The sequence below is a fragment of the Pigmentiphaga humi genome (assembly GCF_900606115.1).
GTDB lineage: Bacteria > Pseudomonadota > Gammaproteobacteria > Burkholderiales > Burkholderiaceae_B > Pigmentiphaga > Pigmentiphaga humi.
Map to the genome: position 1 here is coordinate 1 of NZ_UWPJ01000031.1, position 54,818 is coordinate 54,818.

At 66.0% G+C, this 54,818-nt stretch carries 50 protein-coding genes, 1 tRNA gene and 1 pseudogene (1 of these 52 running past the window's edge); 19 read left to right on the plus strand and 33 right to left on the minus strand.

Annotated features, from left to right (window positions below):
• Positions 1–313: 313 nt before the first annotated feature.
• Entirely contained in the window at positions 314–1,174 is an 861-nt protein-coding gene (locus PIGHUM_RS19690) for a fumarylacetoacetate hydrolase family protein (RefSeq protein ID WP_124081430.1), read from the plus strand.
• Positions 1,175–1,301: 127 nt separating this feature from the next.
• Here PIGHUM_RS19690 and nhaA read toward each other — a convergent pair whose 3' ends face one another.
• The 6 genes from nhaA to PIGHUM_RS19720 all read right to left on the minus strand — a co-directional run bounded on the left by nhaA (position 1,302) and on the right by PIGHUM_RS19720 (position 8,778).
• Positions 1,302–2,651 carry a Na+/H+ antiporter NhaA gene (gene nhaA / locus PIGHUM_RS19695; protein ID WP_124081431.1) on the minus strand — a complete coding sequence of 450 codons (1,350 nt, stop codon included), beginning with the start codon at positions 2,649–2,651 and terminating at the stop codon, positions 1,302–1,304.
• Positions 2,652–2,768: 117 nt separating this feature from the next.
• Positions 2,769–2,969 (minus strand): formate dehydrogenase subunit delta, encoded by a 201-nt coding sequence (locus PIGHUM_RS19700; protein WP_124081481.1) that lies wholly within the window; start codon positions 2,967–2,969, stop codon positions 2,769–2,771.
• A gap of 37 nt (positions 2,970–3,006) precedes the next feature.
• A complete protein-coding gene (gene fdhD / locus PIGHUM_RS19705; RefSeq protein WP_124081432.1) occupies positions 3,007–3,831 on the minus strand; it encodes a formate dehydrogenase accessory sulfurtransferase FdhD in 825 nt (274 codons plus the stop codon).
• A 7-nt stretch (positions 3,832–3,838) separates the two neighbouring features.
• Positions 3,839–6,700 carry a formate dehydrogenase subunit alpha gene (fdhF, locus tag PIGHUM_RS19710; RefSeq protein ID WP_124081433.1) on the minus strand — a complete coding sequence of 954 codons (2,862 nt, stop codon included), beginning with the start codon at positions 6,698–6,700 and terminating at the stop codon, positions 3,839–3,841.
• Positions 6,701–6,718: 18 nt separating this feature from the next.
• A complete protein-coding gene (locus tag PIGHUM_RS19715) occupies positions 6,719–8,293 on the minus strand; it encodes a formate dehydrogenase beta subunit (protein WP_124081434.1) in 1,575 nt (524 codons plus the stop codon).
• Positions 8,290–8,778, minus strand: coding sequence for a formate dehydrogenase subunit gamma (locus PIGHUM_RS19720; protein WP_124081435.1), 489 nt, complete (start codon positions 8,776–8,778; stop codon positions 8,290–8,292). The genes PIGHUM_RS19715 and PIGHUM_RS19720 overlap by 4 nt, the downstream gene beginning before the upstream one ends.
• Before the next feature lie 177 nt (positions 8,779–8,955).
• Between PIGHUM_RS19720 and PIGHUM_RS19725 the strand changes: the two genes are divergently transcribed.
• Positions 8,956–10,044 carry a substrate-binding domain-containing protein gene (locus tag PIGHUM_RS19725; RefSeq protein ID WP_124081436.1) on the plus strand — a complete coding sequence of 363 codons (1,089 nt, stop codon included), beginning with the start codon at positions 8,956–8,958 and terminating at the stop codon, positions 10,042–10,044.
• A gap of 45 nt (positions 10,045–10,089) precedes the next feature.
• Here PIGHUM_RS19725 and PIGHUM_RS19730 read toward each other — a convergent pair whose 3' ends face one another.
• On the minus strand, positions 10,090–11,049 hold the full coding sequence (locus PIGHUM_RS19730) for a Bug family tripartite tricarboxylate transporter substrate binding protein (protein ID WP_124081437.1): 960 nt from the start codon (positions 11,047–11,049) through the stop codon (positions 10,090–10,092).
• Between the two features lie 51 nt (positions 11,050–11,100).
• Positions 11,101–12,285 (minus strand): M24 family metallopeptidase, encoded by a 1,185-nt coding sequence (locus PIGHUM_RS19735; RefSeq protein ID WP_160142363.1) that lies wholly within the window; start codon positions 12,283–12,285, stop codon positions 11,101–11,103.
• A 152-nt stretch (positions 12,286–12,437) separates the two neighbouring features.
• Between PIGHUM_RS19735 and PIGHUM_RS19740 the strand changes: the two genes are divergently transcribed.
• Both PIGHUM_RS19740 and PIGHUM_RS19745 read left to right on the plus strand, forming a co-directional pair.
• Positions 12,438–13,364 carry a LysR family transcriptional regulator gene (locus PIGHUM_RS19740; protein WP_160142364.1) on the plus strand — a complete coding sequence of 309 codons (927 nt, stop codon included), beginning with the start codon at positions 12,438–12,440 and terminating at the stop codon, positions 13,362–13,364.
• An 81-nt stretch (positions 13,365–13,445) separates the two neighbouring features.
• A complete protein-coding gene (locus tag PIGHUM_RS19745) occupies positions 13,446–14,429 on the plus strand; it encodes a D-2-hydroxyacid dehydrogenase (protein ID WP_124081440.1) in 984 nt (327 codons plus the stop codon).
• A 30-nt stretch (positions 14,430–14,459) separates the two neighbouring features.
• Here PIGHUM_RS19745 and PIGHUM_RS19750 read toward each other — a convergent pair whose 3' ends face one another.
• Positions 14,460–16,082, minus strand: a complete 1,623-nt coding sequence (locus PIGHUM_RS19750) for an FMN-binding glutamate synthase family protein (RefSeq protein ID WP_124081441.1) — start codon at positions 16,080–16,082, stop codon at positions 14,460–14,462.
• Between the two features lie 65 nt (positions 16,083–16,147).
• Positions 16,148–16,762: a glutathione S-transferase C-terminal domain-containing protein gene (locus PIGHUM_RS19755; RefSeq protein ID WP_124081442.1), complete on the minus strand. Its 615-nt coding sequence runs from the start codon at positions 16,760–16,762 to the stop codon at positions 16,148–16,150.
• A gap of 126 nt (positions 16,763–16,888) precedes the next feature.
• On the opposite strand from PIGHUM_RS19755, the gene purB reads away from it, so the two are divergent.
• The 3 genes from purB to PIGHUM_RS19770 all read left to right on the plus strand — a co-directional run bounded on the left by purB (position 16,889) and on the right by PIGHUM_RS19770 (position 20,490).
• Entirely contained in the window at positions 16,889–18,265 is a 1,377-nt protein-coding gene (gene purB / locus PIGHUM_RS19760) for an adenylosuccinate lyase (RefSeq protein WP_124081443.1), read from the plus strand.
• Between the two features lie 112 nt (positions 18,266–18,377).
• Positions 18,378–18,836, plus strand: coding sequence for a c-type cytochrome (locus PIGHUM_RS19765; protein WP_124081444.1), 459 nt, complete (start codon positions 18,378–18,380; stop codon positions 18,834–18,836).
• Between the two features lie 124 nt (positions 18,837–18,960).
• Positions 18,961–20,490, plus strand: coding sequence for a DUF3300 domain-containing protein (locus PIGHUM_RS19770; RefSeq protein ID WP_124081445.1), 1,530 nt, complete (start codon positions 18,961–18,963; stop codon positions 20,488–20,490).
• Positions 20,491–20,523: 33 nt separating this feature from the next.
• Here PIGHUM_RS19770 and PIGHUM_RS19775 read toward each other — a convergent pair whose 3' ends face one another.
• The 4 genes from PIGHUM_RS19775 to PIGHUM_RS19790 all read right to left on the minus strand — a co-directional run bounded on the left by PIGHUM_RS19775 (position 20,524) and on the right by PIGHUM_RS19790 (position 24,259).
• Positions 20,524–21,204, minus strand: a complete 681-nt coding sequence (locus PIGHUM_RS19775; protein ID WP_124081446.1) for a cytochrome b/b6 domain-containing protein — start codon at positions 21,202–21,204, stop codon at positions 20,524–20,526.
• Between the two features lie 175 nt (positions 21,205–21,379).
• Entirely contained in the window at positions 21,380–22,351 is a 972-nt protein-coding gene (locus PIGHUM_RS19780; RefSeq protein WP_124081447.1) for a tripartite tricarboxylate transporter substrate binding protein, read from the minus strand.
• A gap of 32 nt (positions 22,352–22,383) precedes the next feature.
• Positions 22,384–23,748, minus strand: a complete 1,365-nt coding sequence (locus PIGHUM_RS19785) for an aromatic ring-hydroxylating oxygenase subunit alpha (protein ID WP_222929288.1) — start codon at positions 23,746–23,748, stop codon at positions 22,384–22,386.
• Between the two features lie 10 nt (positions 23,749–23,758).
• Entirely contained in the window at positions 23,759–24,259 is a 501-nt protein-coding gene (locus tag PIGHUM_RS19790; RefSeq protein ID WP_124081448.1) for an aromatic-ring-hydroxylating dioxygenase subunit beta, read from the minus strand.
• A 126-nt stretch (positions 24,260–24,385) separates the two neighbouring features.
• On the opposite strand from PIGHUM_RS19790, the gene PIGHUM_RS19795 reads away from it, so the two are divergent.
• A complete protein-coding gene (locus PIGHUM_RS19795; protein WP_124081449.1) occupies positions 24,386–25,303 on the plus strand; it encodes a LysR family transcriptional regulator in 918 nt (305 codons plus the stop codon).
• 57 nt (positions 25,304–25,360) lie between these two features.
• Here PIGHUM_RS19795 and PIGHUM_RS19800 read toward each other — a convergent pair whose 3' ends face one another.
• Positions 25,361–28,267 carry a hypothetical protein gene (locus tag PIGHUM_RS19800; protein ID WP_124081450.1) on the minus strand — a complete coding sequence of 969 codons (2,907 nt, stop codon included), beginning with the start codon at positions 28,265–28,267 and terminating at the stop codon, positions 25,361–25,363.
• 82 nt (positions 28,268–28,349) lie between these two features.
• Positions 28,350–30,455 carry a hypothetical protein gene (locus tag PIGHUM_RS19805; RefSeq protein ID WP_124081451.1) on the minus strand — a complete coding sequence of 702 codons (2,106 nt, stop codon included), beginning with the start codon at positions 30,453–30,455 and terminating at the stop codon, positions 28,350–28,352.
• Positions 30,456–30,940: 485 nt separating this feature from the next.
• Between PIGHUM_RS19805 and PIGHUM_RS24265 the strand changes: the two genes are divergently transcribed.
• Positions 30,941–31,723, plus strand: a complete 783-nt coding sequence (locus PIGHUM_RS24265) for a response regulator transcription factor (RefSeq protein WP_160142365.1) — start codon at positions 30,941–30,943, stop codon at positions 31,721–31,723.
• Between the two features lie 113 nt (positions 31,724–31,836).
• Here PIGHUM_RS24265 and secF read toward each other — a convergent pair whose 3' ends face one another.
• From secF to queA, 5 genes are all read right to left on the minus strand, one after another.
• Entirely contained in the window at positions 31,837–32,769 is a 933-nt protein-coding gene (secF, locus tag PIGHUM_RS19815; RefSeq protein WP_124081453.1) for a protein translocase subunit SecF, read from the minus strand.
• 5 nt (positions 32,770–32,774) lie between these two features.
• The gene (gene secD, locus PIGHUM_RS19820; protein WP_124081454.1) at positions 32,775–34,646 is read right to left on the minus strand and encodes a protein translocase subunit SecD; all 1,872 of its coding nucleotides are present in this window, start codon (positions 34,644–34,646) and stop codon (positions 32,775–32,777) included.
• Positions 34,647–34,799: 153 nt separating this feature from the next.
• Positions 34,800–35,150 carry a preprotein translocase subunit YajC gene (gene yajC / locus PIGHUM_RS19825; RefSeq protein ID WP_124081455.1) on the minus strand — a complete coding sequence of 117 codons (351 nt, stop codon included), beginning with the start codon at positions 35,148–35,150 and terminating at the stop codon, positions 34,800–34,802.
• Between the two features lie 172 nt (positions 35,151–35,322).
• The gene (gene tgt / locus PIGHUM_RS19830; protein ID WP_124081456.1) at positions 35,323–36,456 is read right to left on the minus strand and encodes a tRNA guanosine(34) transglycosylase Tgt; all 1,134 of its coding nucleotides are present in this window, start codon (positions 36,454–36,456) and stop codon (positions 35,323–35,325) included.
• A 23-nt stretch (positions 36,457–36,479) separates the two neighbouring features.
• A complete protein-coding gene (gene queA, locus PIGHUM_RS19835) occupies positions 36,480–37,520 on the minus strand; it encodes a tRNA preQ1(34) S-adenosylmethionine ribosyltransferase-isomerase QueA (RefSeq protein WP_124081457.1) in 1,041 nt (346 codons plus the stop codon).
• A 228-nt stretch (positions 37,521–37,748) separates the two neighbouring features.
• Between queA and PIGHUM_RS19840 the strand changes: the two genes are divergently transcribed.
• Complete coding sequence (locus tag PIGHUM_RS19840) at positions 37,749–38,246, plus strand: ProQ/FinO family protein (RefSeq protein ID WP_124081458.1); 498 nt, start codon at positions 37,749–37,751, stop codon at positions 38,244–38,246.
• Positions 38,247–38,313: 67 nt separating this feature from the next.
• Here PIGHUM_RS19840 and PIGHUM_RS19845 read toward each other — a convergent pair whose 3' ends face one another.
• Positions 38,314–39,303 (minus strand): MBL fold metallo-hydrolase, encoded by a 990-nt coding sequence (locus PIGHUM_RS19845; RefSeq protein WP_124081459.1) that lies wholly within the window; start codon positions 39,301–39,303, stop codon positions 38,314–38,316.
• Between the two features lie 210 nt (positions 39,304–39,513).
• On the minus strand, positions 39,514–39,795 hold the full coding sequence (locus PIGHUM_RS19850) for a peptidylprolyl isomerase (RefSeq protein WP_124081460.1): 282 nt from the start codon (positions 39,793–39,795) through the stop codon (positions 39,514–39,516).
• A gap of 93 nt (positions 39,796–39,888) precedes the next feature.
• Between PIGHUM_RS19850 and PIGHUM_RS19855 the strand changes: the two genes are divergently transcribed.
• Positions 39,889–39,973: transfer RNA gene (locus PIGHUM_RS19855), tRNA-Leu, on the plus strand.
• A 132-nt stretch (positions 39,974–40,105) separates the two neighbouring features.
• On the opposite strand, the gene PIGHUM_RS19860 is transcribed toward PIGHUM_RS19855, so the two are convergent.
• On the minus strand, positions 40,106–40,477 hold the full coding sequence (locus PIGHUM_RS19860; RefSeq protein WP_124081461.1) for a VOC family protein: 372 nt from the start codon (positions 40,475–40,477) through the stop codon (positions 40,106–40,108).
• Between the two features lie 216 nt (positions 40,478–40,693).
• Between PIGHUM_RS19860 and PIGHUM_RS19865 the strand changes: the two genes are divergently transcribed.
• Positions 40,694–41,113, plus strand: coding sequence for a DUF6157 family protein (locus tag PIGHUM_RS19865; RefSeq protein WP_124081462.1), 420 nt, complete (start codon positions 40,694–40,696; stop codon positions 41,111–41,113).
• Between the two features lie 173 nt (positions 41,114–41,286).
• On the opposite strand, the pseudogene PIGHUM_RS19870 reads toward PIGHUM_RS19865, so the two are convergent.
• The 4 genes and pseudogenes from PIGHUM_RS19870 to PIGHUM_RS19885 all read right to left on the minus strand — a co-directional run.
• Positions 41,287–41,427 (minus strand): annotated as a pseudogene (locus PIGHUM_RS19870) (hypothetical protein); the annotation flags it as partial.
• 35 nt (positions 41,428–41,462) lie between these two features.
• A complete protein-coding gene (locus PIGHUM_RS19875; RefSeq protein ID WP_124081464.1) occupies positions 41,463–41,636 on the minus strand; it encodes an integrase core domain-containing protein in 174 nt (57 codons plus the stop codon).
• Between the two features lie 164 nt (positions 41,637–41,800).
• Positions 41,801–42,217: a GNAT family N-acetyltransferase gene (locus PIGHUM_RS19880; RefSeq protein ID WP_124081465.1), complete on the minus strand. Its 417-nt coding sequence runs from the start codon at positions 42,215–42,217 to the stop codon at positions 41,801–41,803.
• 225 nt (positions 42,218–42,442) lie between these two features.
• Positions 42,443–43,120: a cysteine hydrolase family protein gene (locus PIGHUM_RS19885; RefSeq protein WP_124081466.1), complete on the minus strand. Its 678-nt coding sequence runs from the start codon at positions 43,118–43,120 to the stop codon at positions 42,443–42,445.
• A gap of 167 nt (positions 43,121–43,287) precedes the next feature.
• Between PIGHUM_RS19885 and PIGHUM_RS19890 the strand changes: the two genes are divergently transcribed.
• From PIGHUM_RS19890 to PIGHUM_RS19905, 4 genes are all read left to right on the plus strand, one after another.
• Complete coding sequence (locus PIGHUM_RS19890) at positions 43,288–44,256, plus strand: Bug family tripartite tricarboxylate transporter substrate binding protein (protein WP_124081467.1); 969 nt, start codon at positions 43,288–43,290, stop codon at positions 44,254–44,256.
• 166 nt (positions 44,257–44,422) lie between these two features.
• Positions 44,423–44,908, plus strand: coding sequence for a MarR family winged helix-turn-helix transcriptional regulator (locus PIGHUM_RS19895; RefSeq protein ID WP_124081468.1), 486 nt, complete (start codon positions 44,423–44,425; stop codon positions 44,906–44,908).
• A complete protein-coding gene (locus PIGHUM_RS19900) occupies positions 44,905–46,128 on the plus strand; it encodes a multidrug effflux MFS transporter (protein ID WP_246013359.1) in 1,224 nt (407 codons plus the stop codon). Before PIGHUM_RS19895 ends, PIGHUM_RS19900 begins: the two co-directional genes overlap by 4 nt.
• Before the next feature lie 79 nt (positions 46,129–46,207).
• Positions 46,208–47,188, plus strand: a complete 981-nt coding sequence (locus tag PIGHUM_RS19905; RefSeq protein ID WP_246013361.1) for a tripartite tricarboxylate transporter substrate-binding protein — start codon at positions 46,208–46,210, stop codon at positions 47,186–47,188.
• 58 nt (positions 47,189–47,246) lie between these two features.
• Here the strand turns inward: PIGHUM_RS19905 and PIGHUM_RS19910 are convergent, their stop codons facing one another.
• The 5 genes from PIGHUM_RS19910 to PIGHUM_RS19930 form a co-directional block, all read right to left on the minus strand.
• The gene (locus PIGHUM_RS19910) at positions 47,247–48,266 is read right to left on the minus strand and encodes a TerC family protein (protein ID WP_124081469.1); all 1,020 of its coding nucleotides are present in this window, start codon (positions 48,264–48,266) and stop codon (positions 47,247–47,249) included.
• A gap of 192 nt (positions 48,267–48,458) precedes the next feature.
• On the minus strand, positions 48,459–49,016 hold the full coding sequence (locus PIGHUM_RS19915; RefSeq protein WP_246013363.1) for a MarR family winged helix-turn-helix transcriptional regulator: 558 nt from the start codon (positions 49,014–49,016) through the stop codon (positions 48,459–48,461).
• A gap of 152 nt (positions 49,017–49,168) precedes the next feature.
• Positions 49,169–50,197 (minus strand): DODA-type extradiol aromatic ring-opening family dioxygenase, encoded by a 1,029-nt coding sequence (locus PIGHUM_RS19920; RefSeq protein ID WP_124081470.1) that lies wholly within the window; start codon positions 50,195–50,197, stop codon positions 49,169–49,171.
• Positions 50,185–51,288: an amidohydrolase family protein gene (locus PIGHUM_RS19925; RefSeq protein WP_124081471.1), complete on the minus strand. Its 1,104-nt coding sequence runs from the start codon at positions 51,286–51,288 to the stop codon at positions 50,185–50,187. The genes PIGHUM_RS19920 and PIGHUM_RS19925 overlap by 13 nt, the downstream gene beginning before the upstream one ends.
• Before the next feature lie 66 nt (positions 51,289–51,354).
• Positions 51,355–52,632 carry a Rieske 2Fe-2S domain-containing protein gene (locus PIGHUM_RS19930; protein ID WP_160142366.1) on the minus strand — a complete coding sequence of 426 codons (1,278 nt, stop codon included), beginning with the start codon at positions 52,630–52,632 and terminating at the stop codon, positions 51,355–51,357.
• A 150-nt stretch (positions 52,633–52,782) separates the two neighbouring features.
• On the opposite strand from PIGHUM_RS19930, the gene PIGHUM_RS19935 reads away from it, so the two are divergent.
• The 3 genes from PIGHUM_RS19935 to PIGHUM_RS19945 all read left to right on the plus strand — a co-directional run.
• Positions 52,783–53,166 carry a RidA family protein gene (locus tag PIGHUM_RS19935; RefSeq protein WP_160142367.1) on the plus strand — a complete coding sequence of 128 codons (384 nt, stop codon included), beginning with the start codon at positions 52,783–52,785 and terminating at the stop codon, positions 53,164–53,166.
• A 55-nt stretch (positions 53,167–53,221) separates the two neighbouring features.
• Positions 53,222–54,196, plus strand: a complete 975-nt coding sequence (locus tag PIGHUM_RS19940) for a Bug family tripartite tricarboxylate transporter substrate binding protein (RefSeq protein WP_124081474.1) — start codon at positions 53,222–53,224, stop codon at positions 54,194–54,196.
• A gap of 131 nt (positions 54,197–54,327) precedes the next feature.
• Positions 54,328–54,818: the 5' portion of a LysR family transcriptional regulator gene (locus PIGHUM_RS19945; RefSeq protein ID WP_124081475.1), read on the plus strand. It continues 457 nt past the right edge of the window; 491 of the gene's 948 nt are visible here — the first part of the coding sequence; it begins with the start codon at positions 54,328–54,330; its stop codon lies off the right edge, out of view.

Consider the following 54,818-nt stretch of genomic DNA (forward strand, 5'->3'; position numbering starts at 1 on the left):
CGGCGCCGCGCCGGCGGCGGGCCCCCGCGCCCCCCCGGGGGGGGGCGGCGCCGGTGCCGGGCGGGGGCACCGCGGGGGGCTTGGGCACGGAAACTCCGGTTGCGCCCGCCGCGGGGCGGCATGGGCGTCCTGGCGCAATTCTAGCTGAAAGTGTACAAACCCATGGATTTCAGGTGTGATGTGTACAAAAAATTGATTTTGGAAAAAATGTATATAAAATGTCGGCACCCACAGGAGTTCGACACGGAAGCCGCACGGGTGCATCGCGGCGGCTTTCTTCCTATCGTTAGCACGTACATACCGGAGTCTTGAGATGAAATTCGTGTCTTTCCGCAAAGACGGCGCCGTGCGCCTGGGCGTCCTGGCCGATGACGGCGTCATCGACCTGAACCAGGCCCAGCCCCAGGTGCCGGCCGACCTCGGCGCCGCCCTGCAAGCCGGCGTAGACCTGCAGGCCGCCGGCAAGGCCGCGATCGCCTCGAACGCTCCGCGCCTGCCGCTCGACTCGATCGCCTATGCGCCGGTCGTGCCGCGTCCCGGCAAGATCGTCTGCCTCGGCCTGAACTACTTCGACCATGCCAAGGAAGGCGGCCGCGACAAGCCCGACTACCCCTGGTTCTTCTTCCGCGGCGCGACCTCGCTGCTGGCCCATGGCGAGCCCACCATCCGCCCGCGCGTGTCCGACAAGTTCGACTACGAAGCCGAACTGGCCGTGGTGATCGGCAAGGCGGGCCGCCACGTCAAGAAAGACAAGGCGCTCGACCTGGTGTTCGGCTATGCATGCTTCAACGACATCTCGGTGCGCGACTACCAGAAGCGCACCCCGCAGTGGACCATCGGCAAGAACTTCGACGCCACCGGCGGCTTCGGCCCCGCGCTGGTCACCGCCGACGAACTGCCGGAAGCCGCCCGCGGCCTGTCGATCAAGTGCCGCCTGAACGGCCAGGTCATGCAGGATGCCAACACCAGCGACATGATCTTCGACATTCCCGAGACCATCGAACTGCTGACCGAAGTGCTGACCCTGGAGCCGGGCGACGTGATCGTCATGGGCACGCCCGCGGGCGTGGGCCAGGCGCGCAATCCGCAAGTCTGGATGAAGCCGGGCGACGTGGTCGAGATCGAGATCGAGAAGGTCGGCGTGCTGCGCAACCCGGTGCAAGCCGAGGGCTGATCGGCCGCGGGCGAGGCCGCTCCCGCTCCTCGCTTGCCTGTCTTGTCGTTCCGAGCCGCTGCGGCACGAAAGCCGCAGCGGCTTTTCATTTTCCTGGATGCCCCCGATGACCGAGGGCATGTCCGCATCAGTCCGGCTTGACCGTGCGCCGGTACACGACACCCCAGGCCAGGCCGAGCACGGCCGCCGCCAGCGAGCCCACCAGCACGCCGAGCTTGGCGGCGCCGAGGAGGTTCTCGTCGGCGAAAGCGAGCATCGCGATGAAGATGGACATGGTGAAGCCGATGCCGGCCAGCAGGCCGATCAGGCAGATGCCGCCCCAGGATACGCCTGGCGGCAGCCGGCACAGGCCCAGCCGCACCAGTATCCAGCTGACGCCGATCACGCCCAGCGGCTTGCCCGCTGCGAGCGCCAGCGCGACGCCGGCCAGCACCCATTGCGGTCCGGCGGCCGACAGATCCATGCCGTCCATGCTGACGCCGGCGTTGGCCAGGGCGAAGACCGGCATGATGCCGTAGGCGACCCAGGGATGCAGTGCCATTTGCACCCGCACCACGGGCGGCAGCACTTCGCGCTGGGCCGTCCGGAGTTGCCTGAGCGGCGCGGCGAGGCGGCTGGCGTCCCCGGCGGCTTCCTTCTGGCGGCGCAGTTTCTCTGCGGCGCGGGCGAGCAAGTCCAGGGGGTGTTCCCGGGTGCGCATCGGCACCGCCGGGGTCATCATGCCGAGCACGACGCCGGCGAGCGTCGGATGCGCCCCGGTCATGAGCAGCCCGATCCAGATGACCGCGCCGGGGAGTATGTAGGCATGGGCGGATCCGATGCCGATGCGCTGCAGGCCGAGCACGATCAGGATGCCCAGCGCGGCGATGATGAAGCCGTGGTAGTCGAGCCCGCCGGAATAGAACAGCGCGATGATGAGCACTGCGATGATGTCGTCGATGATCGCCAGCGCCAGCAGGAATACCCGTACGTTGCCGGGGATGCCGCGGCCCAGCAGGGCCAGGACGCCCACGGCGAAGGCGATGTCGGTGGCGGTCGGCACCGCCCAGCCGTGCTGGCGCGCCGGTTCGACGTTCAGGGCCAGGTACACGAGCGCGGGCACGGCCACGCCGCCCATCGCGGCCATGATGGGCAGGCTGGCCTGTCTCAGGTCGCTGAGCGCGCCTTCGTGGACTTCGCGGCGGATCTCCATCCCGACCACGAGGAAGAAGACCGTCATCAAGGCGTCGTTGATCCAGAAGTGCAGGGACTGGGCGTACACGAAGCTGCCGATGCCGATCGACACCGGCACGTGCCATAGCGCATGGTAGCTGTGCGCGAACGGCGAGTTGGCCCAGATCAGCGCCACCGCGGCGGCGAACAGCAGGACGATGCCGCTGGCGGCTTCGATGTGCAGGAAGCGCTCGACGGTGGCGAAGGCGCGTTCGGCGAGGCGTTGGGCGCGTGGAAGATCGCGCCCCGAGACGGGGTGAGGCATGGTCGCATGAGCTCCGCGTGGCGGCCCGACCGACGCATGAACCTGTCCCGCTGCGGAATGCAGCTAACACCCGTCGTGGATTTTACCGTGTGCCGGGAGAATGATCGACGGCTGCGGCTATTGGATATGCTGCCGGTGGGTCCGGATCGCGGCGCGCGCCATGTCGTTCAGTTCGTCGTCGCCGTGCGCATCGACGTGCGCAAGCAGCGTGCGCAGCATGCGCGGCTCCCAGAAGCGCTTGAGGTGGTCGGCGACGTCGGCGACGGCCTGGTCGCGGTCGGGCATGGTCCCGAAGAAGTCCCCGATCTGGTTGGCCATGCGGATCAGGCTGTCGGCGGTATTCACGATGCGTTCCTCAGGTTGCGCCGGGCAGGCGCCGCGCGTGGGTGTAGACGACGTGGCTGTGCGGGCGCACGAAGCCGGCCAGGGTGACGCCGGTTTCCTCGGCCAGCCGGATGGCGAGCGCAGTCGGCGCGGACACGGCGGCCAGCATGCCTATGCCCAGCGTGGCGGTCTTCTGCACCATTTCATAGCTGGCGCGGCTGGTGACCAGCACCGCGCCGCCGGCGAAGTCGGCGCCGGCCGAGGCCAGCGCGCCGAGCAGCTTGTCCAGAGCATTGTGGCGGCCGACGTCCTCGCGCACCAGGTCGACCGAGCCGTCCGCCTGCATCCAGGCTGCCGCGTGCGTGGCGCCGCAGCGCTGCTGCAGCTGCTGCAAGTCCTGCATGGCGTGCAGGCCGCGGTGCAGCGTGGCGGCGTCGAAGACGGCATGGCCGCGCACCGGGGGCGGGTGGCGCACCGCCTGCTGCAGGCTTTCCGTGCCGCACAGCCCGCAGCCGGTGCGGCCCGTCAGATTGCGCCGCCGGTCTTTCAGGCGCACGAAACGTTCCGAGGCGATCTCCAGCTGCACGCGTATGCCCTCGTCGGCCTGCACGATTTCGCAGTCGTACAGTTCGCCCGGCCGCGACAGGATGCCTTCGCTCAGCGAGAAGCCCAGCGCGAAGTCTTCCAGGTCGCAGGGCGAGGCCAGCATGACGGCATGCGAGATGCCGTTGTATTCCAGCGCGACGGGGACTTCTTCGGCAACTTCGTCGATGCGCGCATCTTCCGCGCCGTCCTGCCAGCGCCGCACCGGCACCGCTGCGAGCGGCGCATGGCCGGCCTTGCTCGGGCTGTCCATGGCCGGGCTACTTGGTCACCAGCGCCGGGCTGGATGCGGGCGTGGACGCCAGCCGGACCTGTTCTTCGCTGAAGCGCCGGTATTGCTGCTGCCATGCCGAGGGTTGGGCCACCGGCATGACCTGCACCGCCGTGACCTTGTATTCGGGGCAGTTGGTGGCCCAGTCGGAACTGTCGGTGGTAATCACGTTGGCACCCGATTCGGGGAAGTGGAAGGTCGTGTATACCACGCCCGGCTGCACCCGTTCGGTGATGGTGGCGCGCAGCACCGTCTGGCCGGCGCGCGATTCGATGCCGACCCAGTCGTCCTGCGCGATGCCGCGCTCTTCGGCGTCTTGCGGATGGATTTCGAGCCGGTCTTCGGCATGCCACCGGTTGTTGTGGGTGCGGCGCGTCTGCGCGCCGACGTTGTATTGCGAGAGGATGCGGCCCGTCGTCAGCAGCAGCGGATAGCGCCGCGTGACTTTCTCGGGCGAGGCGAAGAACTGCGTGATGATGAAACGTCCCTGGCCGCGCACGAAGCGGTCGATGTGCATGGTGGGCGTGCCGTGCGGCGCGTCCTCGTTGCAGGGCCACTGCAGGCTGCCCAGGCGGTCCAGCTTTTCGTAGCTGACGCCGTGGAAGGTCGGCGTCAGGCGCGCGATCTCGTCCATGATCTCGGACGGATGGCGGTAGTCCATGGGATAGCCGAGCGCCTCGGCCAGCGCCACGGTCACTTCCCAGTCCGACTTGCCGGACAGCGGCGGCATGACCTTGCGCACGCGCGAGATGCGCCGCTCGGCATTGGTGAAGGTCCCGTCCTTTTCCAGGAACGAGGAACCCGGCAGGAAGACGTGCGCGTACTTGGCGGTCTCGTTCAGGAAGATGTCCTGCACGACGATGCATTCCATGGCCGACAGCGCGGCGGTGACGTGCTGCGTGTTCGGGTCGGACTGGACGATGTCCTCGCCCTCGCAGTACAGGCCCATGAAGCTGCCGTCCAGCGCCGCATCGAACATGTTGGGCAGGCGCAGGCCGGGATGCGGGCTGAGCTCGACGTTCCATTCGGCCTCGAACTGGCTGCGCACGGTGGTGTCCGAGATGTGGCGGTAGCCGGGCAGCTCGTGCGGGAACGATCCCATGTCGCACGAGCCCTGGACGTTGTTCTGGCCGCGCAGCGGGTTCACGCCCACGCCTTCGCGGCCGACGTTGCCGGTGGCCATGGCGAGGTTGGCGATGCCCATGACCGCGGTGGAGCCCTGCGCGTGCTCGGTCACGCCCAGCCCGTAGTAGATCGCGCCGTTGCCGGCGGCGGCATACAGGCGCGCCGCGCCGCGGATCTCGGCGGCCGGCACGCCGGTAACGGCTTCGGTGGCCTCCGGCGAATTCTCGGGCCGCAGCACGAAGTTCTTCCAGTCCTCGAAGGATTGCGTCTCGCAGCGCTGGGCGATGTAGTCGGCGTCGTGCAGGCCTTCGCTCATGATCACGTGCGCCAGCGCGGTGACCACGGCGACGTTGGTGCCCGGACGCAGCTTCAGGTGGTAGGCCGCCTCGACGTGCGGCGACTTGACCATCTCGGTGGTGCGCGGGTCGATCACGATGAGTTTGGCGCCCTGGCGCAGCCTGCGCTTCATCTGCGAGGCGAACACGGGATGCGCGGCGGCGGGGTTGGCGCCGATCACCATGACCACGTCGGCCTGCATGACCGAATCGAAGGACTGCGTGCCGGCCGATTCGCCCAGGGTCTGCTTCAGGCCGTAGCCGGTGGGCGAGTGGCACACGCGCGCGCAGGTATCGACGTTGTTGTTGCCGAAGGCGGCGCGCACCAGTTTCTGGACCAGGTAGGTTTCTTCGTTGGTGCAGCGCGAAGACGTGATGCCGCCGATGGCGTCCTTGCCGTGCTTGGCCTGGATGCGGCGGAATTCGCCGGCCGCGTACGCCAGCGCCTCGTCCCACGAGACTTCGCGCCACGGGTCGGTGATGCGGCTGCGTATCATGGGCTTGGTGATGCGGTCCTGGTGGGTCGCATAGCCCCAGGCGAAGCGGCCCTTTACGCAGGAGTGTCCGTGGTTGGCGTGGCCGTCCTTGTGCGGCACCATGCGCACCACTTCATTGCCCTTCATCTCGGCCTTGAACGAGCATCCCACGCCGCAGTAGGCGCAGGTGGTGATCACGCTGTGCTCGGCCTGGCCCATCATGATCACGGTTTTCTCGGTGAGCGTGGCGGTCGGGCAGGCCTGCACGCAGGCGCCGCAGGACACGCATTCGGAATCCATGAAGTCCTGCGCCTGGCCCGCCGCCACGCGCGACTCGAAGCCGCGTCCGTCGATGGTCAGCGCGAAGGTGCCCTGGGTTTCCTCGCAGGCGCGCACGCAGCGGTTGCAGACGATGCACTTGGACGGGTCGTAGGTGAAGTACGGATTGGATTCGTCCTTCTTGGCGTCGAAGTGGTTCTTGCCTTCATAGCCGTATCGCACTTCGCGCAGGCCGACCACGCCGGCCATGTCCTGCAGCTCGCAGTTGCCGTTGGTGGGGCAGGTCAGGCAGTCGAGCGGGTGGTCGGAGATGTACAGCTCCATCGTGCCGCGCCGCAGCTCGGCCAGCCGGGGCGACTGCGTGCGCACGCGCATGCCGGGTTCGCAGGGCGTGGTGCACGAGGCCGGATAGCCGCGCCGTCCTTCGATTTCCACCATGCACAGGCGACAGGAGCCGAAGGGTTCCAGGCTGTCGGTGGCGCACAGCTTGGGCACGTTGATGCCGGCTTCGGCGGCGGCGCGCATTACCGACGTGCCGGCCGGCACCTGCACCGCGACGCCGTCGATCTCCAGCGTGACGGCCTGCGCCGAGATGCGTGCGGGGGTGCCGTAGTCGAGGTCGTTGAGCTGGTTCATGGTTGTTCCTTGTCGCGCTCAGGCGGCCTGCTGCGCATCGCGCGGCGCGCCGAAATCTTCGGGGAAATGGTCCAGCGCCGACAGCACCGGGTAGGGGGTCATGCCGCCCATCGCGCACAGCGAACCGTGCAGCATCAGATCGCACAGGTCGCGCAGCAGGTGGATCTGCTGCGGGCGGTTCTGGTTGGCGATGATGCGGTCCACGACTTCCACGCCGCGCGTCGAGCCGATCCGGCAGGGCGTGCATTTGCCGCAGGATTCCAGCGCGCAGAATTCCATGGCATAGCGCGCCTGCCTGGCCATGTCGACGGTGTCGTCGAAGGCCACGATGCCGCCGTGGCCCAGCACCGCGCCGATGGCGGCGAAGGCTTCGTAGTCGATGGGCGTGTCGAAAGCCGACTCGGGCAGGTAGGCCCCCAGCGGGCCGCCGACCTGCACCGCGCGGATGGGGCGATCCGTTTCGGCGCCGCCGCCGTAGCCGAACAGCAGTTCGCGCAGCGTGATGCCGAAGGCCTTCTCGACCAGGCCGCCGTATTTCAGGTTGCCGGCCAGCTGCAGCGGCAGCGTGCCGCGCGAACGGCCCATGCCGTAATCGCGGTAGAACGCCGCACCGCGCGCCAGCACGATGGGCACGGTGGCCAGCGAGATGACGTTGTTGATGACCGTGGGCTGGCCGAACAGGCCTTGCAGCGCCGGCAGCGGCGGCTTGGCGCGGACGATGCCGCGCTTGCCTTCCAGGCTTTCGAGCAGGGCGGTTTCCTCGCCGCAGACGTAGGCGCCCGCGCCCTTGCGCACTTCCAGGTGGAACGCGCGTCCCGAACCGAGGAGGTCGGCGCCGAGGTAGCCGCGGCTCCCGGCATGGGCGATGGCTTCGTTCAGCGCGGCGATGGCGTGCGGATACTCCGAGCGGACGTAGATGTAGCCTTGCGTGGCCCCCACCGCCAGGCCGGCGATGGTCATGCCCTCGATCAGCACGTAGGGGTCGTCTTCCATGATCATGCGGTCGGAGAAGGTGCCCGAGTCGCCTTCGTCGGCATTGCAGACCACGTACTTCTGCGCGGCCTGCGCGCCCAGCACGGTCTTCCACTTGATCCCGGTGGGAAAGGCCGCGCCGCCGCGCCCGCGCAGCCCGGAATCCAGCACTTCCTGCACGATGGCCTCGGGGCTCATGCTGAGCGCGCGATCCAGGCCCGCGTAGCCCTCGTGGGCGAGATAGTCGTCGAGCGAAACCGGATCGGTAATGCCTACGCGCGCGAAGGTCAGCCGTTCCTGGCGTTTCAGGTAGGGGATCTCTTGCGTCGGGCCCTGGCGCAGCGGATGCGCGCCGCCTTGCAGCAGGCCGGCGTCGAGCAGGCCGGCCACGTCGTCTTCGCTTACCGGGCCGTAGGCGATCCGCCCCTGGGGCGTGGCGACCTCGACCAGCGGCTCGAGCCAGAACATGCCGTGCGAGCCGTTGCGCACCACGTTGATGTCGGCGCCGCGCGCGGCGGCCTGCTCGCGCAGGGCCAGGGCGACTTCATCGGCCCCCAGCGCCAGCGCGGTGGAGTCGCGCGGCACGTAGACCGTGACCGTACAGGAAGGCGTCGCGTTCATTCCATGCTCCTTGCGGCATCCACCAGCTTGTCGAAGCGGGCGGGCGTGACGCGGGCATACTGCTTGCCGTCGATGGCGATGTTGGGGCCGACCGAGCAATGGCCCAGGCAATAGGCCGCTTCCAGCGTGACGCCGCCGTCGGCGGTGGTGTGGTGGAAATCGCAGCCCAGGGCGCGGGCGGCATGGGCCGCGAGCGCGTCGGAGCCGCGCGCCTGACAGGCCTCGGCCCGGCAGACCTGGACACGGTGCGCGCCGGCGGGTTCCTGGCGGAAGTCGTGGTAGTAGCTGATGACGCCGTGGACCTCGGCGCGCGAGACGTTCAGCCCGCCCGCGATCAGCGGGACGGCCGCGCCGGGGATGTAGCCGACGCGGTCCTGGATGTCGTGCAGGATGGGCAGCATGGCGCCGGGCTGGCTGCGCCGCGCCGCGACGATTCGTTCGACGGCGGCGACGTCCTGGTCGGCGTCTGGTCGCGCGTCTGGCATGGCAGTCTCCTGATGGCGGCCGGGAAATCGTCTCCCGGCAGCTGAATATGCAAAAATTTGCGTATTATTTCCTTGGTTCGCCATCATAGTCGCTAGTTTTCCCATAGAAAATATGAGCATCTATACACATATTTATGCGTAAATTTGTGCCGATTAAATATGAAAATAAATGCATAAATGAAGATCGAGATCCGGCCCAGCCTGTACTTGGTAGACGGCGAGGCCAAACCCGTATCGCTGGTGCGCGGCGTGCAATTGCTGCGCGCGGTCGAGGATGCCGGCAACCTGCAGGCGGCCAGCCGCATCCTGGGCATTTCCTATCGCCATGCGTGGAATGCGCTGGCCGAGCTGGATACCCTGCTGGGCGGCCGGGTGGTGGAAAAAACGCGCGGGCGCGGCGCCGAACTGACCGAGCTGGGCCGGCGCCTGGTCGGCGCCCAGAAGCTCATCCATGCGCGGGTCGATCCGCTGTTCGACAGCATGGCGACCGAGATCGAGGCGGAATTGCGCGCGGCCGTCTCGCAAGAGCGCCATGCCCTGAAGGTCTACGCCAGCCATGGCTTCGCGATCGAGGCATTCAGCCGCGCGGCGCAGCGGCGCGGCATCGCGCTGGAGATGAGCTACCGCGGCAGCGTCGAGGCCTTGAACGCCTTCAACCGCGGCAATTGCGACGTCGCCGGCTTCCACGTTCCCATCGGGGCGCTGGAGGGGCCGGTGCTGGCGCAGTTCTCGCGGCTGCTGCACGCCAACCACCGCATCGTCAGCCTGGCCACGAGGCGCCAGGGCATCATGGTGGCCAAGGGCAACCCCCGGCACATCTGGGGCATCCAGGATCTGATGCAGCCGGACGTGCAATTCGTCAACCGCCAGCAGGGCTCCGGCACCCGCGCCATCTTCGACCTGCTGCTGGCGCAGGCCGGTAAGTCCGGCCGCGACATCAACGGCTATGAAAACGTCGAACTGACCCACGCCGCCATCGCCGCCTACATCCTGTGCGGCAAGGCCGACGCCGGCCTGGGCGTGGAAACCGCGGCGCGCCGATTCGACCTGGACTTCGTGCCGCTGCTGAGCGAACGCTACCTGTTCGTGTGCCGGCCCGGCGTGCTGGACGATCCGCGCTTCACGCCCGTCATGGCGCTATTGCAAAGCAGCGAGTTCCGCGCGGAGATCAATACGCTGCCGGGCTACGATGCGGTGGATACCGGGACGGTGTCGACGATGCGCGAAGCGTTTCCGCCATTCGCCGGCACTGTCCGCAAATCCTAGCCGGAGCGGTATGCCGTGGCGGCGGAGCGCCTTCTGCCGGGCCGCTCAGTTCGCCGTCACCCCCGCCGTGCCGACCATGTCCGCGTAGCGCTTCAATTCGTCCTGGATGACGCGGGCGTACGCCGCCGGCCCGTCGGCAACGACGTCCATGCCGAGTTCTTCGATTTTTTTCGACAAGGAGGGGGAGCGGGCGACGGCGGCCAGATCCGCGCCGAGTTTTTCCACGATATCGCGCGGCGTTTCGCTTCTGACCAGCAAGCCTATCGTCGCGCCGACGAGGATAGGCGGGGAGATGCCCGCTTCGCCGAACGTGGGGGCGTCGGGTTGTGCCGGAGAACGCGCAGGCGTGGCAATGGCGAGCGCACGCGCCCGGCCGGATTCGGTCAAGGGGCGCGCCCCGACCGAACTCGTGCAGACCAGATCTATTTCTTTCCCCATCATGGCCTGGACGATGTCGGCAACCGACTTGAACGGGATATGGGTCAGCTGCGTTCCGGTCCTGCTGGCAAAGATGCTTGCGCACAGATGGTGGGGGCTGCCGTTCCCGACGGATCCATAATTGAGCTTGCCGGGTGCGCGCCTGGCGGACGAGACGAGGGCGTCCACCGAGCCGATCCCGAGGTCGGAGCGCACGTACAGCAGGAAAGGCTGGCTGACGATCTGGGTCAGCGGTGCAAACGTCCCGGTAGGGGAATAGGGCAGCGTTTTGTTCAGGCTCGGGTTGATGGCGAGCAGTCCGTTGTCCGCAAGCAGGATCGTGTATCCGTCCGCAGGTGCGTGCATGACGTTCTGGGCGGCGATCACGCCGCTGGCCCCGGGCTTGTTCTGGACGACCACGGGCTGCCCGATTCTTTCGGCCAGCCCTTCCGCAAGCAGGCGGGCCACGAGATTGGGCGTGCCGCCTGCGCCGAAGGGGACGACTATCGTGAGGGGCCTTGAAGGAAAGTCCGCCCCAGCGGCGGCGAGCGGCATGAGGAAGCCCAGGAGCGCGATCCGAATTTTCATGGTGGTATCCCTGTGGTACCGGATGGTCGAGCCGAGACGCGCCGGCAGGCGCTAGCTCAGTTCGAAGATCTTCTGCGGAGTCTCGTGCAGGCGTTCGGCGCCGTGCGGCCGGATGAGGAAGTTGTCGCACGTCCAGCTATAAACGGACGGCGTGGCATAGGTGGGGTGGACGACGATGTTCATGTCCGGCGCCACCAGCATCGTGTCGTCGTCCCGCAAGGTCGGCCGCTCGACCAGATCGTAGCCTTGTCCGTGGCAGAACAGCCGCGCTTCTTCCGGCCGTCCGCGGCCGCGCATGTAGGCGTTGTGTTCGCTCCAGATGCCGGCCGGGCTGGCGCCGGGCGTGAGCCGAGCAGCCGTTGCCTCTTGCGCGGCCACGGCGATTCCGTACTCGTCCAGCAATTCCGTCGAAGCCTTTCCCAGCACGCAGGTGCGGCCGAGTTCGGTGTAATAGCCGCCCATGCCGTTGACCTCGATCAGCATCGTGAATTGATCGCCTTGCCGCAGCACGCGGTTCTGCAAATGGCGATGTCCCTTGACGGCGGCCTGGCCGAGCGGGGCGGAGCCCGACAGGATGAGCCCGTCCGTGCTGCCGCGGAGCTGGCACTGGCGGTAGGCGTGAGTCGTGATCTCGTATTCACGCAGGCCGGGGCGTATGAAGTTCAGGACATCCAGCCAGACTTCGTCCTGGAGCCGCGCCGACTGGCGGATCAACGAGATTTCTTCCTCGCTCTTGATCGCTTTCAGCCGGTCGACCAGGTCGGATGCATTGACGAATTCGGCTCCGGGGAGCCGGCGCTGGATGTGGGCGCCGAAGCTGTAGCGCATCGTGCCCTGGCCGACCAGCCCGATACGTTCGTGACGAACCGACGACAGCGCCTCTACGGCCAGTTCTCCGTCGATATGGTCGGTATTGCAGTCCGCGATCGAGTAGGGAGAAGTCAACACCTGGCCGACGCCCCGGTAGAGGCTGCCCGGTGCCGGCGTCCGGCGCCCGTGTCTGGCGCCGGACGTGATGAACGTCATAGGCTCGTCAACCGGGAAAATGACGGTGGACGGGCCGTCGAATTTCGCGGCCACGTCCGTGAACCACCTGATATAGCCGCCTTTGAACTCATTGCTGTTCTGCATGACCAGGACGTCTATCCCGTGCGCTTTCATCTGCGCACGGACGGCCTGCCAGCGGCGTTCCAATTCGGTATCGGATATACGGAAAACCAGTCGTTCTTCCAGCATGGGCATCCCTATTCAGTGGCCGGACTCGTCCTATCATGGCGGAACCCGCCTTTCCGCCTGCGGCGGGGAGTCGGCGAGACCGTGCCGGTATGCTATCGAGCGGATGCACTGCGCAGAACAGCGATTTCCTATTAATAGTCATGAAAAAAACGATGACTCGTTTTCCGGATGTGGGAGAGCTGCGGGCCATCCTGGCCGTGATGAAGCTGGGTTCGCTGACGAAGGCCGCCACGCACCTGGGAACCACGCAATCCACGCTGAGCTATCTGCTCGAACGGCTTCGGCTGCGGATGGGCGATCCCTTGTTCGTGCGCGTAGGCAATCGCATGGAGCCCACGCCTTATGCCGAGCGGCTCGCCGAGTCCGCGGAGCACATCCTGGCGTTCATGGAGGCGGAGTTCGATCGCATCGAACAGTTCGACCCCTCCACCACGGCTCGTGAATTCCACGTGGTATTGACCGAGATCGGCGCGGTGACCATGCTGCCTGCGATCGTCAAGCAGTTGGCCCAGCTGGCTCCATGCGCTTCCCTGGTCCCCTCGTACCCACGGGCCGTCGATCTGGAGCAGGCGCTGTCGGACAAGACGGTCGATCTGGTGATTGGCAACCATCGCGAGCTGGCGGGGGATCACTTGTTCAGGCAATTGCTGTTCCGGCGCAGCTATGTCTGCATCGCCAGCAGGGAGCATCCCGCTATCGGAGAGCGCCTCTCTCTTGCCGAGTTCGCCGCTGCGCCTCAGGTGAGGAACTTCGTCGCCCCGCAAGCCTTCAGGTGGATGCAGGCCCACATGCAGCAGCAAAACCTGGAAATGAACGTGCAGATGGTCCTGGAGCACGCCACTGCGGTTCCATTCCTCGTCGGTGCGTCCAACATGATCGCGCTCGTTTCCGGCGAACTCTACGAGCTGTTCGGGGCGGTCGCCAACATCAAGATCGTCGCATTGCCCGTCGAATTGCCGGAAGGGCAGATTTGCCAATACTGGCATCCGGCCATGAACAGAGATCCCGCCGTCACTTTCCTGCGCGGAATGGTGCATAGGCTTTTTTCATCGCCGGACCGGCAATCGATATTTTCATGACCGCAAACGGAGGTCTGGCGTTCGCAAGGCCGTACCGGGCGCGTAGACTCGGCTCTCCAGCGACTGAAAATCGGGTTGGGCATGCGAGCACATTCATCGAGGCGTTCCGGCGATGGGGAAATCGTCGTCTGCGACAAGGACGCCGAGTTCTATTGTTCGGAATTGGGCAACGCGTATGCGCAGTTGCGTTTTCGGCCGCTCGTGCCGCCTGTCGCAGAGGAGCAGGACTTCGGACGCTGCGAGGCCCTCGTGTCGTTCGGCAATAGTCTCCCGGACCGGTTGTTCCAGCGCGCGCCCCGGCTGCGCTGGGTGCAGATGCTGGGCGCCGGAACGGACAGGATCATGTCGCTGCCGGGATTGCCGCCTTCGCTCTGGGTCAGCTCCGCCAGCGGCATCCACGGCCCCATGCTGGCGGAGATGGTGGTCTACCTGATGCTTGCCTTGGCCAGGCGTGGCAAGACGCTTTTTCAGAACCAGGCGCAAGGAGTCTGGAAGCGCGAGGAGGGCATGCTGCTGTGCGGGAAAAATGTGCTGGTGGCGGGAACCGGCGCATCCGGCATGCACATACGCAGGCTATGCGAGGCGCTGGGCATGTGCGTCGTCGCCGCGAGCGGCGCGCCGCGCCCGGTCGAGCATGCCGAGGCATGCATCGCCATGCAGGAAATCGACGGCCATCTGGCCGACGTCGATTTCCTCGTCCTGGCGACGCCTTATTCGGACCGGACCCGGGGATTGATCGGCCCGGCTTCGTTCTCGGCCATGAAGCGGAGCGCCTATCTGGTCAACGTATCGCGCGGCGGCATCGTCGATGAAGGGGCGCTGGTTGAAGCCCTGGACCGGGAGCGTATCGCGGGAGCCGCCCTGGACGTTTTCCAGCAGGAACCGCTGCCGCGGGAGCACGCGCTCTGGCGGCATCCCCGGGTTCTGGCCACTCCCCATGTGGCCGGCCTGGTGCGGGAGTATCCGATGCTCGTGCTCCCCCTGCTCAAGCACAACGTGGGTTGCTTTGCGCGTGGCGACGCATCTGGGCTAAGAAACCTCGTCAAGCTCGGCGAGCCATGCTGAAGTTTTGCCGATGGGCAGGCCGGGCGGCGTTCAATCCGCCTGCGTCTGCGGCAGCATGGCCTCGAACGAGTCGGCGCGCGCCATCGGCCAGTATTTCTTGTAGACCGCATACGGCGGCGTGCCGGCCAGCAGTTCGCCGGGCCGCAGGAAAGGGAACAGCCCCGCCAGCAGCTTGACCTCGTTGCCCGACACGCGCCGTACGATGTGCTCGGGGCTGAGCTTGGAAGGGTGGTCCAGCCCGGCGGCCGCGACCAGCTCGCTGAGCGCGCGCAGCGTATTCCGGTGGAAGTTGTAGACCCGCTCGGCCTTGTCCGGCACCACCAGCGCGCGCTGGCGCAGCGGGTCCTGCGTCGTGACCCCGGTCGGGCACTTGTCGGTATGGCAGGCCTGGGCCTGCACGCAGCCCAGCGCGAACATGAAGCCGCGCGCGCTGTTGCACCAGTCGGCGCCCATGGCCAGCGTGCGGGCGATGTCGAAGGCGGTGATGATCTTGCCCGACGCGCCTATCCTTATCTGATCGCGCAGGTTCACGCCCACCAGCGTGTTGTGGACCAGCAGCAGCCCGTCCTGCAGGGGAACGCCGACGTGGTCGGTGAATTCGACGGGCGCGGCGCCCGTGCCGCCTTCGGCGCCATCGACCACGATGAAATCGGGCGTGATGCCGGTCTCGAGCATGGCCTTGACGATGGCGAACCATTCCCAGGGATGGCCGACGCACAGCTTGAAGCCCACCGGCTTGCCGCCGGACAGATCGCGCAGCCGCGCCACGAAACGCATCAGCCCGACCGGCGTGGAGAAGGCGCCATGGCGCGACGGCGAGTTGCAGTCCACGCCTTCGAGCACGCCGCGCGCCTCGGCGATCTCGGGCGTGACCTTGGCGCCGGGCAGGATGCCGCCATGGCCGGGCTTGGCGCCCTGCGACAGCTTGATCTCTATCATCCGGACCTGCGGCGAGCTGGCGTTGGCCACGAAGGCCTCTTCGCTGAAGTTGCCCTCGGCGTCGCGGCAGCCGAAATAGCCCGAGCCTATGTTCCAGATCAGGTCGCCGCCGGGCGCGCGATGGTAGCGGCTGATGCCGCCCTCGCCGGTGTCGTGCGCGAACTGGCCTTTGCGCGCGCCGGTGTTGAGCGCGGTCACGGCATTGGCCGACAGCGCGCCGAAGCTCATGGCCGAGACGTTGAAGATCGAGGCGAGATAGGGCTGGGTACAGGCCGGCCCGCCCACGTGGACGCGGAAATCGAAGTTGTCGATGTGGACCGGCGCCAGCGAATGATTGATCCATTCGTAGCGGCGCTCATAGACGTCTTCGAGCGTGCCGAAGGGGCGTTTGTCGATGTCCTGCTTGGCGCGCTGGTAGACGATGGAGCGCTGGTTGCGCGAGAACGGCGCGGCCTTGGTGTCGTCCTCGATGAAGTACTGGCGCAGTTCCGGACGGATGAACTCGAACAGGAAGCGCAGGTTGCCGATGATGGGGTAGTTGCGGCGGATCGCGTGCCGGTTCTGGAACAGGTCGAAGATGCCCAGCGCCAGCAGGCCGGCGCACACGATGGCGGCGATCGCCCAGCCCGCCTTGTAGGGGAAAAGCAGGCCGCAGGCCACCGTGCCGAGCAGGGCCAGCCACAGGGCCGCATAGCGGGGAGCGAACCAGGTCATGCATGACTCCTTCTTGCCAGGATGGCGTCAAGCATAGCAGCGGGGCCGGAAGCGGCCCCCGGGGTTCAGGTCCTGGCGGGTTCGGTATCGACGAAGGACGGGCGCTGTACCAGCTTGTCCATCAGCCGGGCCAGGTTGGGGTGGCCCGAGCGCCAGTCGCGTTCCGGATCGCGGAAGTCCAGGTAGCCCAGCGCACAGCCGACGGCGACGTCGGCCAGCGTGTAGCTGTTGCCGGTACAGAAGAGCTTGGTGCCCAGGCCGGCTTCCATGGCGTCGATGGCGGCGGTGATCTTGCCTTGCTGGCGCGCGATCCATTCGGCGCTGCGCAGCTCCTCGGGACGCTGGGTGTGCTCGGCGCGGATCAGCACGGCGGCGTCCAGGACGCCGTCGGCCAGCGCTTCCCAGCACTTGACCTCCGAGCGCTCGCGGCCGGAGGGCGGCAGCAGGCGGCAGACCGGCGTGATGGTGTCGAGGTACTCGACGATGACGCGCGAATCGAAGACGGCGCCGCCGTCTTCCATGATGAGGCAAGGCACCTTGCCCAGGGGGTTGGAGTTCTGGATGCGGGTATCGGCCGCCCAGACGTTCTCCAGTTCGAACTGGCAGTCGAGTTTTTTCTCGGCCAGCACGACGCGGACCTTGCGGACGAAAGGACTGGCCAACGAGCCGATCAGTTTCATGAGAAGGGGCCGGATGGTCCTAAAATCGAACCCCGCCGGCAGGCGTGGATGGGCCGCGGAGTATACCACCCAAGACCGTCCCCGAAATGGTGCGGTGCTACAATTCCCTTTTACTTTCAAGCGCTTATGAAAACTTCCGACCAGCTCACCCCCCTCAATGCATTGTCGCCGCTGGACGGCCGCTATGCCAGTCGCGGTGCCGCGCTGCGCCCGCTCTTGTCCGAAGCCGGCTTCATGCATCACCGGGTGCAGGTCGAAGTGGCCTGGCTGGCGGCGCTGTCCGACGCCGGCCTGCCGGAACTCAAGGCTTTCAGCGTCGCGGCGCGCCAGCGCCTGGCGGCCCTGGTGGCCGAGTTCTCGGAAGCCGATGCCGCCCGCATCAAAGAGATCGAGCGCACCACCAACCACGACGTCAAGGCGGTGGAGTACTGGCTGAAAGAGAAAGTGGCCGATAACGCGGAACTGAGCGCCGCGGCCGAATTCATCCATTTCGCCTGCACCTCGGAAGACATCAACAACACCTCGCACGCGCTGATGCTGCGCGCCGCGCGCAACGACGCGCTGCTGCCTTCGCTGCGCAAGGTCTACGACAAGCTGGCCGCGCTGGCGGTGCAGCATGCCGACCAGCCGCTGCTGTCGCGCACCCACGGGCAGCCCGCCAGCCCCACCACGATGGGCAAGGAATTCGCCAACATGGCCGCCCGCCTGGGCCGCGCCATCGCCGAGATCGAGCGCGTCGAGCCGCTGGCCAAGCTCAACGGCGCCACCGGCAACTTCAACGCCCACTTGTCGGCCTATCCCGAGATCGACTGGGAAGCCTTCAGCGCCAAGGTGCTGGCCGGCCTGGGCCTGACCCAGAACCGCCACACCATCCAGATCGAGCCGCACGACTGGATGGCCAGCCTGTTCGACGCCGTGGCGCGCGCCAACGTCATCCTGCTCGACGTCAACCGCGACATCTGGGGCTACATCGCGCTGGGCTACTTCAAGCAGCGCCTGAAGGAGGGCGAGATCGGCTCGTCCACCATGCCGCACAAGGTCAACCCGATCGACTTCGAGAACTCCGAGGGCAATCTGGGCCTGGCCAATGCCACGCTGCGCCACCTGGCCGACAAGCTGCCGATCTCGCGCTGGCAGCGCGACCTCACCGACTCCACCGTGCTGCGCAACCTCGGCGTGGGCTTCGGCTACTGCCTGGTGGCCTACGATGCCTGCCTGCGCGGCCTGGACAAGCTGGAGATCAATGCCGGCGCCATCGACGCCGACCTCGACGCCTGCTGGGAAGTGCTGGCCGAACCGGTGCAGACGGTGATGCGCCGCTACGGCCTGCCGCAGCCCTACGAACAGCTCAAGGCGCTGACCCGAGGCAAGGGCATCAGCGAAGAAGCCCTGCGCGAGTTTGTCCGGGGACTGGAACTGCCCGACGAGCCCAAGGCGCGCCTGCTCGCCATGACGCCGCGCAGCTATATCGGCCTGGCGGCCAAGCTGGCGCGCGAAGTCTGATAGAGGCATGGAACCAGAACGCGGCTCGAGCATCGAAGTCGTTGGCATCCCTGCCTGACCGGGCCGTTTCCGCCCGGTCTTTTTCCAGCCCGCCCCTCGAGGAGAGTCCCCGATGAAGAGACTTCTGCACGTTTTGTCCGTCGCCTGTATCGCCGTCGCTCCGATGCTGCTGCCCGCCACCGCGGCCGCCCAGTTCGCCAAACCCGAAGACGCAGTCAAGTACCGCCAGTCGGTGCTCACTGTCATGTCCAACCACTTCGGCCGCCTCGCGCCCGTGGTGCGTGGGCAGCAGCCCTACGATCCGGCCCAGGTGAAGGCCGACGTGGCCTTGGTCGCGACGCTGTCCAAGCTGCCGTGGAGCGCGTTCGGCCCGGGCACGGAAGGCGGCGGGGCCCGGCCGGCGGTCTGGGCCGACAATGCCAAGTTCAAGCAGGGCCAGGAACGTCTGCATGCGGATATCGCCAAGCTGGTGGCGGCGGCCGATGCCGGCGATCTGGCGCAGGTGCGTACCGCCTACGGCGCCGTCGGCGCGAGCTGCAAGGCCTGCCACGACAATTTCCGCAACCGGTAATCGTTGGAAATAGGTTTTGGGCGCCGACAAGCCCGTTGTTTCAAAAAAAGCCAGGCAGTCCCTGGCTTTTTTCCTGTGCCGGCGGTCGAATACACGTGTATTCCTGATAAATGGGGGGCCCGTCATGGCTTCCGTATCGAAAATCGCCTTGTGCGTGGCCGCCGCCTTCGCCACCGTGGCCGGCATGCCCATTTCCGCCCTGGCCCAGGCCACCGCGGTGTCGACGCGCAGCAGCAGCGTCGCGCAGACGGCGGAGCTGGAACAACTGGTGGCGCCCATCGCCCTCTATCCCGATGCGCTGCTTTCGCAGGTCCTGATGGCCTCCACCTATCCCCTGGAGGTGGTCGAGGCCGCGCGCTGGCAGAAAAGCCATCCCGATCTCCAGGGTGCGGCGCTCGAAGCCGCGCTGCAGGGCGAGGACTGGGATCCCAGCATCAAGTCGCTGGTGGCGTTTCCCAACGTGCTGGACATGATGAACGACCGCCTGAGCTGGACTTCCCGCCTGGGCGACGTTTTCCTGGTCCAGCAGACCGAATTGATGGATCAGGTCCAGGTCCTGCGCGCGCGGGCCCAGGCCGCTGGCAACCTGAGTTCCGGCGCGGAGCAGACGGTGACCGTCGTGCCGTCGCGGCCGAGCACGGTCATCCGCATCGAACCGACCCGGCCCGAATACGTCTACGTGCCGGTCTACAACCCGCTGGCGGTCTACGGCCCGTGGCTGTATCCGGCCTACGTGCCGTTCTACTGGTACCCGTCGGGCTATTACGGCGCCGGCCTGGTGTTCTCGTTCGGCGCCGGACTGGTCATCGGCCATGCCTTGTGGGGCGGCTACGATTGGCACAGCCATCGCGTCAACGTCGTCAACGTCTACAACTACAACCGTTTCAACGGCACCCGTTTCTCGCGGGTGGACTGGGCGCACGACCCCTATCACCGCCGCAACGTCGGCTACGGCATGCCCGCCGGCCCGGGGCGGCCGTTCCACGCCGACACGGGCGGCCGCTTCGCCGCGCGCGAAGCCTTTCGCCCGCAGGCCGACGCCTGGCGCCGGGACTTGCCCAGGGTCGATCGCGCCACCTTGCGCGACCGTGGCGGGCCTGGGTTCGGCGACCGTTCGTTCGCGGGCAGTCCGCCTGCGCGCGGCGGTGACCGCGGCGCCTCGCCGGGAGCTTGGGCCGGCGCCGGCCAGGGGAACGACAGGCCTGACCGGGGCGGTCCCGGCGCGGGCGGGTCTGCGCCTGGCGGCAGCCGGCCTGGCAATGCGATAGGCACGGGCGGACGTCCCGACGGCGGCCAGCCGGGATCGGTGCGCGGCGCCGATACGCCAAGGTGGTCGGGTGCGGGCACGCCCGGCATGCGCGGCAGCGAGCGCAGCCCCGGGACGCCGTCGCCCGGCGCGGGCAACTGGAATGGCGGCCGGGGCAGTGCGCCGTCGGGCAATTTCGGCGGCACGCGCGCCGAATCGGGAGCGGGCCGCAACTGGAGCGGCGGCATGCCGCAAGCGCAGGGCGGGCGTGAATTCGGCGGCAGGATGGAAGGCAGCCGCGGCGGCTTTCGTGCCGGCGGCGGTGGCGGGGGAAGCCGCGGCGGCAGCGTGGGCATGGCGGGCGGCGGAGGCGGCGGGGGCGGCCATCACGGCGGCCGCGTCAACTGAGGCGGGCGGCCGCGCCAGCCTCGCACGCAGAACTCAGAAGCCGGCCGGGCGCAGCGAAACGATGCCGTAGACCACGGCCGCGGCAATGAGGGCGATCACGAGGGCCAGCGCCCAGGTGCCGGCGCCTTCGCGTATCGGCTGCGCATCGGCTGGAAATTCGTCGGCCGGCGCGTTGCCGGTCACCATGGCGCCTATCAGTTTCTGCTTCTTCACCAGGCGATACCAGAGCACGGCGGCGATGTGCAGCCCCAGCAGAATCAGGATCGGCAATTCATCGAGCTTGTGCAGCCGGGTGAGCTGATCGGACAACCGGGTATCGACCAGAGCGGCCAGCGGCCCTTGCATGAAAATTTCGTCGTTGGCGAACAGCCCGGTCACTGCCTGATAGCCCAGCAGCAGGATCATCGCAATCACCGAGAGCGCGCCCAGCGGATTGTGGCCCGGCGTGCGCGGCAGCCTGCCTCGCAGGTAGCCGAGGACGGAGCCGGGGCCGCGCACGAAACGGCTGAAGCGCGCATTGGCGCTGCCCACCAGGCCCCAGACGATGCGAAACAGGATCAGGCCCAGCACCGAATAGCCGAACAGCATGTGGTACTCGGCCCAGAGGCCGCCCGCCTTGATGGTGGCGAACGCGCCGATCACACAGGCCACGAGCAGCCAGTGGAAGAGACGGGTGGGAAGATCCCAGACGCGGATTTTCTTCGGAGCGGACATGGCGTCATCGGCAGTTTGCGGAGCCCTTATTGTGCCATCGCGCTCGTCGCCGCCGAGAGCGACAGCATCGGCGCCCAGACCGCGCATCTGAGCGATTGGTCCCGCAGCGTTCGTGCTTGAACAGGAAATCCGGCGCTTCCGGATCGCCTGAGCAGCCACGGCAGGTTAGCGCGATTCAATCCTGCAGTTCGATCTTCGCTTCCCGGATGACCTGCGCCCACTGGGCCGTCTCGGCCTTGATCTGGGCTTCGAATTCCGCGGGGCGCGATGCGACGATCGCCATGCCCAGGCCTTCCACGCGCTGCTTGACGGCGGGCAGCGCGAGCGCCGCGGCCGCATCGCGCTGGATCTTGTCGATGATGGGCGCGGGCGTGCCGGCGGGTACCACCAGGCCGATGAAGGCCTGGACCGCGAAGCCGGGGTATTTCTCCGCGACCGTGGCGTAATTCGGATAGGCGGGCTCGCGCTGGGTGCCGGTCGTGGCCAGCATCTTCAAGCGGCCGGACTGGATGTGCGGCATGAGCGAGAAAATGGGGTCGATCATCACCATGACCCGCCCGCCGATGACGTCGGTATGGGCCGGCGCGCTGCCTTTGTAGGGGATGTGGGTGAGTTCCACGCCCGCTTGCCGGGCGAGCAGGGCGCCGGCCAGGTGCGAGGTGCCGCCGGTGCCGGGGCTCGCGAAGGTGACGGCATCCGGATGGCGCTTGGCGTATTCGATCATCTGCTCGAGCGTGTCGAACGGCGCCTGCGGATTGGCGGCGATGGCCAGCGGCACGCGTATCAGCTGCGTGACGGCCGCCAGGTCCTCGTTCTTGTAAGGCAGTTTTTTCTGCAGGCTCGGGTTGATGACGTAGGCGGGATTGACCACGCCGATGGTGTAGCCGTCCGGGGCGGCCTTGGCCACCGCGGCCGTGCCCAGCATGGTGCTGGCGCCCGGTTTGTAATCCACGATGACCGGGTGTTTCCAGGTTTCGGCCAGTTGCTGGCTGACGATGCGGGCCAGCACGTCCGTGGGGCCGCCGGCGGGGAAGGGAACGATCATCGTGGATGGGCCCTGGGGGTAGGCCGTATCCGCTGCGGCGTGGCCGCTCAGCAGCGCCGCCGCTGCCAGCGCGGCGCCCAGGATGCTTCGACGTGTCGACATGCTTGTCTCCGATGTTGTTGTAAGGAAAGGCGCTAGCGGTTCAGCCCGCGCCGCATCAGCCGATGCCAGGCGCGATAGCCGTCGTGGAAGCAGGTTTCGTCGCCCAGCGTCCTGGGGCCCAGGCGGCCGTCGATATGGCGCATGCCGAGTTCCGCCGCATAAGGGTCGATGGACTGCATGCCGCTGGTGTCCAGGCCGCGCAGGTAGCCCGCCGTCCAGCCCGCCGCCCGGGCCGCGAAGCCCGCCTGGCTATGCTCGTACGCCACGTTGTCGTCGGGCGTGGCCAGGCCGCTGGCATTGAAGAAGTCCTCGTAGTCGCGGATGCGCGCGGCCCGCAGGTCCGCTTCCTCGCCCTTGGGAGCGAGGCAGTGCGTGCGCATTTCCGTCTGGTCCGCCGCGAGCGGGTGGATGACGCGCAGCATGACGCTGGTGACGTTGTCCACGATCTGCAGGTTGGGGAATATGGTGAGATTGCGCGCGCGCAGTGCCCAGCGGACGCGGGTGTCGTCCATGGCGGCCGCACAGGCGGCGCGGCGGCGGGCCAGCAGGGCGGCCGAGGCGCGGCTCTCGCGCCAGGTCACCGCGTGGCCGTGGCCGAAGCTGAACGTGCCCTGGACCTCGGCCTGGGCCGGCGGCATGCCGCCCGCAAACGCATCCGTCTCGCGCCGCGCCAGCAGCTCCACGTAAGAAGCGTGCGTGGACGAGAAGTGATACATGTCCAGCGAATTTTCCAACTGCAGCTTCCAGTTGGCCTGGAAGGTGTAGCCGGCGTTCCCGGGCACGAACTCCAGGCCTTGCGGCCCTTGGTCGACGATCAGGTCCAGGAAGGCGCGGGCATCGCCCAGATATTCGTCGAGCGGAGGCACGTCTTCCGACAGGCTGGCGAAGAGAAAGCCGCGATAGCTGCCGAAGCGCGCGACGGGCGCGAGTCCGTGGTCCGAGGCCTGGAACCAGCCCGGATAGCGGCCTTCGGCCTGGTTGGAGACATACTGGTTGGCGCCGTCGCTGCCGTACACCCAGCCGTGGTAGCGACAGGTGTGAGTGCGCCGGTTGCCGCTGCGCTGAGTGGCGACCATCATGCCGCGGTGGCGGCACGAGTTCAGCAGGCAATGCAGCCGGCCTTCGCCGTCGCGGGTGACCAGGACGGGTTGGCGGCCGATGCGCGTGGTAAGGAAGTCGTGCGCACGGGGCAACTGGCTATCCAGTCCCACGAAGACCCAGGTGCTTTCGAAGACGGACGCCTGCTCGTGCTCGAAGACGGCGGGGTCCGTGAACGCATCGCGGTGGACGCGGAAAATGCCCTGCTCGGCCCGGTCGTCGAGCAGCCGGTCCAGGTCCGCTCCGGTGAGCGGCGCGCGGGCGTCGGAGGGGGCGTCTCCCCGAGGATTCATCGACATGGCTGCTCCTTCAGATGCAATAGAAATCGAGCACGGTCGGAACCTTGTCGTTGATCAGCACGGCCTTCTTGCGCGCGATGCGCGGCGAGCCGTCCCGCATCACGAGCGTATGCTCGCAGCGACAGGCGGCGGTCCGCAGCAGTTCGGTGCGCAGGTCGTAGATCTGGGTGACGCAGTACGAGCGCACCAGCCATGCGCCGTCCGCGTCGGCCGGAACGACCATGGGATTGCTGATGCATCGCAGGGTGCGGGGCAGCGGCTGCGACGCCAGCGACTTCGTGCCGGTTGCGCGCTTGACCCGCTCTTCCAGCCGTTGGCGCCCGGCTGCGTAGATCAGGGAGATTTCACAGGAGGGATCGTCCGTGGCGACGTGGTCGTCTTTCCAGGCGGGCACCCAGAACACGGCGTCGGGCTCATAGAGGGACAGCCACTCTTGCCAGCGCTGTTCGTCGAGACATCGCGCTTCGGTATAGAGCAGTTCGATCAGTGAGGTGTTCGTGGTTTCCGTCATGGCTGCGCCGCATGCAAGATCCGGGCGGCAGCTCGTCCATGGCGCCGCGATCGGAACGGCGCCATTAGACGGCCGGTGGTTTAACAAGTAAAGTCATGAAGTCTTGTTAACCTACAAGAACAGCTTGTGAATATATCCACCCGCCAGATGAAGGCCTTCCTCTGCCTGGCGCGCCTGCAGAGCTTCACGCGCGCGGCCGAGCAATTGCACATCACGCAGGCCGGCCTGAGCGCGATGATGCGCGATCTCGAAACCCAGTTCGATTGCCGGCTGTTCGATCGCACCACGCGAGCGGTGTCGCTGACCCCGGCCGGACTGCAGCTCGTTCCGCGCGTGGAGCGCATGCTGGCCGAATTCGGCGACGCCTGTCTGGCGCTGGGCAAGATCAGCGCGCACGCCAAGCGCGTGCTGACCGTGGCCGTCGCGCCCGTGGTCGCGTCCAGCCTTTTCGCCGAAGTCTGCGAGCATTTCGGCAGAAAGGAGCCGGAGGTGACGGTCAGGCTCCGCGACGTCAACAAGGAGCGCATCCTGGCCATGGTCGAAAGCGGCGAGGTCGACGTCGGCTTCTGCGCCCAACCCAATCCCGCCGCCGCCACCGAACGCCTGCCGCTGTTCAAGTGCCACTTGCTGTGCATCGCCAAGCCCGGCGTGCTCAAGCTCGCGCCCTCGCGCGACGGCGGACTGCCCACGGTGACCTGGGCGCAGTTGCCGGCCTTGCCCATTCTCGCGTCCGCCGATCCCAGCCAGGGCTTGATCGACGCCTATCTGGACCGGATCGGCCGGGCGCACGAAGAGCGGCCGGCCTACGAAAGCATGCCCACCATCATCGCGATGGCCGCGAGCGGCTTCGGCATAGGCTTCGTGCCGTCCTTCGCCTTGCCGACCTGTCTGCGCCTGGGCGTCGAGGTCGCGCGCCTGCAGCGGCCCTCGGTGGCCGTCGATTTCTACCGCATTACCAAGAAGGGGCGCGAAGTGCCGCGCCTGGTCGATCCGTTCGTGGCTTCCCTGGTCGAGGTGGCGCACCAGGTGGGCGTGGCGCGCTAGGGCGCGGGCGAACCAGCCCACGCAGCCCAGGCTGTCCGCCACGGTTTCTCGGCCGGGTCATTCCAGCAGCAGTGCCAGCTTGTTGATGATGCCGAGGCTGCTGGGGTTGACGATGTCCAGGGGCGTACGCTCGGGCGCGAAGTTCAACGCCTTCTTCAGGCCGTCGCCCACGGTCGTGGCGCTCAGCGGCAGCAGCATCACGTAGGTATCGCCACCGGCCATGGCCTGGGCGATGTCCACCGCCGCGCCGTCGCTCATGCGCCGCACCGTGCGCTGGGCGGAGGGGTTGTTGCTTGGCCGGAAGGCACTATAGGCTCCGTCGGAGTAATGGGCGAGCATGGTCTCGTTGAGGTAGCGCTGCGCAACCGAGTACCGGTTGCCGCGGACGATCTGATCGGGGTCGGGGTCCGCGGCACGGTAGGACAGCGGGACGACCATGAGCACGTTGAACTTGGCCAGGCGCGCGGGGTCGTTGCCGGACTGCGGGAAGTTCACCGAGTAGTTCCAGCTCAACCGCTCCAGAAACGAGTTCTCCTGGGCCGCCACGACCTCGCGCATGGGCTTGCTTGCGAAAAACGGGAACGACTCTTCCAGACCCAGCACCTGGTAGCCCTCGTACTTCGGGTTCAGCGCGGGTTTCAAGGCGAGGCCGGTCCAGTCGTAGGGCCGCAGCGTCCAGCTGGCGCCATAGATCGCCTGGTAGGCGCCGAAGTTCTGCACGAACACCAGCGTCGGCGGGCTGCCCTGATTGAAGATATAGACCGGGTACCAGGGGGTCTGGATGGATTTTGCGCTGCGGTAGAGCGAGAGCGGATCGGTGTTGGGATTGCTGAAATCCACCGTCGCCAGATCGTCGCTTCCTATCTGCAGCGAGGTCCAGGTGACCAGTTGCGCGCCGCCGTCGGCGGTCCAGCGCAGCGGCATGTAGCCGCCGGGCGCGACCGCCCATGCCTTGCCCTTGACGGGGTCGAGCAGGGTGCCCATCACGTAGTCGTAGTAGTCCAGGTCCTGCAGGCTCTTGTACAGCTCGCTCTGCGCCTTGGTGCTGCTCGTGCCCAGGACCGCCTTTTTGTAGCCAGCCAGCACCGCCGTGGTCAGGTCCGTGCCCTGCTGGAGCGTCAGGGTGACCAGCTCATAGGCCCGGGCCGATGCCGCCAGGTAGAACTGGTGGTAGCGCGCGCTCATCTCGGGCGTGACGTTGCTGGCCGAGAAATTGGCCAGGAAGCGCAGGTAGGAGTCGAGCCTGCCGAGTTTTTCCACCCCCAGCATCAAGTCCATCAGATGGGGAAAGCTGCCGATGGTTTTGGTGGCGCCGGGAATGTCGAGGTTGGGGCGCAGCTGGGGAATGACGCCGTCATAGGGTAGGGTCTCGAAGCCGTTGACGTACATTTTGTCGAAACGCACGAGATTGCCTTCGCTGGCCTGCGGCGGTTGCTGGAGTTGCTTGGCGCGCTGATTCAGTGTGTCCAGCTCGGCGACGAGCTGGAGATAGGCATTGCTGCTGTCCTGGCCGGCTTGCAGCAGCGTGCTGTCGTCAGCATCGAGTATCACCAGTCCGCTGTCGGCCCGCTTGCGCGAACGCTCCAGTTGGTCCGCGTCCTTGGCGGCCTTCTTGTCCGCCTGGTATTGCTTCCACTGGTCATAGGAGGTGAACGCCGTGTCCGGCGGGACGTCCTGTTCAGGGTGCTTGGGGCCCACCGGTTCGGGCAGCTTCACCCCGGGATCCTTGGGCAGGCTGCCCATGGGCGGCACTTCGGACGTGCTCTGGTCCTTCAGCATGGTATGCAGGCTGTTGACCCAGGCCGCGGTGTCCGCCACGCCGGCGGGCATGGACTCGGCCGAGACCTGAACGTTCTGGACGGCCGAGGCCCAGCCGTTCTGCTTGTAGTACTGGAACGATCCCGATGCCCCGGCGCCGGAGTTCAGCGTCTCGTACTCGACCGAGAGCGACGCGCCGTATTGCGCCTCGGTGTTGCCGCTGGCCTTGCTGAAGGTGAGCTGGCCCTTGGCGATGCCCCGGTTCATCGAGGTGGTCCTGGAGACGAACGAGTCGCCGTTGAAGGCGTAGAAGTCGGCGATGGCGCTCACGATCTTGCGGCGCAGCTCGGTCATCTCGCCGACCAGCAGCGCCTGGATGGACGCGTCGGTGCACAGCCCGTGCTGCGTCCGCAGATCGGAGAAGACGGTCTCCATGCGCGTCAGCAGCTGGATGTTGGCGTAGGGTTCCGTGTCCGCCTGCTTGTAGCGGTCGACCTTGACGCTGGCAATGTAGGGCTTGCCGGCGCAGGCGGCGGTGGGCGCGCTTTCGGTGGTAGCGACGTAGCTCTGCAGTTGCTCATCGGTCAGTTTGGTGCCGATGAGGTAGGGCGTCAGGTTCTCGGTGCCTGTGAACCCGGAGTTCAAGAGGGCGACGACGTTGTTGGTGTTGGCGGACACCATCTGGACGCTGATGGTGCCATCGGAATTGGTGCTCTCCCAGGCGTTGGCCTGGTGGTAAGCCCCCGCGGCCCTGAAGCCCGAGTAGGTGCCGGATACCGAGCCGTCGATGGTGGTCTGGCTGCTGGCCGAGCTGGCGGTCTTGTTGCTGGTGAGCCTGAGCTCGGTCTTTTCTTGCGAACCCGTGGTGTCCACGTTCAGCCGGTTGTCCTCCTTCAGCCGGCCCAGGTCGAAGATGGGGCGCAGGTTGTAGGTGGAGGCGGCGGAGTCGATGCTGGAGCCGACCGACAGCGACTTGATGCTGTCCGGCGTGATGTCCGTGCCTCGGCTGGCGTTCAGCAGATAGCGGTTGAAATCCTCCTCGTCCATGGACGCGTTCGCGGCCAGGGCGGGGTAGAGCGAGGTGTTGGACGGCTCAGGCTCGGTCGAGCCGCCGCCGCAACTGGCCAGGCAGGCCAGGCAGGCCAGCGCCGCCGGCCGCAGGGCCGGGGCGACGAGAGCGGAGCGGCCCGTGCGCGTTTGTTGCATGTTGAGGTTCCTGCTTCGACAGCTCCCATCGGTTGCCATGCAAACGATGGGAGCATATTTGACGGGTAGGGTGCTGCCGGTCCTAGTTGTCGTACTTCACCGGTACAGGGAAGCTTAGGTGGTTCTTGACCACAGCCTGGTCGTTCTCCCGCTGCTGGTTGGGGTCTGCGCTATCGCACCAGGTGTCGGACTTGGGATGCTTGACGCCCTTGGCGGTCATGACGCTGCACGCGGACTTGTCGACGATCTGCGCGCGATTGGTGGGGCAGCTCTTCAGGTCGCCGGTGCACTTGGCGAACTTCTCCCGGACGTAGATGGTGTAGACGTTGTCTTCCATGTCGGTGAAACGGGCCTTCAGGGGGTACGACGGCACGGTGCCGACGCGGAATCCGCTGATCTGGCTGTTGGTCGGCATGATCACGTCCTGCTTGTCCTGGTTGCAGTTCGGGTCGGCGGGGTCGGTGTTCAGCGAGCAGACGCCGTACTTCTTGAGGATCGGCACATTGATGCGGCCAGCCAGCGCCTGGGGCACGCCCAGTCCCACCGAGAAACCATCGGCGTAGTTGAAGGATTTTTCGTTCTCCAGACCCTGCGTGCCGCCCACGGTGAACACCAGGCCGTCGCCCAGCTCGCTCATGAAGCCCACGGCGTCATCCACCGAGAAGGCGTAGGCGCTCATGTCCAGATCGTCGTGGATCAGCTTGACGTAGGGGTTGAAGGCCAGCTTGGTGTTGGCCTGGACGTCGGCCTGCCTGTAGTTGTATTGCAGATCCTCGATGTAAAGGGCCTGCAGGTAGGCGTGGTCGTGGCCGTTGACCTTGGTGTCGACCAGCTTGTTGGCGTCCGAGCCGCAGCCTTCGTTGAACGGCACCCAGCCGTAGATGTGCTTGATGGCTTCCCAGAACTTGAACTCGGCGACGTGCGCCGGTATCTTGCCCGAGCCCGCGGGATCGCCGGTGCACTGCTTGTTGGCGTACATGGTCAGGTACTTCTTGTGGTTCTCGGCGAAGAAGTCCTTGACCAGGGCCAGGTCCTCCTGCATCGCCTGCGGGGCGGGGCAGTCCTGGGGGTACTTCTTGCTCGTGTAGGCGCTGATGTCCTCGCTGCCCCAATCGACGCAGGAGCCCCACAGGTCCTGAATGTTCTGCACCGCCTGGCCCCATTGCATGGTGCGTTGTTCCTCGGGGGTGCATTGCCCTTCGATGCATTTCATCACCGTCAGCACCGGCGGGTTCTTGCCGTCGGCCGGCTTGACGGGCACGTCGGGATCCTCGATCAGGTAGCCGTTGCGCTGGGCGAAGATGTTGTAGCCGCCGGGCAGGCGCAGTTCGCTCATGTTGTAGACCGGCCAGCCCTCGCCCAGGCCGCCGGTTTTGACGAAATTGCTCAGGGCGGTGCGGAATTCGGCCGGCTTTTTCGCCGAGCCGCTGTAGCCGATGTAGGGATTGCTGCGCACGCCGATGGCCACGGGCATGTAGACGTGATCGACGTAGGAGATGTTGTAGCCCACGTTCTCGGGCTTGAGCATCCGCGTGGTCTGCTTGGGGGGGACGATGGAATCGCCGAAGGTGTATTCCGACAACTGGGCGAACACGTCCTCCTGGAACTGCACCGGGCTGGTGTAGGTGCTCAGGGTGCACGCCGTGCCCTGCCCCTTGCAGGTCACGCCTGCCGGCGTGGTCGCGGGCTTGTCGTCGCCGTTGCGCAGCCGCTTGTTGCGGTCGGCCAGCAACACGCGGCCGCCGTTCCACCAGGTGACGTAGTTGCCCGGCGACAATTGGCTGTACAGCGGCAGCGTGAGGGTGACCTCCGAGTCCGGCGGGATGCCTTTGCCGTCGTTGACGTAGAGCTTGTAGACCGCCTCGGTGGGAAAGGGGTCGGTGGAGCGCAGGCAGCCCTGCACCCACTGGTTGACACTGTTCATGCTGGTAGCCAGCACGGGGTAGATCTGCTCGTCGGAGTTGTTGCGGATGGTGATGGTCTTGGCTTTGACCACCACGCTCTTGCCGTCGTAGTCCTTGCAGGTGATGGGTGCGCTGCCCGTGGGCAGGCCATCAGGGTCGCTGCTGCTTGTCGGCTCGGAGGCGCCGTCGCCGCCGCAGGCCGCCAGGGCGAGGGTGAGCGCCAGCGCGACGGCGGCGGCGGGCACCGGGGATGGGGCCTTGCCAAGTGGAGGAGAGGCGCGCATTTCAGACTCCTTTGTAGATGTCGGATGTGAGTTTTTCTGGGAAGCGGGGGCTCGTCATGGGCCAGCCCGCTCGCCGAAGGCCTGGGCGGCGGCGTCGGCCGGGCCGCGCGGCTTGCCATTGCCGGGCAAGCGCTGAAAGCCGGATCGACCGCCTTCATTGGCGTGTTTGTAAATTCTAGTGAGCTGTGGTCCGCGTGCCATGGGCGACGTTAGGTTCGTGCGTCCCAGTTTGGAGCTTGGCGTCCCACCGCGTGCGCCGGCGCGTCATGCCATCCATTCCCCGTCTTTCTTCTAGACCGTGAGCGGCAGACGACCCGGAGTTAATAACCAAGATAAATGCCGCCATTCAATTAAAAATAGGCAGGCCGTGCCCGCCTTCTGATGCGCGAGCTTATAGTAGAAATTACACTGTCCCTATCCACTGATGTGTAGGGGTCGGCCTTTGTCCACCCGACGGGTAGCTGCATCAACAAGAGGAAATGGGCGTGCTGGATCAGAGTGTTCAAGAGGATATTCACCGCTTGTGGGATGAACTCACCGATTTCGACGCGGGCCAGACCGATGCCGCCGCCCGGCATTTGCAGGAACGTCTGTGCCGCATGGTGGGGGCATGGAACTCGACCTGGGGCGGAGCCGCCCGGCTCGACCCGGGCCCCGGCAGCGACGATCCGCTGCAAGGCTGGCGCGTGGCCGTGACCCGGCTTCTGTACCCCTTTGAAGCGCCCGCGGAGGACGGTCCATTCAAAGAACTGCAAAAGCGCTGGAACAGCCGCGAAATGGATGTTTCCTTTTTGCAGCCCATGCACGGCATCGGCCAATTCCGTACCTACGGACACCGGCGCGATTTACCGCCGGAGTGGTTCGACGGCCCCATTTACCAGATGTTCAGCGCCCGCTACGGCACGGTGGACTCGCTGTGGGTAGGATTCCCGATCAATGGCGATGCGGAATCGCATTTCGGCTTCTACGCCCGCAAGGTGTTCACCGATGGAGACTACGAATTGCTGGCCTACGCGCTGCGCGGCATCAAATGGTTTCATCGCCAGCTCATGCTCACCAGCGGGCCGCTGGTGGCCAAGTCGCCCTTGACACCTACCGAGCGCAAGGTGCTCGGGCTGCTGCTGACCAAGGCATCGGAACGTGTGATCGCCGATCAATTGGGGCTGGCCGTCTCCACCACCCATCAGCACATCGTCTCCGTGTTCCGTAAATTTGCCGTGCGCAGCCGCGCCGAGTTGATGAGCCTGTGGCTGAGCCGCCCTTGCTGAGGGCGGCCGCGCGATAGCCCCCGCCGCCCGCACTGCTTCGCCATAAAAAAACACCCCAAACGCTGGATTCGCGTCCAGCTTTTGGGGTGCGGTTCGGCCTTGCCGGGGCGGGGTCAGCCCACGACTTCGCCCGTATCCTTCTTGAGCGGCTTGACCAGGTCCTCGCGTTTGACGCCCAGCCACATGGCGATGGCGGCGGCGACGAACACCGACGAGTAGATGCCGAACCAGATGCCGATGGTCAGCGCCAATGCGAAATAATGCAGCGACGGGCCGCCGAAGATCAGCATCGCGATCACCATCATCTGGGTCGAACCGTGGGTGATGACGGTGCGTGAGATGGTGGCCGTGATGGCGCTGTCGATGACTTCCTTGACCGTCGCCTTGCGCTGCTTGCGGAAGTTCTCGCGGATCCGGTCCATGATCACCACGGATTCGTTCACCGAGTAGCCCAGCACCGCCAGCACCGCGGCCAGCACCGGCAGCGAGAATTCCCACTGGAAGAAAGCGAAGAAGCCCAGGATGATGACCACGTCGTGCAGGTTGGCCACCACCCCGGCCACGGCGAACTTCCATTCGAAGCGGAAGGCGAGGTAGATCATGATGCCGATCACCACGAACAGCAGCGCCAGCAGGCCGTCGTGCGCCAACTCCTTGCCGATCTGGGGGCCGACGTACTCGACGCGCCGCAGCTCGACGCTGGGGTCGGAAGCCTTGAGGGCTTCGATGACCTCGTTGCTCTGCTGGGTCGAGGACTTGCCCTCGATGTTGGGCAGCCGGATCATCACGTCGCGCGAGGTGCCGAAGTTTTGCACCTGGAAGTCGGCATAGCCTTTCTGCGCGATGGTGGCGCGAACCTTGTCCAGCTCGGCCGCCTGCGAGTAGGCCACTTCCATGACCGTGCCGCCGGTGAACTCGATGGACAGGTGGAAGCCCTTGGTGGCGATGAAGAACACCGCCGCCAGGAAGGTCACCAGACTGATCAGGTTCAGCACCAGCGCATGGCGCATGAACGGGATGGTCTTGTGGATGCGGAAGAATTCCATGGCGTTCAGACCTCTTTGGGTTTCCAGACCTGACCGATGGATATCTTGGTCAGTTTCTTGCGGCGGCCGTACCAGAGGTTGGCCAGCGCGCGGGCACCCACGACTGCCGAGAACATCGAGGTCAGGATACCGATGGTGTGGACGATGGCGAAGCCGCGCACCGGGCCGGAACCGAAGGCCAGCAGCGCCACGGCGGCGATCAGCGTGGTGACGTTGGAGTCCAGGATGGTGCCCCAGGCGCGCTCGAAGCCGAGGTGGATGGCCTGCTGCGGCGTGGCGCCGTTGCGCAACTCCTCGCGTATGCGCTCATTGATCAGCACGTTGGCGTCGATCGCCATGCCCAGCGTCAGCGCGATGGCCGCGATGCCGGGCAGGGTGAGGGTCGCCTGCAGCATGGACAGCAGCGCGATCAGCAGCAGCAGGTTCACCGCCAGCGCGATCACCGAGAAGATGCCGAACAGGCCGTAGTACAGCGCGATGAAGACGGCGATGGCGGCAAAGCCGTAGACCACCGAGTGGAAGCCCTTCTCGATGTTATCGGCGCCCAGGCTGGGGCCGATGGTGCGTTCCTCGATGATCTCCATGGGCGCGGCCAGCGAGCCGGCGCGCAGCAGCAGCGCGGTGTCGTTGGCCTCGACCGTGCTCATGCTGCCCGAGATCTGCACCCGGCCGCCGCCGATCTCGGTGCGGATCACCGGCGCGGTGACGACCTCGCCTTTGCCCTTTTCGAACAGCAGGATGGCCATGCGCTTGCCGACGTTGTCGCGGGTCACGTCGCGGAAGATGCGCGCGCCCTTGGAGTCCAGCGTCAGGTGCACGGCGGGCTGCTGGTTCTGGCTGTCGAAGCCGGCCTGGGCATCCTGCAGGTTCTCGCCGGTCAGGATGACCTGGCGGCGCACCAGCACCGGGCGGCCGTCGCGGTCGGTGTAGCGCTCCAGCCCGAAAGGCACGGTGCCGCTGGCCAGCGCGCTGGTCGCCTCGGGCGAGTCGTCCACCAGCCGCACTTCCAGGGTGGCGGTGCGGCCCAGGATGTCCTTGGCCTTGGCGACGTCCTGCACGCCCGGCAGCTGGACCACGATGCGGTCGGCGCCTTGCTGCTGGATGACCGGCTCGGCCACGCCCAGTTCGTTGATGCGGTTGTGCAGCGTCGTGATGTTCTGGCGCAGCGCGTTGTCCTGCGCGGTCTTGATCGCCTGCGGGCTGAGCGCGCCGGCCAGCTTGAATTCGCCGCTGGCGTCCTGGTCGTTCAGCTGCAGGTCGGGCAGGCCGGTGCGCAGAACGTCGCGGGCGGCGTCACGGGTGGCGGCGTCGCGGAGCTTGATCTCGATGCTCTGGCCGACGCGGTCGATGCCGTTGTGGCGGATGTTCTTGTCGCGCAGCAGCGTGCGCACGTCGCCGGTCATGGCATCGTAGCGCTTGGTCAGCGCGCCTTGCATGTCCACCTGCAGCAGGAAGTGCACGCCGCCGCGCAGGTCCAGGCCCAGGTACATGGGCAAGGCGTGCAGCGAGCGCAGCCAGGCGGGGGAGGCCGACAGCAGGTTCAGCGCGACCACGTAGTTCGGGTCGGCGGCGTCTGGGTTCAGGGTTTTTTCCAGCACGTCGCGCGCGCGCAGTTGCTGGTCGGTCGAGGCCAGGCGCGCCCGCACCGTGCCGACCGGGCCGTTCTGCTCGAAGTACAGCCCCGTATTGGAAATGCCGGCGTCCTGCAGGATCTGCTCGACGCGGCCCGCCATGGCATTGTCGACCTTGACGGTCGCCTTGACGCTGGATACCTGCACGGCGGGGGATTCGCCGAAGAAGTTCGGCAGGGTGTAGACGAAGCCGACCACGACCGCCACGGCGACCATGATGTACTTCCAGAGAGGGTAGCGATTCATCGGTAATCAAACCTCGGAAGGCTGGCGCACCGGCGCCTGTGCCGCTGGAACAAGCCGCAAGATGCGAAAAAGGGGGCCGAGGCGCCTGGCGCCCGCCCCCGGGTGCATCGATGCCGCCGGGAGGAACCGGCGGCCAGCGATGAGACGCCCGGCCTACAGCGCCTTGATCGTGCCCTTGGGCAGCACGGTCTGGACGGCGGTCTTCTGGACCAGCACTTCCACGGCGCGCTCGCCTTCACGAGCGACTTCCAGCGAAATATAGGTATCGTTGACCTGGACGACCTTGCCCAGGATGCCGCCCGCCGTGACCACTTCGTCGCCCTTGGCCAGGGCGGCGACCAAGTTCTTGTGTTCCTTCTGGCGCTTCATCTGAGGACGGATCATCAGGAAATAGAGGATCACGAACATCAGAAGGATGGGCAGCATGCCCATCAGGGCGCCTTCGCCGCCCGCCGCAGGGGCAGCTTGCGCCAGGACGTTGGCGAGCGCGTTGGATGTCAGCATTTCTTCTCCGGAATCAATGACTTGCGTCGAAAACAACTCAAAATTGTAGCCCAGCCCGCCTGGGGCGGTTCCGGGCACTGTCTAGGGATAACCCACATCGGGCCTCCGCGCCGCCCGGTAGCCGCGAGCACCTGCCGGCGCGCTGCCGGATTGTACAGGTCCGTAGCGGAGCCTAGACTCCCCGGGCCCGTTGCGCGGCGAATTGCGCGCGCCAGGCGGAAAACGTGCCGGTATCGATGGCGTCGCGCATCTCCTGCATCAATTGCAGGTAGTAGTGCAGATTGTGGATGGTGTTCAGGCGGGCGCCCAGGATCTCGTTCGACCTGAACAAGTGGTGCAGGTAGGCGCGCGAGAAGTTTCGACACGTGTAGCAGCCGCAGGTTTCATCCAGCGGCTTGGTGTCGTCGCGGTAGCGCGCGTTGCGGATCTTGACGTCGCCGAAGCGGGTGAACAGCCAGCCGTTGCGGGCGTTGCGGGTGGGCATGACGCAATCGAACATGTCCACGCCGTGGGACACGCCGTCGACCAGGTCTTCCGGCGTGCCGACGCCCATCAGGTAGCGCGGCCGGTCCTGCGGCAGGCGCGGGCCGACGTGCCGCAGGATGCGCAGCATGTCTTCCTTGGGCTCGCCCACAGACAGCCCGCCGATGGCGTAGCCGTGGAAACCGATCTCCTGCAGGCCGGCCAGCGATTCGTCGCGCAGCGCCTCGAACATGCCGCCCTGCACGATGCCGAACAGCGCGTTGGGATTCTCCAGTTCGTCGAAGGCATTGCGCGAGCGCCGCGCCCAGCGCAGCGACATGCGCATGGACTTGGCTGCTTCCTCGGCGGTGGCGGGGCGGCCCTCGATCTCGTAGGGCGTGCACTCGTCGAACACCATCGCGATGTCCGAATTCAGGCTGCGCTGGATTCGCATCGACTCCTCGGGCGTCAGCATCAGCCGGGCGCCGTCGATCGGCGAGGCGAAGCGCACGCCTTCCTCGGTGATCTTGCGCAGGCCTTCCAGGCTGAATACCTGGAAGCCGCCCGAATCGGTCAGGATGGGCTTGTGCCACTGCATGAAACCGTGCAGGCCGCCATGCGCATCGATGATCTGCGTGCCGGGCCGCAGCCACAGGTGGAAGGTATTGCCCAGCACGATCTGCGCGCCGATCTCCTCCAGTTCGTACGGGGCCATGGCCTTGACCGTGCCATAGGTGCCCACCGGCATGAAAATCGGCGTTTCGACCACGCCGTGGTTCAGGGTGACGCGCCCGCGGCGCGCCTGGCCGTCGGTGGCCAGCAATTCGAATGAGAGTCCGTTCATCGGGCTGTACAAGGTATCGTGGATCAGGCCTGCGCCGGCCGGTGTTCGATGAACATCGCGTCGCCGTAGCTGAAGAAGCGGTAGCGCCGGGCCACCGCGTGGGCGTAGGCGCGGCGGATGGGGTCCATGCCCGCGAACGCCGAGATCAGCATCATCAGCGTCGACTTGGGCAGGTGGAAATTGGTGACCAGCGCATCGACCACGCGGAAGGCATAGCCGGGCGTGATGAACAGCCGCGTATCGCCGCGCGTGGCCTGCAGCGGCCAGTGCGACGCCGCGGCCGATTCGAGCGCGCGCACGCTGGTGGTGCCCACCGCGATCACCCGCCCGCCCGCGGCCCGGGCGCGCGCGATGGCGTCCACGGTCGCCTGCGGCAGCGTATAGAGCTCGCTGTGCATCACATGCTCGGACAGCTTGTCCGCGCGCACCGGCAGGAACGTGCCGGCGCCCACGTGCAGCGTCACGAACGCGGTTTCCACGCCTTGCGCGCGCAGCGTCTCCAGCAGCGGCTCATCGAAGTGCAGGCCGGCCGTCGGCGCGGCCACCGCGCCCGGCTCGCGCGCATAGACCGTCTGGTAGCGCGTATCGTCGCCGGTATCGGGCGTATGCGTAATATAGGGCGGCAGCGGCGTCTGGCCATGCTCGGCCAGCAGTTCCAGCACCGGGGCGGGGAAGCGCAGGTCGAACAGGTCCGCCTCGCGGCCCAGCATCGTCACCTCGAACGCATCCGCCAGCCGCATCACCGCGCCCGCCTTGGGCGACTTGCTCGCGCGCAGGTGCACCAGCGCCCGGTCGGGCTCGGTAATGCGCTCGACCAGCACCTCGACCTTGCCGCCGCTGCGTTTCTCGCCGAACAGGCGCGCCTTGATCACGCGCGTATCGTTGAACACCAGCAGGTCGTGCGGGCGCAAGAGGCCGGGCAGGTTGGCGAACTGGCGGTCGTGCAGCGCGCCCGCGGCGTCGAGGTGCAGCAGGCGGCTGGCGGTTCGGTCCGCCGCGGGGGCCTGCGCGATCAGTTCGGGCGGCAGGTCGTAATCGAAATCGTCGAGAGTCAGCTCGGACACGGCGTAAGGGCTTGAAAGAAAAGCGGAAAAACCGCCTATGTTAACCCGCCGGCCGCTGGTGGGCGGTAAATGGCTCGAACGCTGGACCTACGCATCAAGCGTCCGTAGGTCCTACCCGCGCCGCCATCGGCATTGCGGATATTCGGGCAAACTTCCATTGCCGCGACGCCATATGGCGAGGCGACGGGCTACACTGTTTTCCATCCCCCCAGACACAGACGGACAGACATGGGATTCGAAGCGCTGGCGGCGCTCAAGCAGCAGCTCGCCGAACAGAAGAAGCAGCAAACCCGCGCCCCGCGCAAACCCCCATCGCGGCCGCGCGCCGCCGCACAGCCTGCGGTCGACCCCGTGGTGGTGGCGATTTCGCGGCTGCAGCGCCACTTTCCAGGCGTGTTCCCCAAACATCCTGCGCCCAAGCTGCCGCTGAAGATCGGCATCTTCGACGACCTCAAGCAGAACGCCGCGCATGGCCTGGATGCGGAGATTCTCAAGCAGGCCCTGGCCGCTTGGTGCCAAGGCAAACGCTATTGGAGCTGCCTGACGGAAGGCAGCGCGCGCGTGGACCTGGCCGGCGCGCCCAGCGGTACGGTCACCGCTGCTGAAGCGCAGCGAGCCAGGATGCTGGCCCGGCGGCAGCAGCGCCAGACCAAGAAACCGGCCAAGACCCCGTCGCCCGCGAACGCGGGCGACGCGCCTTCTTCCGAGCCTGGCGACGCGTCCTAGCCTTGGCATGACGCCTCGCTGATTCCGGGGCGCCCTGCGCTACTCTCGCGGGTTCGGCGTCCTCGGCTCAGAAGTTGTCCTGCATTTGCAGGATGGAGATGCCTTCGCCGATGCGGATGCGCATCAAGTCCTCGCCGACGGCGAGCGGGCCCGCGTAGGCGGTGCGCGTGCGCTTCACCAGGTCTTCCAGCGTCGCCCGGCCGCGCGGTCCGGGCAGCCGCGAAATATGCGAGTAGACGGCCAGCCGCGGCGCCGCGCGCCGGAACAGCGCGCCGGCCTCCTCCGGCGAGGTGTGGTGGGCGAGCACTTCGCGGATGCGCGGCGTCAATTCGATGTCGCCGGGCGCCAGCGCGACTTCGTGGATCAGCACGTCCGCGCCCGCTCCGAATTTCTCCACATTGGGGTGGGGCTGCGTATCCCCGCTGAGCGTGACCGAGCGGCCGGCGTAGTCGACCCGGTAGCCCATGGCGGGCTCGATCTCCGCGCCGTGGAACACCTGGAACATCGTCACCTTGACCCCGGCCCGCTCGAACACCACGCCCGGAGCGGCGTCCCGCGCGGCGATCCGCGAGGCGGGCAGGGCAGACGGCTCATCGGCGAAGCGGATCGTCGCATCGGCCTGGTAGGTCTCCATCATGCCGCGCGCGAGCTTCTCCGTCCCGTGCGGGCCGTAAAGCTCGAGCGGCATCTTCCTGCCGTTGCGGCCCGCGCCCAGATAGCCCGTCATCCAGAGATCGGCCAGGCCATTGATATGGTCGGAGTGGAAATGCGTCAGGAATACCGCATCCACCTCCGACGGCCGCATGCGCAACTGCCCCAGCCTGATCGCCGCGCCGCGTCCGGCGTCGAAAACCAGATTGAGCCCGCCGGCCTGCACCAACACGGAAAAGCCGAAGCGCCGCTCCGACAGATCCGGCGTGCTCGTGCCCAGCAGCGTCACCACCATTTCCGGCGGCCCCGATTGCACAGGCGGCGCCGCGCCGGCTGCTTCGCGCGCGTTCGCGGCGGCGCTCATCAGGCAGGCGATCGCCAGGATGCAGAAGTTGCGGATAGTCATGGGCTCCTCCTCGGTGCTCGGCGCGCGGGCGGCCGATGCTTTTATTGGCAAGGAGTGCAGACTAAGAGAGGGAGGGAAGGCGGTTCAAGCCGGCGTCTCGGCCGTTGAGATGCCTGGAGCGTGCCGAGCGGCAGCGGGGGAAAACACAAGGCCGCGCGTGCGGCGCGGCCTGGATGACAGCCTGGCGCCTTGGGCGCCAAGCGTCGGGCGTCAGTCCTGGCGGCTGGTGACTTCCACCAGGTGATAGCCGAACTGGGTCTTGACGGGACCTTGTACGACATTGACGGGCGCGCTGAACACGACCTTGTCGAACTCGGGCACCATCTGGCCGGGGCCGAACGTCCCCAGATTGCCGCCGTCCGCGCGCGACGGGCAGGACGAGTGCTCGCGGGCCAATTGCGCGAAATCGGCGCCGCCTTCGATGGCGGCCTTCAGTTCGTTGCACTGGGCCTCGGACGAGACCAGGATGTGGCGGGCACTTGCGTGGGCCATGGTTTGCTCCGTTTAGGTAAGAAGGACAGAGTACCGCAAAATTGTGGCTATAATCTGCGGCTCACTCCCTTCGGCCGCTCGCGCCGAAGCCCTGCCCGGGTGGTGAAATTGGTAGACGCAGGGGACTCAAAATCCCCCGCCGCAAGGCGTGCCGGTTCGATTCCGGCCCCGGGCACCAGCACAAGAAGAAGCCGTTCCTGCTTAGGCGGGAACGGCTTTTTTGTTCTATCCCGACGGCCGCTTGTGGCCCCAAGCCGATGTTCAATCTGCAGAGACAGCTTCTGATAGCGAAGTACAGCGTCTGTCTTGATCACCTGCGTATCGCATGGCCTTGGATGTGTGCAAGGATGTTGACCAGCTTTCCAAACGGATCGCGTACGTAGAACCGGCGAACCCCCCACGGTTCATCAACTGGCCCGTACTCGACGGAAAAGCCTGAATCCTTCATAAGCTGGAGCGCCTCGTCTACATTGTCCACTTCGATGGATAGGTCCGGCACGGGGGTCATGGATCCGCCTTCCGCCGCGAAGCTCAATTGAACGGTCATTTCGGCACGAGATCCATAGGTTTGAATCCAGCCGTGATCCATCAAAAGCTCGAGGCCGAGAATGTCTTGATAAAAGGTGCGGGCTCGACTGGGATCGGGCGTCTCAACGTTGGCCACTACACGTTTGACTTGCAATTCGGACTCCTTCGCACTTAATGGGGGGCTGCGCAGGGCAGTTTCAACAGGTTAGTTGATGCGTCAGTCTTTCTTTTCCTGCAATCAAATCGTTAGGAATTTGATCTGCCGTGCAAATGAATGAATAGCGGTGGATGGCACTCAACTTTAGTCAATTGAGTAATGGCGGAGATCTATCCCCGGACAGAAGCCGCGGGTGAAGCGCCAAGGAACACCATGACAACCAACTACGTAGCAACCTTTATCACGGTTTCACCCGACAGTACGGTCACCATGGGCCAGGCGCCGTCGAAAGCAGGCTCCACCGCGCAGATCCAGCACCAGCTCTTGACTGCGCAGCCTTACTACTTCACCAGCGACGAGTTGCTGTTCGAGGTGCACGCCATTCGCCAGGGCATTGCCCCGGAAGATCGCGCGCGTGCGCGCGAGGCGTTCTTCGCGAAGCCCCAGGCCTGCCTGCGCGCCTCGCCGCTGGTCAAGCAGTTCGGCTGGGGTGTCCACCACGATGCCGATTCGAAGATCGCCGCCTACGGCATTGAAACCGATGCCTACCGCGAACTAAGCACACGCAAGGACCTGAAAATCGTGGCCGGAATGCGCAGCCAGCGACAGCCAGGGGGATCCCTAGAAAAGTGAACCGGGGCGTTCTGAACAGAGTAGCGGTGTCCCTGAATAGCCCCTCAGATCCGGGAGTACGTACATGTAGAACGGCCGAACGGCCCCGTTCTACCGCATCCAGGCAACAGCGACTTCCCGAGCCTGCTTGTTGATCCGTATCGGCCCGGCTGCTACGCCCGCGGACGTCATTGCTACGTATGCGATAAAACCGCTCGGATGAGCGCTCCCAGCCCGGCTACCGCTGCCGCCCCAGCGCCAGCCACGAGGCGGCGCGGCGCATAGCTCAAGCCCAGGGCCGTCATCGCGGCGCCGCACGACAGCAGGCCCAGCCAGGCTGACCTGCCCCCGGATTTAGTACTAAGTTGATTTAGAGTCCGGGGTTAAAAATCTCTTCTTGCCGATAGCCCTTGGCGAACTGCGCCGGCGCCAGATAGCCCAGAGAGCTATGTGGCCGTTCGGTGTTGTACTCGATGCGCCATGCTTCTATCAACGATTTGGCCTGCCGCAATGACAGGAACCAATGTTCGTTTAACGCTTGCATCGGCTTCCTTGAGCACTCCGATGATCTGTTCTTCCGTGAATCGCTTTTTCATTGCCGTTCCTCTTGGAACGGACCCTACATCGTTTTGGTACTAATCACGGGGAGCAGGTCAGTTTCAACAGGCAGGTCGATGCGCGGGCCGTTCTCTTCCTGCAATCAAATCGTTAGGAGTTTTCCCTGCCGTTGCGGATGAATGAATAGCGGTGGATGTCGGTTCTTAAAATCCACCCTCGATGCTCCCAGTATTTTTGAGCATCGAGATTTGTTTTGATCACATCGATATGGCTTTTTGTTATGCCGATCGATTCAAGGCGGGCGAGGCAGGATTCAACGAGCGCATTCGCTATGCCTTTTCGTCTGTGTGCCAGCGCAACGACGAGATGTTGAAGGTATCCGCGCCGCCCGTCGTGGCCGGACATAATAAAACCCCCCACTTCGCTCTCGATCTTCGCAATGAAGCTCAGCTCGGGATTTCTCTCCAGGTAACGGCGGGTATTTTCATAGGAGTCTGCGTCGCGGAAGGTGGTTCCGGGCGTCTTTTTCATTAAATCCATGACCGAATCATAGTCATCGATCGTCATTGGAATAATTGAGAACATTGGCACGTTGTACGTTGTTTTGCGCGTACCTCTATGATGTCATGAACATGCAGTCCGGGCGGAGCTGCAGCTCGCAGACCGCCTGTATTACCGCCAGGACGATGCACAACAGCGCGATGTACGCCTTGGCATGGAGGCAGTCGGGAGTCTTGGCGATCGCCGTGCCGGCGGCGTTCGCCAGTTGACGCCGCGTGGCTGGCGCACCTCTTAAACGGCTCCCGCGTCCAGATGCGCGATAAATTCGTCCCCGTTCATGACGTAACCGAAGAATGCCTGGAACGTGTCGAGCGAGGCACCGTGTTCCGATTCGGTCAGTGCGGCATTCGCGTTTGAGATCATGATGGACCTGTAGTTCTTCATCATGGCGTCCCGGGCTGTCGAGTCGCAGCATACGTTGGTCAACGTGCCGCAGATCGCCGTGGTCTCGATGCCGCGCTCTTTCAGAATGGCGTCCAGGCGGGACGATTCCTCCGCAAATGCGCTGAACTTTATTTTCTTGACGTAGATATCTTCCTGCCGGTGATCCAATCCCTCATAAAGGGAGAAACCGGAGCTGTCCTCGCTGAGCCCTTCGAGTCTCAGGCCGCGCGCACGTGCGTTGAGCCCTTCCGCATGATGGCGCCACCAGTGCAGAAGCGCGCCTTCGGCCGTCGTCTGGATCCAGACGACCATCCCCCCGCTTCCGCGAACCGCCTCGGCCACTTTGTTGATTTCGTCTACGATGCCGCGCGCGGCATGCGAGCGGGGAGCATAGTCCTCGCGGACGAAATAATTCTGCATATCGACGATAACGAGCGCGGTGGTCGCCGGATCGAGAGCCGGGACGGTCTGCCCACGGCGGCGTTCGATTCTTTCGATAATGCTGGGGGGAGTGGTGTAGGGCACTGTATCGTCCTCGAAGCTGATCGCGGACTAGGCTATCAGATCGATGCTTTACGTGCCCGTGGCGGCGCAATGATATTTTTTCATAGGCGCTACAAAGAATTTTAGTTGGACATCCGATTTTGGCGATGCCTAACATCGGTCCGGTAACGTAAATAAAAGAGATAGAAATGTTCCGAGACACTATTCGATCGTGCGCCATTGCCGCGGTCTTCATGGCGCCGTCGCTGCTGCAGGCGCAAACGAATTGGCCTACTCGCCCCATCACCCTCGTGGTGCCTTTCGCACCCGGCGGTGTTGCGGACAAAATCGCTCGCCCGGTTGCGGAAGCTTTGCAGACATCCTTGGGGAAACCCGTGGTGGTGGAAAATCGGGTGGGAGCAGGCGGCGGGATCGGTATGGCGCATGTGGCGAATTCAGCGCCGGACGGCTATACCTTGTTGCTCGCGCTGAATTCGATCTCGGTCATTCCCGAGGCCGACAAGATCATGAACCGCAAGCCGATGTACTCGATGAACCAGTTCGAGGGAATCGCGCGTTTCACGGCCGAGACGGTTGTGTTGGTCGTCAACGCCAATAGCAAGTGGCGGAGCGTGGCGGATTTCGTCAAGACGGGGGGTGAACGGGAGATCAGCTATGCCTCTTCCGGCACTTATGGCACGCAGCATATTTTCATGGAAGCGCTACGCCAGCAGGCAGATTTGAAAATGGTCCACGTGCCGTACACGGGAGCGGCCCCCGCGACCATGGCGCTGCTCGGCGGCCAGGTAGAGGCGTTGGTCACCTCTCCCGCGTCGGTGGTGGAGCATGTCAAAGCAGGCAAGCTGCGGGTGCTCGCCCATTACGGCACCGCGCCCGTCGATGTTTTTCCCGATGTTCCCAGTTTGATCGCATCAGGCTACAACGTGCAGTTTCCGCAATGGGCGGGCCTGTTTGCGCCGAAAGGCATTCCGGATAATGTCCGGCAGCGCTTGCGCACCGCTGCAAGAGAGGCCGCCCAAAGTTCACGGGTAAAAGAACTGGTATTGGCCGCCGGATCCGAAATCGCGTTTCTGGACGGTCCTGAATTCCAAAAATACTGGGCCGAGGACGCAAGCATGCTCACCGCGACGGTGCAGAAAATCGGGCGTATTGATTAATCGATTGCCGCCGTCCGTATTGTCGGCCTGGCCCGGAAATTTGGTGGAAGAGCGTGAACGGGGCAGGCCACTCCCATCTAAGAAACTGACGATCAGCGGTTCAGCGGGGTAGTGCCGCCACAAAAATAGGTTGCATGCGAACTATTTATCAAGCAAAATAGTTCGCATGCAACCTATTTCCGCTCCCACACCACCCCCCTTCGACCCCGACCAGGCCCATGCCCGCTTCGGCCGCCTGCTGGGCGCCGTCTACCGGAAATGGCGCCGTTCGGTCGATCTGCACTTCAAGGAAATGGGGCTGTCCGACGCGTCGCGCGCGCCGCTGCTGGCGCTGTACGACCGGGGCGAAGCGATGCGCCAGAAGGACCTGGCGGAGATCCTGTCGCTGGAGAAGTCGTCGCTGGTGCGGGTCTTGACCCAGCTGCGGCAGATGGGGCTGGTGGAGTGGGAGGTCGAGGAGTCGGACCGGCGGGCGAAGGCGATATGCCTGACCCGGCAGGGGCAGGCCAGGGTCGAACAGTTGCTGGCCAAGAGCATGGAGATCGAGCACAGCATACTGGCCGGCCTGAGCGCGGACGAGTTGCGGGTGACGCGGCAGACGCTGGAGAAGATCGCCCGCCGTTTCGATGCGCTGAAGGGGCGGGATGCATGAAGAAGTCTATCCAGGCGCCTCCAGCGTCGGGGCCTTTTTCGCCGTCCGTTCGCGCTCCCCTGTGGCTGCTGGTGCTGGTCACGCTGAGCGGCACGATGGCCATGCATATTTTCATGCCGGCGCTGCCGCTGGCCGGCGCTGATCTGAGAGCCAGCCCGGCCGGCATGCAGCAGACCATTACGCTCTATGTGGTGGGGCTGGCGTTCGGGCAGCTCATCTACGGTCCGGTTTCCGACACGATCGGGCGCAAGCCGACGCTGCTGGTGGGCTTGGGGCTGTACCTGGTGTCGAGCGTTTTCGCGCTGTTCGCGCCGACGCTGGAGTGGCTGCTGGCGGCCCGCCTGGCCCAGGCGCTGGGCGGGGCGGCGGGCATTACGCTGGGCCGTTCCATCGTGCGCGATATTTCCACGCCGGAGCGCGCGACCAAGGATCTGGCGCTGCTGAACCTGCTGACGCTGGTCGGGCCGGGCCTGTCGCCCATTCTCGGGTCTTTTCTGGCCGGCCAGTTCGGCTGGCGGTCGATCTACGTATTCCTGGTGGGCATCGCCGCGGTGATGGTGCTGTGCGCCTGGCGGCTGCTGCCGGAAACGAATCAGAACCGGTCGGCGCTGGCCTTCGGCAAGATCGCGAAGGACTATGGCAGGCTGACGGCGAATCGGCGTTTCGTGGGCTTTATGCTCGGCGGCGCCTGTTCCAGCACGGCGCTCTATCCTTATCTGGCGACGGCGCCCTATATCGTGCATGGGCAGTTGAATCTGCCGATTTCGCAGATAGGCTGGTTCGCCGCCGTGACCATCGTCGGCGCCAGCCTGGGATCGTCGCTGACGCGGCGCCTGGTCGGCCGCTTGCAGACCGAGCTTTTCCTCTACATGGGGGTGTGCCTGAGCCTGAGCATGGCGGTGCTGTTCCTGATCGTGCAGACGATGGGATGGCTGAACGTGCCGCTGCTGATCGCGCTTACTTTTACGCTGACGATGGGCGCGGGCATGGCCAGCCCGGCGGCGCTGTCCCGTTCGCTGTCGGTGGCGCCCGGGCTGACGGGGTCGGCGGCGGGCCTGTATGGTTTCGGGCAGATGGCGGCGGGGGCCGTGGGTACCCGGCTGGTGGGCTATGGCAGCGATCCGGCCATCGCCTGCGCGCTGGTGCAGATTTTCCTCACGCTGGCGGGGCTGGCGGCGTTCCGGATGGCGACCCGCGGGCCCGCGGCGGCTCCGGCGTAGAAGGCGCGGCCGCCTCGACCCGGCTGCGGTAAGCTATTCCCGCTCGTTATTCGTCGTTCCTCTGCAAGGATTTTTCACCATGAAACCGCTTCTTCCGTTCCGCGCGATGGCGCTGGCCCTGGCCGCCGTGCTGGCAGGCTCAGCCGCGCCGGCCAGCGCGGCCGATGCGCCCATCCGCATTCTCGTGGGCTTCGCGCCGGGCGGCAGCACGGACGTAATCGCGCGTCATCTTGCGCTGGGCATGCAGCAGGCGCTGAACCGGCCGGTGGTGGTGGAGAACAAGCCGGGCGCGGGCGGCCAGATCGCGGCGCAGGCCTTGAAGGCGTCGCGGCCGGACGGCCTGACGCTGTTCCTGTCCAACAGCCACTCGGTATCGATGATTCCGCTCACGCTGCTCAAGCCGGGCTACGACCCGGAGGCGGATTTCGCGCCGGTGGGGCTGGTGGCGATCAATCCCGACGTATTCGCGATCAATCCCGCCGTGGCGGGCAACGTGTCCGGGCTGCGCGAGTTCGGCCAATGGGCGGCGGCGCATCCGGGCCAGGGCAATGTGGGCGTGCCGGCGCCGGCCAGCGCGCCGGATTTCGCGGTGGGCATCGTGGGCAAGGCCTTGAAGGCCGATCTGAAGGCGGTGCCGTATCGGGGCGATGGGCCCGTGGCCCAGGACGTGGTGGCGGGCCAGGTTCCCGCCGGCATCGGCTCGGTGGGGGCGATGCTGCCGTTCGCACAGGCCGGCCGGCTGCGCATTGCGGCCGTGAACGGCACGCAGCGGCTGGCCATCCTGCCCGAGGTGCCGACGTATGCGGAACTGGGCATCAAGGGCTACGAAGAGGTCATCTTCACCGCCATGTTCGCGCCGGCGGGCACGCCGGAAGCCACGATCCAGCACTACAACGCCATTATTTCCCGGCTGGTGAAGGCGCCGGAGTTCGCGGAGAAGATCTCGGCGCTGGGCATCATCCCGGCCGCCAGCACTCCCGCGGAATTGGCGGCGCGCGTGCGCAATACCAACAGGATCTGGGCGGGCATGGTCAAGGACGCCGGCTACCAGCCGCAATGACGAAAGCTTCCGCCGTGGCGCGCCGGCCGAGGCGGGAGCCTGGAAAGGCCTGCCCGGCCTAGGAGCGCTTGCCGTCCTGGCGCTTGCGCTGGAAGGGGTAGGCGCCGCGCGGCGAGGGAGGATGGCGGGGCGATACCAGCAGCGACAGGACCATGGTCGCGCCCAGGATCAGCACCGTGCCGAGCAGCGACCACTGCACGGGGATCTTGTACAGGTCGATCAGCAGCATCTTCGCGCCGATGAGCACGAGCACCAGCGCCAGGCCGTAGGGCAGCAGGTGGAAGCGCTCGTGCATGCCCGCCAGCAGGAAATACATGGCGCGCAACCCCAGGATCGCGAAGACGTTCGAGGTCAGCACGATGAACGGGTCGGTGGTGATGGCGAAGATGGCGGGGATGGAGTCGACCGCGAAGACGACGTCGACGACGCCGATCAGCAAGACGACCAGCAGCATGGGCGTGGCGGTCCGGTGGCCGTCGATCCGCGTGAAGAACCGCTCGCCGTCGTAGTCGTCAGATACTTTCAGGTGCTTGCGGAACCACAGCAGGGCGGGGTTGGCGTCGAGGTCGGGCTCCTGGCCCGCGGCCAGCCACATCTTGATGCCGGTGAAGACGAGGAAGGCGCCGAATACGTACAGGATCCAGTGGAAGGAGGCGATCATCCAGGCGCCGATGAGGATGAGCAGGCCGCGCAGCACCAGCGCGGCCAGGATGCCGATCATCAGCACGCGCTTCTGGAACTCGGGCGGGACCGCGAAGTAGGTGAACAGCATCAGGAACACGAAGATGTTGTCCACCGCGAGGGCTTTCTCGACCAGGTAGCCGGTGACGAATTCCAGCGCCTTGGCGTTGGCCAGTTCGCGCGCCACCGCGTCGCCGCCCAGGCCGCCCAGGCGCCACCACAGCAGCCCGACGAAGACGAAGCTGACGGCGACCCAGATGGCCGACCAGATGGCGGCGGCGCGCAGGGTGACCTTGCGCGCGCCTTGGCGGTTCAGTGCGAGGAAGTCCACCGCCAGCGCGACGGCGACGAAAAGTGCGAACAGCGACCACAGCAGCGGGGTGCCGATGGAGACCATGGCGATCTTCTCCTGAAAGGATGAGGTCTGGTCCGGTCTCGCCTTCCGCCGCGTGGGCGGGTCGCGCTGCCGGGACCCCGGCCGTGTCTGGCCGAGGATCCGTGTTGACGGCAGTTGCGTGAGCCAGGCTGGCTCCGGCTACTCCCCGTGGGAGTCCCGATTACAGCAATGCCGTGCGATGGTGTCAATCATCTACGGCTGGTCCGGCTCGTCTTCGGCGATGCCGTAGCGGGTCGACGCCACGGCTTCCAGCAGCGGGGCGCGGGCATTGCGCGGCGCTTTGGAGGCGGCGCGCTTGCCCATGCGCTTGACCGGGACGCGGCTGGCTTCGTTGTTGACGTCCACCAGCTTGGCCAGGATGCGTTCGAATTCGGCCGCTTCCTGCTGGGTGAGGCCGCGCAGCAGCCGTTCGCGGATGCGGTCGGGCAGGGGGCTCGTTTCCTGGACCAGGGCCTGGCCCGCAGGGGTCAGCTGGAGCAGGCGCGCGCGCCGGTCGTGCGCGTCCACGTAGCGCTGGATCAGTCCCTTGGATTCCAGGCGCTCGACCACGCCGGCAATGGTGGTGCGGTCGAAGCCTACCGAATAGGACAGCTTGAGCTGGTCTATGCCGGGATATTCGTAAATGGACATCAGGGCGGCGAACTGGGCCGGCGTGATGTCGAACGCCGCGGCCTCGTCGACGAAGATGGAAACGGCGATCTGTTGCAGGCGCCGGATCAAGTGGGCCGGATGTGAGCTGATCAACTCCATGGACTCCATGGTACCGCCGGGGCAGATGGGAACGGGGGCGCAGGCGCCGGACGGCGGCGCGCCCGCCAAGGTGCCGGGAATCATAGCACCGCGGGCTCCGCCGGCATCCGGGCCAGCGCGCGGTCCGGACGCCGGACGGTTGGCCGGCGGGCTTATGCGGCCTTGTCCGCGGACCAGGCGGCAAAGGCCATGGCATTGCCCGTGCCGGCTTCCGAGCGGTAGCACGGCACGTAGTCGATGACCTGCATGGGCAGGCCGCATGCCGCCATCGCGCCGGCCACCGGGAGCCAGTTCTTGATCTCCGCCGTGCCGCCGGCCGCGAACGCGGTTTCTTCCAGTTCCGCCAATCCGGCGCGGTCGCCCGTGCGCATCAACTCCAGCAGCCGCAGGTCGAAGGACTCGTCGATGACGTAGTGCGTCATGCCGCCGCTGGCGATCAGCGCCACCCGCAGCGACCCCGGCCAGGCCGACAGCGCCTGGCCCAGCGCCACGCCGAAGTCGTAGCAGCGCGCGGCGCGCGGCCGGTTGGGCGCGTAATGAGTGTTGACCATCACGGGCACGGTGGGGATGGGACGATCGTCCATCAGCCTGCGGTACACGAAGCCGTAGGCATGCGGCACCGAGTCGTTGCCGTGCGGGCCCGTCGGCAGCCGGCTGGACTGCGCGGTGTCGAAGCCGTGGTCCATCATGGCTTCGAGCAGGTAGTCGGCGAGCTCGGGGTGGCAGGGGTAGCGCGCGTCGGCGGGTGGGCTGTAGGCGTCCTGGGCCTGCAGGATGCCGGGCGGCAGCGCCCGCGCCACGTGCTCGGGCAGCGGCCGGTTCTCGACGTGGGCGCCGCGGTAGATGCTGAAGGCGGGGATGTTGGCCTCGGTGTAGATCTCCAGTTGATCGTTGCCGACGATCACGGCGATATCCGGCGCGCTGTCGATATAGGCCTGGCGCACTTGCCGCAGCGCCGCCTGGGCGCGTTCGAAGTGCGCGGCCTGCGCCTCCGGCGTCAGATGGCGCGGCAAGGCTTCGTCCCGCCGCAGGCGCGCCAGGGTCTCGAAGTCGTAGACGCCGCCGCGATAGTGCAGCGAGGCGTTCTTCCGGTCGGCCTCCACGCGCAGCTTCCACAGTTCCGGCGGGACGATCAGTTGCGGGCCGTGCGCCGTGCCCAGGCCCAGGGTTACCGTTGCCATGTGCCCTCCTTGCCTTGCAGCAGCGGGAAGATGCGCAGCGGGTTGTCGTGCACGATCTGGATTTTCTGCGCCTCGCTCAGGAAGTCGAAGCTGTCCAGGGTGGCCAGGATGTCGTCGGCCGGCCTGCCGGTGCGCGGGTTGAGCAGGGCCGAGCCCGATCCCGGCGTCTCGGTGCCGAACACCATGCGCGCGGGACCGCGCTGGCGCACCGCCGCTTCCAGGTAGAAGGGGTCGTAGGCGCAGGTGTCGAAGAACAGATTGGCCGACGTGTCGGGCAGCGTGTCGGTTTCCTCGGAGCCGGGCATGCCGACCTGTCCGCCGGCTTTTTCGCCGCTGGCCGCGATGGTGTTGGACGGCCCCGGCGGCTGGCTCGCGTCCAGCGTGTCGCCCGCGGCCAGCAGCCTGCGCGGCGCGCCGCCGCAATGGCACACCACCACGCGCAGGCGCGGGTAGCGGCCGAAGACTTCGCCGCGCTCGAGCAATGCAGTGGCCAGCGTCTCTTCGGTCAGGTTGTTGTACTGGTAGGAGTGCGGCAGCTTCTCGATGCGCCGGTCGAAGCTGACCGAGGGGTGGACGACCAGCGTGGCGTCCAGTTTTTCCGCCGCGGCGTAGAGCGGGAACCAGGCCGGGTCGTCCATGCCGGGCGCGCAGCGGTCGCCGCCCGGATCCGGGTTGAGCAGGGCGCCGACGAAGCCCAGTTCTTCGACGCTGCGGTGCAGTTCCTCGACGCACGCGCCGATGTTCAGTTCGCGCGTCTGCGGCAGCTGGGCGATGCCGGCGAAGCGCGTGGAATGCAGCGCGCACTGGTCGGCGATGACGTTGTTGGTGATCTGCGTCCAGTTCTCGACCAGGTGCGGGCGTTCCCAGTGCATCATCGCCACCGGCCTGGGCGAGATGAGCTGCATATCCACCTGGCGTTCATCGAGCAGGCGCAGATGGCGTTCGAGCGCGGCCTGCTGGGCGGCCTCGGGCATCTTGACCCGGGTGCCGGACGGGGTGCGCAGCGCGGTCAGGTTGTAGGCGAGGGCCCGGAAATGGGGCGGCGTGGACATGTGGCCGTGCATGTCGATCACGGCTTTGTTCTTGAACATGGTGTCTCCTTGGGGGACGAGGCGGGCAGGGGGTCGGTTCAATACCGGTGTGCGGCAGGCACGGCGTCATGCATGGATGGATTCCCGGCGCTTGGCCAGGGCGGAGGCGACCAGTTCCTGGTTGCTCGCCTCGGTGTCCAGCATGGTCGAGTGCACGATCATGTCGGCCAGCGGAGAAGCCTCGCCGTCCAGCCCGGCGGCAAGCGGCGGCTGTCCTTCCTGCTGGGCGCGGATGTTGTTCAGCAGCTGCTTGCGCAGCGCGATGATCACGCGGTCGGTCGCGCCCAGGTGCTCCCTGGTGCGGTCCATGATGGCTCCCATGCTCTCGGTGGCATACAGGTCGTGGTTGTAGAAGCCGTGGCCCATGCCTGCGAAGCAGCGGTCCATGGTGCCGCGGTCTTGCAGATAGCGGTTGGCGGCGTTGCGGCTGGATTTGAAGTCGGGGCCGACTTCGTCGAAGTTGCGGTCGAGGAAGGCCGTGTCCACGGGACCGTCCTCGCGGAAGATCACCACGTATTTCCAGTGGTGGGTGTCGTCGATGGGCACGGCCCAGTTCAGGGAATAGCCGCGCGCCGCGATGCGCCTGGCCGGGTCGACCACCGGATCGCCGTCGAAGGCCGCGCCGTTGGGGAACAGGTAGTTGCTGATGCGTACATAGCGCGAGCCGTCGCCGAACTGGCGGGTCGAGAAGATGCGCAGGCCGTACGCGGTTTCTTCCAGGTCGATGCGCGGCGAACTGTCGGCCGAGAACAGGCTGGTGGCGCCCGGATCCGGCGAAGCCTCGCGCTCGAAGCGATGCAGGTAGGAGAGGTGTTGCGGGTCGCAATAGCCTTCCAGCCCCTGGAGGTAATTACAGCTGTGGAACAGCTTGCTCACGTAGAGCTGGCCGGGGTCGGCCCGGAAGAAGGCGTGGTCCGGGCGCGGCGGAGGCGCGCCTTCTCCCAGGTAGGCGAAAACCAGCCCGCCCGCTTCGAAGCAGGGATAGGCGGGTTGGCGGATGCGGTCTTTCTGGGTGCTGGTGGACGGCTCGCCCGGCTGGTCCAGGCAGCGGCCGTCGTGGTCGAGCAGCCAGCCGTGGTACAGGCAGCGCAGCGCCTTGCCTTCGATGCGCGCGTAGCTCAGGTCCACGCCGCGGTGCGGACAATGGCGATCCATCAGCGCCGGCGCGCCGTCATCCATGCGGTACAGAACGAGGGCGTCGCCCAGCAGCGTGACGGGCAGCGGCGTGCCGGCCTGCAGTTCGCGCGATAGCGCCACCGGCTGCCAGTAGCGGCGGAACAGCTTGCCGCCCGGCGTGTCGGCGCTGGTGCGGGTGACCAGGTCGTTGTTGGTGTGGGATAGCAAATCGATCTCCTGCTGTTTTCCATTGTTTAATACTGATGATCAGTATTATGCTTACGTCCGAAGCAGAAACCGCCGCGCCGATTCATGGGGTGGATCCGGCATTGATTTAGTATACTGATCATCAGTGATATGTTCAATTGGAGGCGAAGCATGCGAAGAACCAGTGCCGTCCTGGAAGGGATGGCGCACGGCGCCCAGCCGATTCCCAATGTCTGCCGGGTCGGTTCCCTGGTGACCACGGGCAATGTCGGCGGCCAGCATCCAGGGGGCGAGCTGCCGGACACCCTCGCGGCGCAATGCCGGCTCATGTTCGAGAACCTGGCGGCCATGCTGGCCCGGGTAGGCGCCGGGCTCGAGGACGTGGTCCACGTGAACGTGGGCCTGGCCGACAGGAGCGGCCGCGAGGCGCTTAACGACGCCTGGCTCGCGGTGTTCCCGGACGGCCGTTCGTGCCCGACGCGCATCACGCGCGTCCAGGATCTCGGCCGCGGATTGTTGGTGCAGTGCGACGCGATCGCTTGTTGCGAGCGTTGATGGCCCGAGGGTCGCGATAGCCGCGACAATCGAATCAGAATAAGGAGGAGTAGACATGGACAAGAAAACATCGGGCCGGATCGCCGGCGGAATGCTGGCGCTGGCGTGCTCGTTCGCCGCCTGTGCCCAGGATTATCCGAACCGGCCGGTGCGCTGGATCGTGGCAGCCGCCACCGGGACTCCCATCGACCATGCCGCCCGCGTGGTGGCGCCCGAACTGAGCACGGTGCTGGGGCAGAGCGTGGTGGTGGAGAACCGCCCGGGCGCGTCCGGCGTGACGGGCGTGCGGGAGGTGCTGCGCATGCCGGCCGACGGCTACACCATCTTCAGCGTGACGCTGCCGCTCACCGCCGGACAGAGCATCTACCGCTCCGCCGATTACGACATCGCCAACGATTTCACCGGCATCGGCCAGATCAGCGAGTCGCCCAACATCCTGGTGGTCCTGCCGTCCTCGGGCATTGGCTCGGTCAAGGAAATGATCGAGCGCTACCGCGCCAGCACGGCGCCGATCAGCTATCCCTCCTCGGGCATCGCCACCACGCCGTCGCTGGCGGGCGAGGCATTCACCGCGATGATGGGCATCCAGGCCAAGAACATTCCGTACTCGCGTATCCCCCAAGGTGTCACCGACCTGCTGGGCGGGCAGCATCAGTTCATGTTCGGCGGCTCCTCCTACATCATGCCGCTGGTCCAGGCGGGCCGTTTGAAAGCCCTGGCGATCAACGGCCCCAAGCGGCTGGACGTGCTGCCGGCGGTGCCGACCATGGCGGAGCTGGGCTATCCGGAAATGTCGCGGTTCGCGGATTGGCAAGGGCTGGCCGTCCAGCGCGGGACGCCCGAGCCGGTGGTGCGCAAGCTCCAGTCGGCGCTCGCGGCCGCGTTGGCGTCGCCCAGGGTGGTTGCCGCGTTCGAGCAGATCGGCGCCGAGGCGGGAGGGCCGCAGGGCGAGGCCTTCCACCGCTTGATGATGGACGAAACCGCGCGCTGGAAGAAGTTCGCCGAGGAGCTGAAGATCAGCGCCGACTGAGGCGCGGCGATCCGGCCCCCCGGCGCGAGGGGCCGGATTGCAAAGCGTAAGTCCCGATTCTTCTCCCTCTTCCTATGCGTTAGCGTTACGGAAGAGCGGACGGAGGAGGAGCTTGGGATGGAGAGGCAGGCATGAAGGCGGGCGTCGAGAGCATAGACCTGAATCTCCTGATCGTTTTCAAGCACATCTTCGAATGCCGCAGCGTCAGCAAGGCGGCCGACAGGCTGGGCAGAAGCCAGTCCGTGATGAGCTACGACCTGGCCAAGCTCCGGCGGCATTTCGGCGATCCCTTGTTCACCAAGACCGCCAGCGGCATGCAGCCGACCAAGCTGGCGGCCGAGCTGGCGGGCCCGATCGCCGATGCGCTCGGCATACTGGAAAGCCGGGTGGTCGGCCGCGAGCGATTCGACCCGGCCACCAGCACCCGCGTCTTCAATCTGCAGATGAGCGACATCGCTGAGCTCAACTTCCTGCCCAGGCTGATCGACGTCTTCGCTCGCGAGGCGCCGGGCATACGGATCAAAACGCTGGACGTCGGGCGGAACGAGGCGGAAGGAGCGCTGATGGCCGGGGCGATCGATCTCCTGATCGGCTATTTCCCCAGCCTGCGGGCTGCCGGGAT

What these genes read in the sequence shown, in the direction of transcription:
- PIGHUM_RS19745 (WP_124081440.1), top strand. Translation starts at nt 13,446, where the DNA reads ATGCGAGCACATTCATCGAGGCGTTCCGGCGATGGGGAAATCGTCGTC.
- PIGHUM_RS19850 (WP_124081460.1), bottom strand. Translation starts at nt 39,795, where the DNA reads ATGGCCCACGCAAGTGCCCGCCACATCCTGGTCTCGTCCGAGGCCCAG.
- purB (WP_124081443.1), top strand. Translation starts at nt 16,889, where the DNA reads ATGAAAACTTCCGACCAGCTCACCCCCCTCAATGCATTGTCGCCGCTG.
- PIGHUM_RS19785 (WP_222929288.1), bottom strand. Translation starts at nt 23,748, where the DNA reads ATGTCGATGAATCCTCGGGGAGACGCCCCCTCCGACGCCCGCGCGCCG.
- PIGHUM_RS19910 (WP_124081469.1), bottom strand. Translation starts at nt 48,266, where the DNA reads ATGGTCTCCATCGGCACCCCGCTGCTGTGGTCGCTGTTCGCACTTTTC.
- yajC (WP_124081455.1), bottom strand. Translation starts at nt 35,150, where the DNA reads ATGCTGACATCCAACGCGCTCGCCAACGTCCTGGCGCAAGCTGCCCCT.
- PIGHUM_RS19925 (WP_124081471.1), bottom strand. Translation starts at nt 51,288, where the DNA reads ATGTTCAAGAACAAAGCCGTGATCGACATGCACGGCCACATGTCCACG.
- PIGHUM_RS19720 (WP_124081435.1), bottom strand. Translation starts at nt 8,778, where the DNA reads ATGCCAGACGCGCGACCAGACGCCGACCAGGACGTCGCCGCCGTCGAA.
- PIGHUM_RS19845 (WP_124081459.1), bottom strand. Translation starts at nt 39,303, where the DNA reads ATGACTATCCGCAACTTCTGCATCCTGGCGATCGCCTGCCTGATGAGC.
- fdhD (WP_124081432.1), bottom strand. Translation starts at nt 3,831, where the DNA reads ATGGACAGCCCGAGCAAGGCCGGCCATGCGCCGCTCGCAGCGGTGCCG.
- PIGHUM_RS19935 (WP_160142367.1), top strand. Translation starts at nt 52,783, where the DNA reads ATGCGAAGAACCAGTGCCGTCCTGGAAGGGATGGCGCACGGCGCCCAG.
- PIGHUM_RS19880 (WP_124081465.1), bottom strand. Translation starts at nt 42,217, where the DNA reads ATGACGATCGATGACTATGATTCGGTCATGGATTTAATGAAAAAGACG.
- PIGHUM_RS19780 (WP_124081447.1), bottom strand. Translation starts at nt 22,351, where the DNA reads ATGTCGACACGTCGAAGCATCCTGGGCGCCGCGCTGGCAGCGGCGGCG.
- PIGHUM_RS19895 (WP_124081468.1), top strand. Translation starts at nt 44,423, where the DNA reads ATGCAACCTATTTCCGCTCCCACACCACCCCCCTTCGACCCCGACCAG.
- PIGHUM_RS19775 (WP_124081446.1), bottom strand. Translation starts at nt 21,204, where the DNA reads ATGTCCGCTCCGAAGAAAATCCGCGTCTGGGATCTTCCCACCCGTCTC.
- PIGHUM_RS19725 (WP_124081436.1), top strand. Translation starts at nt 8,956, where the DNA reads ATGAAGATCGAGATCCGGCCCAGCCTGTACTTGGTAGACGGCGAGGCC.
- PIGHUM_RS19735 (WP_160142363.1), bottom strand. Translation starts at nt 12,285, where the DNA reads ATGCTGGAAGAACGACTGGTTTTCCGTATATCCGATACCGAATTGGAA.
- fdhF (WP_124081433.1), bottom strand. Translation starts at nt 6,700, where the DNA reads ATGAACCAGCTCAACGACCTCGACTACGGCACCCCCGCACGCATCTCG.
- secF (WP_124081453.1), bottom strand. Translation starts at nt 32,769, where the DNA reads ATGGAATTCTTCCGCATCCACAAGACCATCCCGTTCATGCGCCATGCG.
- PIGHUM_RS19730 (WP_124081437.1), bottom strand. Translation starts at nt 11,049, where the DNA reads ATGAAAATTCGGATCGCGCTCCTGGGCTTCCTCATGCCGCTCGCCGCC.
- PIGHUM_RS19715 (WP_124081434.1), bottom strand. Translation starts at nt 8,293, where the DNA reads ATGAACGCGACGCCTTCCTGTACGGTCACGGTCTACGTGCCGCGCGAC.
- PIGHUM_RS19875 (WP_124081464.1), bottom strand. Translation starts at nt 41,636, where the DNA reads ATGCAAGCGTTAAACGAACATTGGTTCCTGTCATTGCGGCAGGCCAAA.
- PIGHUM_RS19915 (WP_246013363.1), bottom strand. Translation starts at nt 49,016, where the DNA reads ATGGAGTTGATCAGCTCACATCCGGCCCACTTGATCCGGCGCCTGCAA.
- PIGHUM_RS19840 (WP_124081458.1), top strand. Translation starts at nt 37,749, where the DNA reads ATGGGATTCGAAGCGCTGGCGGCGCTCAAGCAGCAGCTCGCCGAACAG.
- PIGHUM_RS19940 (WP_124081474.1), top strand. Translation starts at nt 53,222, where the DNA reads ATGGACAAGAAAACATCGGGCCGGATCGCCGGCGGAATGCTGGCGCTG.
- PIGHUM_RS19750 (WP_124081441.1), bottom strand. Translation starts at nt 16,082, where the DNA reads ATGACCTGGTTCGCTCCCCGCTATGCGGCCCTGTGGCTGGCCCTGCTC.
- PIGHUM_RS19805 (WP_124081451.1), bottom strand. Translation starts at nt 30,455, where the DNA reads ATGCGCGCCTCTCCTCCACTTGGCAAGGCCCCATCCCCGGTGCCCGCC.
- secD (WP_124081454.1), bottom strand. Translation starts at nt 34,646, where the DNA reads ATGAATCGCTACCCTCTCTGGAAGTACATCATGGTCGCCGTGGCGGTC.
- PIGHUM_RS19890 (WP_124081467.1), top strand. Translation starts at nt 43,288, where the DNA reads ATGTTCCGAGACACTATTCGATCGTGCGCCATTGCCGCGGTCTTCATG.
- PIGHUM_RS19790 (WP_124081448.1), bottom strand. Translation starts at nt 24,259, where the DNA reads ATGACGGAAACCACGAACACCTCACTGATCGAACTGCTCTATACCGAA.
- PIGHUM_RS19755 (WP_124081442.1), bottom strand. Translation starts at nt 16,762, where the DNA reads ATGAAACTGATCGGCTCGTTGGCCAGTCCTTTCGTCCGCAAGGTCCGC.
- tgt (WP_124081456.1), bottom strand. Translation starts at nt 36,456, where the DNA reads ATGAACGGACTCTCATTCGAATTGCTGGCCACCGACGGCCAGGCGCGC.
- PIGHUM_RS19800 (WP_124081450.1), bottom strand. Translation starts at nt 28,267, where the DNA reads ATGCAACAAACGCGCACGGGCCGCTCCGCTCTCGTCGCCCCGGCCCTG.
- PIGHUM_RS19765 (WP_124081444.1), top strand. Translation starts at nt 18,378, where the DNA reads ATGAAGAGACTTCTGCACGTTTTGTCCGTCGCCTGTATCGCCGTCGCT.
- PIGHUM_RS19690 (WP_124081430.1), top strand. Translation starts at nt 314, where the DNA reads ATGAAATTCGTGTCTTTCCGCAAAGACGGCGCCGTGCGCCTGGGCGTC.
- nhaA (WP_124081431.1), bottom strand. Translation starts at nt 2,651, where the DNA reads ATGCCTCACCCCGTCTCGGGGCGCGATCTTCCACGCGCCCAACGCCTC.
- PIGHUM_RS19900 (WP_246013359.1), top strand. Translation starts at nt 44,905, where the DNA reads ATGAAGAAGTCTATCCAGGCGCCTCCAGCGTCGGGGCCTTTTTCGCCG.
- PIGHUM_RS19905 (WP_246013361.1), top strand. Translation starts at nt 46,208, where the DNA reads ATGAAACCGCTTCTTCCGTTCCGCGCGATGGCGCTGGCCCTGGCCGCC.
- PIGHUM_RS19770 (WP_124081445.1), top strand. Translation starts at nt 18,961, where the DNA reads ATGGCTTCCGTATCGAAAATCGCCTTGTGCGTGGCCGCCGCCTTCGCC.
- PIGHUM_RS19920 (WP_124081470.1), bottom strand. Translation starts at nt 50,197, where the DNA reads ATGGCAACGGTAACCCTGGGCCTGGGCACGGCGCACGGCCCGCAACTG.
- PIGHUM_RS19865 (WP_124081462.1), top strand. Translation starts at nt 40,694, where the DNA reads ATGACAACCAACTACGTAGCAACCTTTATCACGGTTTCACCCGACAGT.
- PIGHUM_RS19740 (WP_160142364.1), top strand. Translation starts at nt 12,438, where the DNA reads ATGACTCGTTTTCCGGATGTGGGAGAGCTGCGGGCCATCCTGGCCGTG.
- PIGHUM_RS19700 (WP_124081481.1), bottom strand. Translation starts at nt 2,969, where the DNA reads ATGGCCAACCAGATCGGGGACTTCTTCGGGACCATGCCCGACCGCGAC.